This is a genomic window from Nitrospira sp. (assembly GCA_029194665.1).
Taxonomy (GTDB): domain Bacteria; phylum Nitrospirota; class Nitrospiria; order Nitrospirales; family Nitrospiraceae; genus Nitrospira_D.
In genome coordinates, this window is record JARFXO010000009.1 from 1 (window position 1) to 57,671 (window position 57,671).

Sequence of the window (57,671 nt, forward strand, 5' to 3'; positions counted from 1 at the left end):
AAAGGTGGCCGGAAGCGGCTTGACCCGAACGACGGGATTAACGAGTTTAACGCGACGCTCGACCCGCAAGTGCCTCGTCCGACCCTTGGCGATTCTGAAGCCGAAGCCCAGGGTGAATTTGTCGAGCGGCTCGACGATAATGGCTGGCACAACGGGCTCATTGCCATCGCCCCCCACGGCGGTAAAATCGAACCGCACACCGACCAGCAGGCCGAGCACCTCGCATCGCAGTTGTCGGCCAAGGGTGTCAGCTCGTGGCGGTGCAAGGGTTGGCACCCCAACGGCCCGTTTGAACACTGGCACATCACCTCGATCGATATTCACGAGGCGTGCTTTCCGCTTCTCAACTCGGTCATCTCTCGCGGCTTCAAATATGCCGTCGCCTTTCATGGAGTCGACGACGACGTATCAGACGACATCCTCATCGGCGGCCTCGCGCCCGATGCCTTGAAGGAGAAGATCAAGGAAGCCATCGAAGGCGCCGTCGGCTCGGAGTTCACTGTGCGCATCACGACGCCAGATGATCAGTTCGGCGGCGATGACAAGAGGAACATCGTGAACAGACTCACGGCGGGTGGTGCAAATGGCATACAGATCGAGCAGAAGGAGGCTCCGCGGGAAGAGAAAGGACTGGCCATCGCCGAGGCCGTCGCCAAGGTCTACGCCTCCAAGCTCTAACTGCGCATGATAACGAGAGAACCATCAGCCGGCCAGGGGGAGACAAAACGCGATGGCACTCTGATCACGCCATTCACGGAGAAGTTGTTCGTGCGCGTAGATGTGACCGAGGAGTTTCCGTTTTTGGTGACGAAGTTGTCACCGTACTACGACCGATGAACTTGAAATGATGAAGGAGGATACAAAATGGACATGCCAAGATTTACCGGAGAGGCCTCGCTCTACAAGACGAGCAGGCATTACCAAACCAGTAGACAGGTGTTCAATTTACCCGTGCCAATGGCTAGGGTGATCTCCTCGGCGATTAACGAGGGAGGCAGGACTGTCGACTGCGACACCTGCGTGGGCGGTGAGTGCGTGGGCTGCCTCGAGAAAATGCTGCATAAAGGCAAATTCGAGGGCTTGGACCCAGGTGGCGGTGGCGGGGGAGGTGGTCCGGTTGAACCGTGCCTCAGCCACGACGAGTGCACCCCGTGCGTCTCACAGGGGCCGTCTATTTTTTCGCCGGGTCGCAGGTTTTGTCAGCACTCTGTTTGCCAGCCGACGGCTTTCGGGGGATGTAGTTGCACGGTATTCAAGGGATTCGAGAAATGCACTCCGACTCGCAATACCGGGGTCTTGCAGCGGTAGGCGACCGTAACCTAAAGAAAGGAGATGTGAAATGAATACCAATAGTGTTCTGCCTGGGTTTACAGCAGAAGCGTCGCTCGACAAGACCGCTCTGCATTATGCAGGAATGGTAATTAGCGCCGCTGCCCTCAACCAAATAGCGCCGCAGATCTTATTAGCCCCTGGGTCATTAACACCGTCCCTCCCACCAGGGACCTGTGTCGACATTCTCTACGCCCCAGATTGCCGTCAGGTGAATCCTTTCACAGAGTGCTGCAAGAGAAGCCATGAGCTTAAGTGTCCGGTACTTGACTCTCCGAACTGCACGACAAGCCGAGTGGATAGTTGTACAGAATGTCGCTCCACCGTTTCGGGCTTTCCTACCAATGGGGTATTTAAGGTTTAGCCCGCGTAGAAGGATGCGGTGAACGAAGGGAACCGCATCGCTCGCAACAGCTCGCGTAGGCTGGGTGAGGAACGAAACCCAGCAATAACCTTGCCGCCTCGCAAGGTGCTGGGTTTATCAATCCAGCCTACGGTTTCTAGCCGCAACACCAAGTAACCGAAAGGAGATTTATATGAACGCCAAGAATATGCCAGGATTTACCGCAGACCAGTCGCTGCGCGCAGCGCGCGGGCACTACCGCAGTAGTCGGCGGCATGCATCGCACTTGGACGCTGTCATCCCCTCGATTCCGGCCTGCGCGAACTGCGATTGAATCCTTGACAATTGCGAGAGGAACGGCTGGAGGCCACGTGCCGCCTGCAATGCCTGGGCATGGGGCAATTGTGACTCGAGCGAAGAGAATCCCGGCGGGCATTGTTGGTATGATCCCATTCTCAATAGAAGGATTTGCGATTTGTGAGACGTGTGACTGAGGCAACCGGCATCGCTAGCCCAAGCTCTAGCCCTGCCCGATTAATCTGGCAGCCGTCTGTCTCTTGCCGGATGTTGGGCGAAGGAGCTTTCGAGCGCCACCACACATTGCGACAGGCAATTCACTAACAAAGGAGAAATGAAGATGAACATGCCAGGATTTAGTGCAGAGTCATCGCTTGGCCCAACGAAGGGGCAGTACCGGGTAAAAGCCGTTCTCGAAACATTTTCCTCAGCTGGCAGCGGACCCATTGCGCCACAATTTCGTTTCTCGGCGACATCGGACCCAGATTTGGGTGCATATTTGAGATGTATAGCAAATGGCGGGAACGAGCTTGTTTGCCGCTTCTTTGGCGGACTTCCTCCCTTTACGATAGGTGGCCGTCTGATCAATCGCTGAGGAAGGATAAGGAGCAACCGAGCGCTGGTGTAACGAGGGCGGAGGTGGGTGCCGTCAGGGGATATCTTTTTACAGCAGCCGCCAGGTGCGGCCGTTGTGCAAGACAATCAAACGGTCGCTTATTCCAAGCCGCTAGGTGCTCAAATCGGCATGCACAGAACAAGATGTGGCCCCGAACAACGAAATCTGACTTCCTGAGGATGATGCCCGCAGAATAATGTACTGGCGGGAGTGCCTCGCTGAAATCAGCACGTCATGGAGCTGCTCTTATACTGGATATGCCGCCGTCAGTGGCTTGCTTGAAAATGGTGGCTGTCGATCGCGGCCACGCGATCGGTCTGAAGCGCCAAGTTAGGCGGAAATGGTCTGCACAATCAGCGGCAGCTTGCTGAGTGTGAGTTGCTTCAGCTCGACCTTTTGGCTGGCATTGTCGATGTCGATCCCCACAAGCTGTCCCGCAGCGTCGTAATCCAGAACAATACCTTCAGTGACCTCCCGGCTTTTGACGCTCGGCTGTTCGGAAAGATCGATATAGAGTGAGTCGGTATCCGGATAATAGTTAAGCTTCATGGTTTGAACCCTCGGTCTGGAAAAGCATTGTGTATTGTAAGCTTATCTTCGAGAGTGATCACCCTCAATATCCGTCCCTCAAGCTCCTCAGTACGACCCCAGAACCGGAAACGGTTTCCCTCTTGAGGCTCGCTTCGTAGCGCGTTCTCTAGAACCCGGATGCACCACTCTTTCTTCAGATACGGACGTTTCCGGAGCACTTCCCTTTCAAAATATTCGGTGAATTTATACTGAACCATCTATCACACAATAGCGCATTCCCTCACGGTTGGCCAGTCTTCCAACGAACATCAAGGATCCTTACCCATCGATAGATTAATGACGTGCCCGCCCAGAAAATTTGTAAGGATCTTGAGATTCCCAAGCCAATGAAAAGTTAGATTTCACTGTTTGTTGTCGAAGGCAGGTTCTTGCAGTAATCGTCAGGTGCGACCGTTGGTCACGCGGACAATCAAACGTTCGCTAATCCAAAGCCAATAAGAAGTAAGATCAGCGTACACAGAACAAGATGTGACCCCAAGTCAGTGACTCCAAACCAACGCGAAGAGACTCCCTACCGAGTGCGCCTCCCCGGATTTCTTTCGGATGATGAAGAGATCGGCTTAGGCGATGTGGTCAAGCGAGCCACATCGTACATCGGGATCAAGCCCTGCGGCGGCTGCGAGCAACGAGCGGCCGCGCTCAACCGCTGGATGGTCTTCACGAAAGGACGGTCACGATAGAGGGATGGAGGGATATTCGATGTCCCCGGTCAATCACGTTCACACTCATGAGGAAGGAGACAGCCGATGAACGAACCAACGAACCAGACGGCTCAGGTGAGAGAACAACCGGATCCACCGATCAATGGAAATGACCTGCGCCCTGCCGCACCAGCCTCTGAAGCCCGTCATAGTCACAGCACTATCTCACCGCAAGCGGGCTGCGCCACCTGTGGCGGAGCAACTGGCGTGCCCGTGAAGCCGTCATTTGTCTATGCCATAGGCCGGGTCGAAGCCCGCTTCCCGAACCTGGCAGCGGAAAAAGAATTTGCCCAGGCGACGGGACGCTCCGACACCGCAGGAAAGACCGACCAGCAGAGCTTCCATGCCGTGTTGTCCAAGCGTGAGAACCGGTACCTGGTGCGTCAGCTCTGCTGGGTTCTGACTGTTCAGGGGTTGGAAACCTATCTGTTGGTGCCTCGCGATCCGGCGGATATGGATCTGCTCGTGGAAGCCATTCGGCCGGCACCGAGCCTCAACGACATCGATGTCGTCATCGGCATGCGTGGTCCCATCGCGCCGCCGGAAATGTGCAACGGGCTGCTGGTGCCCATCGTGGCCTTTGACCAGATCTATTCCTTCAATCGTGACGCACTCATCAAGGCCATTCCCAAGCCGGAAAAGACGAAGGCCGAAGAGTTCGCCCCGGCCGCTGAGGAACTATTCAACCGCGTGATCCAACTGACCGACAACGCCGGTGCGACCGATGATCACCGTGCCTTGAACTACTTGGCCATGCGTTACCATGGGATTTATGCGAAGGCGGCGGAGGAATTCGGCAAAGATTGCTCATTGACCGGGGTAGAAGTACGCCCTTCGCCCCTGAGCGGCACGCGCAACATCGTCGATGTGATCTTCGCCTATACCAACCGCAATACCGATTATACGGAGAAGTGTTGTGTTCGCTGCGACGTGACGGAGGAATTTCCGTTCCTGGTGACAAAGATGGGGCCGTACTATGACCGGTAACCCTAACCGACTGAGGGAGGTGTGAAATGAACGCCATGAAAATGCCTGGATTTGCCGGCGAAGTTTCGCTTTACAAGACAATGAATCACTACCACATGATTGGGGCAATCCATCGAGCCGATGGGACTGTGCATGCCGCACAAATCGGCCTTGGCAATCCCTCTTGCTTTGTACAATGCATGCGAGAGTGTATTCAGGAGGGTTTCCCGCCTTTTCAGTGTGGTCCCGCTTGCCACAGACAGTGTAATCCGCCAGTTACTTGTGGACCCTGCGTAGGTGTTCGGCAGTGTTCTGATGGAACCGAGATACCCTGTTCAGTGTGATCTATCGTGCAGACGAAGCGAGCGTAGCTCGGACGTGAAGGAGTGACATTAAAAAATGTCCCCGGTTTACGCCATAACCGTTAAGCCTAAACATAAAGAGGTCTCAAATGAATATTCCTGGATTTGATGCAGAATTGTCGCTTAGCCAAACCAGAGGGATATACCGAGACATGGCTGGGTTCGGCGGATCAGGAATGGGTGAAGTGTCTATGCAGCAATTAGGCAGCTTGTTCCTTACTACATTTGAGTGCTGTAAGTATGATCCATCGGTAAATCGAGTTGTATGCTTGAAGATGCTTGTGAGCCCGTTCGACGACTGCAGCTGCCTCTGGGCACCCGGCGGGGGCCCTCGCATTGACTGCCGCCCGGGGGATATTCCTGTCGTCGACATAACACAGTCTCTGTAGACCTGGTGAACGAAAGCAAAAGGAGTTGGGGTGGGGTCTTAAACCGTGCATGGCGCAGGAGAGCAGGTTCGATCTGGGGGAAACTTTCATGGCATCCTACGAATAATGGCGGTTGAGTTACACCAACTTAAGGGAGATGTGAAGTGAATGCCCTAAATATGCCGGGGTTTACCGCGGATCGATCAGTTTATAGGACGAATGGTTATTACCGGCTTTCAGCCGGAAAGGCTAACGGTATCGCCTCGCCACCGGGTTTTGTACAGCCCATGCAACTAGAGACGCCGATCCCGGGTGGAGCGTTTCCGCCCAGGTGCTTTGACTGCTTCCCCAATCCAAGTTCCGCGACCGGGTGCTCCCAGTTATGTATCAGTCGTTTTCCTTTCAGGATATTGTTGCGGAACTGTGTGGGGTGCGAGGCACAAGTCTGCGGAGGCATCGCGGGAATCCCTTGTCCTGATGCAAGCCAATATTGCGATTCTGGAATCGGGAACTGCCGGGTGGCGGATGCGCAAGGCACGTGCAGGACGAGACCGGAGATATGTCCACTTATATTCAACCCAGTTTGCGGTTGTGATGGCAAGACTTATGGAAATGCATGTGCGGTGGCTGCTGGTGGTGTCTCAATCGATCACCAGGGCAGATGCGGTGGCGGTGATGGCGTGGTTCAGTGAACAGAGCACGTCTAACGCAAAGAGGTTGTCTCATGGCCACCTATGAAGCATCAATCAAGAGAGCTTTGGATCCCGAGCAGGATGATCTCATTAAACGCAAGGAGCATTGCTCGGCCGATCGGGAAAAGTTGGAGACAGTTGGGCGGCTGCTTGGGCATCAGGTTCGGATCAAGCGTAACAACGATGAGTACGGACTCTACACGGTTTCCGAGGTCCGCCAGGAGAGCCCGGATAACATCGTTCGCATGGGCGAAGGTGGCCTGGCGCGACTCGATATGAACGATGGGTCTGACGCGACACTCGACCCGCAAGTGCCACGTCCGACCCTGGACGACTCCGAAGCCGAAGACAAGGGTGAATTTGTCGAGCGGCTCGACGATAATGGCTGGCACAACGGGCTCATTGCCATCGCCCCCCACGGCGGGGATATCGAGCCGCTCACCGATGGACAGGCCGAGCACCTCGCATCGCAGCTCGCGGCCAAGGGTGTCAGCTCGTGGCGGTGCAGGGGCTGGCACCGCAAAGGGGCGTTTAAACACTGGCACATTAATATCCACGAGGCCTGCTTTCCTCTTCTCAACTCGGTCATCTCTCGCGGCTTCAAATATGCCGTCGCTTTTCATGGGATCGAAGACGACGTATCAGACGACATCCTCATCGGCGGCCTCGCGCCCGATGCCCTGAAAGAGAAGATTAAGGAAGCCATCGAAGGCGTCGTCGGTTCAGTTTTCAGAGTGCACATCACGACGCCAGATGATCAGTTCGGCGGCGACGACAAGAGGAACATCGTGAACAGACTCACGGCGGGTGGTGCAAATGGCGTACAGATCGAGCAGAAGGAGGCTCCGCGGGAAGAGAAAGGACTGGCCATCGCCGAGGCCGTTGCCAAGGTCTACGCCTCCAAGCTCTAACTGCGCATGATAACGAGAGAACCATCAGCCAGCCAGGGGGATTACATATGACGGATAACGTGAGATCAACGGATGGCCATCGGAATCTGAACTGCCTGGTGGTGCGCTATCCCGATGTGAATGGCAGGACCGCAGCGCGGTTTGTAAAAGATTGTTCTCTGGCGGCGGGCCAAGTCCTGCCTTCGCCTTTGAGCGACACAGGCAAGATCGTCGTGGCGATCTTTTCCTATGCCAACCCAACACCGACTACACGGAGAAGCTCTTCGTCCGTGTGGACGTAACCGAGGAGTTTCCGTTTTTGAGCAGCAAGATGTCGCTGTACTACGATCGGTAGGTTGAAAATAGGAGGCGGATCATGAGCATGCCGGGATTTACCGCCAGAGTTTCACTCTATCAGACGAGCAGGCGCTATCGTGCTGTAGCTGCGGGAGCGTACGGCGGCGGGGAGCAAAGAGTCGTTTCCCAGCTTTCCGTTAATCGGTTTGATGGAATGCGCAGTGCAGGGAGTTTTGGTGATATCGGCGGATGGCTTTGTAGATTGTGGTGCAACAGTGCTGACTCAGTGTGTCTGGACGGTTGCGAAGGTACCTTGGACAATCCGAAACCATCCTTGAATTGTGTGATTTGCGATGAGCAACATGGGGTATGTCTGGGTGCATGCGGTTGAGGAGTAGCCGGTACGTATTAGCCCTTTGCACGCGTCGATGTGATCGTGACGAAGCTGCTGCCCTACTATGACCGGTAAAGTTCACTAACCAAGCGGAGGTACAAAATGAAGACCATGAATATTCCCGGATTTACTGCAGAACAATCGCTGCACCAAACGCGTGGATGTTATCATAGTGGCCGGTCAGTCGCAGCACGGCCGGACGCCGTCATCCCTTCGATCCCGGCCTGCGCGAACTGCGATTTCATTCTCGAGAATTGCGAGGCAAACGGCTGGAAGCCGCGTGCCGTCTGTAATGCCTGCAATAGAGGCAGGTGCTACTCTGGTGAAGAGAATCCAGGCGGTCACTGCCGATACGACCATGCTTCGGGTGGCATCATCTGCGACTTGTGAGGGCGCGGTGCGATGACACGAAGTAACCGTATCGATTGGGGTTATGAATCGTTGAATCTAGAAAGAGGAGGTGTGAAATGACCATGCCAGGATTTAGTGCAGAATTATCACTTGGCCCAACTAAGGGGCACTACCGGGTGAGAGCCGCTCTCGAAACATGTTCCTCAGCTGGCAGCGGACCAATTGCGCCACAATTTCGTTTTCCGGCGACATCGGATCCAGATTTGGGCGCATATTTAAGATGTATAGCAAATGGCGGGAGCGAGCTTGTTTGCCGCTTCTTTGGCGGACTTCCTCCCTTCACTATAGGGGGCCGTCTGATCAATCGCTGAGGAATGATAGAGAGCAAAAGCGCGCTGGTCTAACGAGGGCGGACGTGGGTGCCGTCACGGGAGATCTTTTTACAGCAGTCGCCAGGTGCGGCCGTCGTTTTGGATCAGCCGGTCTGCTTCCACCGGTCCCCAGGTGCCGGCTTGATACTCGGGGAGCCAGCGCTGTCCCGACTTGTCCCAAGCTTCGAGGATCTGGGTGATCCAAGCCCAGGAGGCTTCGACGGCATCGCGCCGCATGAAGCGGGAAGCATCTCCGGCCATCACGTCGAGCAGGAGCCGTTCGTAGGCTTCCGGAGATGGTCTGCCGAAGACCTCGCAGTACTTGAAGCTCATCTCGACCGGATGAGTTTGCTCGCGGGTGCCAGGCACGCGGGAGACGATGCGGAGCGTGAGCCCTTCCTCAGGCTGAATTTTTAACGCCAGCACGTTTGGAGCTTGAGGCGTTTGTCCGCCGGGATTGAAGAGAATCTGAGGGATCTCTTTGAATTGGACGGCGACTTCGCTGGCCCGCAGGGGCAAGGCTTTCCCAGTCCGCAAGTAGAACGGCACGCCGGACCAACGCCAGTTTTCTACGAAACATTTCACGGCCACGTAGGTTTCAGTGGTGGAGTCCGGCTTCACGCCCTTTTCACGGCGATAGCCTGGCACCGGCGTGCCATGGGCCGTCCCCTCCGTGTATTGGGCCCGCACGGTAAACTTGCCCACATCCTTGGCCGTGATGGGCCGCAAGCAACGAAGGACTTCCATCTTGGCGTTTCGGACGACGTCCGGATCTAGCGAATAGGGCGGTTCCATCGCGACGAGACAGAGCAATTGAAGCATATGATTCTGGATCATGTCCCGCAGCGCGCCAGCTTCTTCATAGTACGTGGCCCTGGTCCCCACGCCTTCGGCTTCGCTGACAGTGATCTGGACGTGGTCGACGTATTTGTAGTTCCAGATCGGTTCGAAAATGCTGTTGGCGAAACGTACGACCATGAGATTCTGAACCGTCTCTTTGCCCAGATAATGATCGATGCGGAAAATCTGCGATTCGTCGAACACGCGTCCGGTCACCTCGTTGATGGCCTGAGCAGAGGCCAAGTCACGCCCGACTGGTTTTTCCACGATGATGCGCGTATAGGGCGGACGAGTCGCCGGGGTCCCTGCAAGACCGGAACGGGATAAGCCTTCGCAGACTGCGGTAAACGAACTGGGGGGAATGCTCAGATAGAAAATACGATTCCCCGGTAGTTGAAATCTCCGCTCGAGATCCTCGGCACGTTCCTTTAGTCGGGTATAGGTTTGTGCGTCGTCATTTCCTCCCGCCAAATAAAATAGGTGCTGAGAAAAGGCGTTCCACTTCTCTTCGATTAAAGCCTGCCGGGAATGTTTGACCACGCCGTCTCGGACGCTGGCTCGGAACTCGTCATCGCTCATGGGGGTGCGGCCTAAGCCGAGCACGACGTAGTTCGACGGCAGCAATCCGTCGAGAAGCAGATTGTAGACCGCGGGGATAAGGCGTCTGCGGGCTAGATCTCCCGAGCCGCCGAAAATCACCAACGTACAAGGTTCGAAGGACGGCAGCGGTTCTTGGGCAGGACTGATGTCGATCCGTTGACTAGTCGTGTGGGCCATCGACGCCTCCATAGAATTGCGATCAGAGAGTTATTGCCATAATCCGTTCGCCCTGAGTCTGTCGAAGGGCGTGTAATTTCAGGCAGGTTCGTGCTTGGTTCGACAAGCTCACCACGAACGTATCTCTAGGACACAACGCTTCGAAGGACTTGAAAAGTCCGCCAGCCGCGAAGTGTTGACACCTGTTCATGGGGCCGGGCTGTTATCGCCGGACGGCGTGGCCACCGAAGGCATTCCGCAGGGCTGCCAGCATTTTTTCGGCAAACGATTCCTCCTGTCTCGATCGAAACCGCGTGAAGAGCGCCGCCGTGAGGGTGGGAACCGGCACATCCTTCTCGATGGCATCGGCGATCATCCAACGGCCTTCTCCGGAGTCTTGAACATACCCTTTGAGTTTATCCAGCTTTTGGTCGTCCTTGAGCGCGCTCGCGGCCAACTCCAAGAGCCAGGATCGAACGACGCTCCCGTGCATCCACAAGTCGGCCACGCGCGCGAGGTCCAACTTGTACTCGCTCTTCGACATCAACTCAAATCCTTCGGCATAGCCTTGCATCATGCTGTACTCGATGCCGTTGTGGACCATCTTCACATAGTGGCCGGCCCCGACCGCGCCGACGTGGGCCCAACCGTTTTCAGGCGCCAAGGTCTTCAATACCGGCTCAAGCCGTTTGACGGCTGCGTCTTCTCCGCCGACCATGAGACAATAGCCGACTTTCAATCCCCAGATCCCTCCGCTGGTTCCCGCGTCGACATAGTGGATGCCCTTTTTCTTCAGCTCGGCAGCCCGCCGCACATCGTCGTGAAATCTTGTATTTCCACCGTCCACGATGCTGTCGCCGGATTGCAACAGCGCAACCACGGCCTGGATGGTTTCTTCAGTAGGGGCTCCGGACGGAACCATCACCCAGACGGCGCGCGGAGCGCTCAACTTTCCGACAAGATCGGAGAGGGACGAAGATCCGACGCAGCCCTGGCTCTCAGCCTGTTTGATCAACTCGTTGGATCGGTCATACACCACCACGCGGTGTTGATCGCGCCGAAGGCGGGTCACCATATTCATCCCCATCTTGCCGAGTCCGATAAATCCCAGTTCCATTAGAGAGCTCCTTGGTTTGTGGCTTATCACGGTCGATGCGATGGTCGTTGATCGATCTACAGGCAGGTGTGGTTCCTCTCACCGTATGTGCGAAACACTTTCCCTACGCGGAGACGGCCGGTTGAATGTTCCGGTCAGTCGATACGAGCAGGATTCGGGACATCCTTAAAAAGGAGATCGGCAAACTGCCGGCCGAAATTGAGCCGCTCGGGGAGGGTGGCGGCCGTCAGAAATTGTCCGGCCAGGTCGGCGAGCGCCGGCTCCCGCGAAAACATGAACCGGTGAACATCCACCGGGGCGACCAACCAAAACCCTCTCAACCGAAAAAACGCCGAGATGCAATCCTCGTAAAACAGCATCAATAGATAGTGGGCCGTTCCAGGCTTGTCCATGAAGTCCTGCGTCTTGCCCAACAGGTGATAGCACTCGGCTTTGAGGCGAATTTGTTCATTGATCGAAGCCGGTGGAGGACCCTGGCGAAAGCGCTGGTGGACCGTTTCGATCAAATTCGCACAGATCCCGTCGTGATCGAAAAGGATTCTGCCTTTTCGAAGCAGCGAGGGGAGCCGAAGCGAGTACGCGAGATCCTCCTCGACGGAGTGGTGGCCGTGGTAGCGAATATCCGCCATGCGATCGCCGACGCGGATGATTTCATGGCTGTCGGCTTCCCCCTTGACAAGGGCGATCAGATCGATATCGCTATGAGAAGTCACGGCCCTCCGAGCCCCCGATCCGACGAGTATGATGCCGACCAGGTCACCCCCCCTTCGGCCTTTGATATGCCGCAGCGCGATGTCTAAACTGTCCTCAAAACCCGGGGGAGGCGGTGATTCCGGCTGCTCCGGCGGTTCCGGGACTTCGAGCAGCTCGGCATTCAGCTCTTCACGAGTGGGAGTGCTTGTCGTGGTGGAGTCCATACCTGTCTCTGATCATGTGAATAGTATTCGGAAACCAGATCACTCGAACAGATTCTATGGATCGAGGACTATCGTGTCAACGCCGAACGATCAACCGGCGAGGACCTTGGCAAAGACGGCCGCGGCTTCGTCGATCTGCTTGTCCGTGATCTGCAGATGAGTCACCGCCCGATAGCTCTGTCCTCCGACGGCGTTGATGAGTACGCCCCGCTCTTTGAGCGCGGCCACCAGTTGGGCCGGAGAGCGATGCTCGTCAAGAATATCGAAAATCACGATATTGGTCTCCACGTGCTGCGGTGCAATCTGGATTGCCGGAATTTGCTGCAGCAGTCGAGCAAGTTTTTTCGCATGGTCATGGTCGGTCTTGAGTCGAGCGACATGCCGCTCCAAGGCATAGATGCCGGCTGCGGCCAGAATGCCCGCTTGGCGCATCGCGCCTCCATACATGCGGCGGAAGCGCCGTGCGCGATCGATGAGTCGCTGGTCGTTGGAGATCAGCAATGATCCAACGGGGGCTCCCAGCCCCTTCGAGAGACAGAGTGAGACGGTTTCGAAGTGCTGGGCATAGGCCGTCGGAGGCAAGGTAGTGGCGGCCACGGCGTTGAAGAGCCTGGCCCCGTCGAGGTGCATGGGAATGCCGTGTCTCACGGCGAGGGCTCGGATTTTTTCGATCGTGGAGAGCGGATAAATCGTGCCGCCTCCGGCATTGTGCGTGTTCTCTATGCAGATCAAGGCCGTCGTGATGCTGTGCGGATCGTTCGGCCTGATGGCGGCTTCCACCTGCTCGCCAGTCATGACCCCTCGCTCCCCGATCACCCAATGAAGTTGCACGCCGGCCAGCGCCCCGGCTGCTCCCTGTTCATAGCGAACGACATGACTCTTACTCTCGACGATGATCTCCTGCCCCGGCTGGGTCTGCGACCGGATCGCCAGCTGATTGGCCATGGTGCCGGAGGGGACGAAGAGGGCAAACCGCTTGCCGAGCATGGTCGCCGCCATGTCTTGGAGGCGATTGACGCTCGGGTCTTCGCCATAGACGTCATCGCCGACTTCCGCATGCGCCATGGCTTTCCGCATCTCGTCCGTCGGCTTGGTGACGGTATCGCTACGAAGGTCGATCATAGCTGCTGCTCCTAGGCCACATTATTCATGACAGTTCGTTGCGAAATTGCGGAGTCGCCAGGCGAGACGGGCGCGCGGAGCCGTGAGGAAGGGAGGCAGACTTGAAACAGTCTGTTGACCGACCGAGCGGCGAGTCCGCCCGCCAACATGGGCCGAAGCCGCATGTTGGCTTGTCGCAGCGGCGAATCCACAATTGCAGCAGAAGTGTTCATGAATAATGTGGCCTAAAAATTCCGTACGGTCTCGGCATTCTAACAGATCTGCCGCTTGCGGGTGAAAGCATACCTGCTACACTGCGCAGGGATGGGCGTATCCAGTCAACCGATAGTTGATCGATGGGTGAACTCCTTAGGCGCGAAGCGGGACGAGCTTGTTCCGCTAGCCTGGGCATTCACGTATTTTTTCTGTCTCCTGTGCGGCTACTCCATTCTCCGCCCGGTGCGCGATGAAATGGCCATCGAAGGAGGGTTGAAACATCTCCCCTGGATGATGACCACAACATTCCTCACCATGCTCGCCGCCACCCCGCTGTTCGGGTGGCTCTCGGCGCGATGCTCGCGCTACCGGCTGCTGCTGACCGTCTATGCCTTCTTCATCACGAACCTGTTGGCGTTCTATGCGTTGATGACGAGTCATCTGCATCCGGAGTGGGTGGCTCGGGGATTTTTTGTCTGGCTGTCGGTGTTCAACCTGTTCATCGTGTCGGTTTTCTGGAGTTTCATGGACGATCTGTTCACACCGGAGCAGGGATCACGGCTGTTCGGCGTGATCGCGGCCGGGGGGAGCAGTGGAGCGTTGCTCGGCCCGCTCTTCACCACGGGCCTCACGATTGTCTTCCCGATTCCGGTGCTGATGGTGGCATCGAGCCTGTTCTTAGGCGCCTGTATCGGATGCGTGTATCGATTGGAGCGATGGGGGCGGGCACAGACGAACCATCATCGGTCCCAGCAGGGAGAGCCGCTCCACGGCAGCTTTCTCGCGGGAGTTCGTCTGACCTTTTCGTCTCCCTATCTGCTTGGGATCTGCGGCTATCTGACGATCCTGACCATGACCGCCACGTTTCTGTATCTTGAGCAGACCCGCTTGGTTTCGGAATATCTGGACCAGCCGGAAGCCCGCACGCGGCTCTTTTCCACCTTGGACTTCACGACAAGCCTCCTGACCTGGACCACGCAGGTATTCATGACCAGAAGGCTCATCAGCCGGTTTGGTCTCGTGGCGGCGTTACTGTCCTTGCCGGCGATCAGTCTGGTGGGATTTCTGGGGATCGCCTTATGGCCGAGCCTGGCGATCTATGTTGTCTTTTCCGTGTTGCGGCGAGTGGGGGAGTATGCGTTATCGAAGCCGGCGCGCGAAGTCTTGTTTACGGTCGTCAGTCGCGAGGAAAAATATAAGGCCAAGAACTTCATCGATACGGCCATCTCACGCGGCGGCGACGCCTCGACCGCCTGGCTCGTGACTGCGGTGAAGGCCCTCGGGGCGACCGCCACACACATCGCCTGGGCGATGGTCCCCTTGATGGGACTTTGGGCCTGGCTCGCCACGCTACTGGTCCGTCAGAAGGAGCACATGTAGTCGCGCCCTCCGAATGAGAGCAATTGAGATGCTCACTGTGGTTGCCCCTCCTCCTGAAGAGGATTAGAATATGATTTGTTGGGAGGATCAATCATGCCGGCCACAAGAGTGATACGTCGCCGCACAAGAGAACCAAAGATCATAGTAACCGAGCCTCGGCTGACAATTCTGCTCGCGAAGGATAATGGCCACTTTTGTGCGAAGTGCCCGGAATTGGATCTAGTGACGGAGCTTCCGACCGCGGATGCTGCGCTTAAGGATTTGATCGAAGCCATTCAGGACTATGCGAAGGAATATCTTCTAGAACGCGATCAGTATAGCACGAGCCCCAACCGTGCCCACCATCTGCCCTATGTGGAAGCCATCTCTGCCTGCAAGACGGAGTGGGAATTGCGTACGTTGATCGAGATCAAGCATGGCCTCGTTCACGTATAGCGATTTCCGTCTGGTACTCAAACACGCCGGCTTTGAAAAACTTCGATCGGAAAAACACGAAACGTGGAGGAAACTCTTGCCAAATGGGTCGATCTTGCGAGTCCGGATCAGCCATCAGCACAAGCGCGACATACCGAAGTGGCTGTTTCACGAGATGCTTCGACAAGCAGGGCTGACGCTTGACGAGTTTCGAGCGCTGCTCAATTTGTGACGATACGTGCTCGGCCAAGTCAATGCTGGTTGAGTTGCAGGCGATGCGCCCCCACTGTGCTGCCCCCAGCATGAGTGAATAGCTTTCCCTCCGGACTTCAGCTACGCCATCACCATCCCGCCCAAACAAGCCTGGTTTTCTAACCCCTCCTACTTATGGTATCTGTACCGATACAAATCGTATCCCAATCGATACCAGCTATGGCGACCGTCATTCATCGCCGCCGCTCCCATTTCATTCAGCAGGGCCATATTCACTTTAGGTCTGGGGACTTATGTCAGTCGAGGGAAAAGGGCGGCAGTAGTTCTCGGCGGGCACTGGTATTGCTCAACTTAGAAAGGTGGGCTGTCGGTCTTGAATGACACTCAGTACGTTCGCCAGTTCGCGTAGTGACCAGAAGACCGTTCGTGGTGAGCTTGTCGAACCATGAACGGACCTGGCTAGAGTCACACGCCCTTCGAGGGCCTCAGGGCGAACGGAGTCTGAAAATAACGTTCGGGACGCTCCACGAGGCGATGTCCAAAATATTCATCAGTCATTCCAGTTCTGATAACGCAAAAGCCCTTGCTGTGGCGCAGTGGCTTGAGCAGAACGGTTGGGCCGACTATTTCCTCGACATCACGCCGTCGCGCGGCCTTTCACCGGGAGAGCGCTGGCAAGAAGCCTTGAAAGTAGCGGCCGACCGATGTGAAGCAGTCGTGTTCCTGATCTCACCGGCCTGGCGTGACTCAAAATGGTGCCTGGCGGAATTTCTCCTGGCCAAGCAGCTCGGCAAGACCATTTTCGGGGTGGTTGTCGAGCCTACGCCCATCGAGACGCTCCCCAGGGAGATGACGGCTGAATGGCAGCTGTGTGACCTGGCATCCGGCTCAGAGCGGCAGACGTTCCAGGTGTTTCGGGATCAGATCGTGCCTCAGACCCAGGTGTCGTTGGCCGGAGCGGGGTTGGTCAAGTTGAAGCAGGGGCTGCAGAAAGCCGGTCTCGATCCATCGTTCTTCCCTTGGCCGCCACCCAACGATTTGGAACGTCTGCCCTATCGCGGACTCAAGGCATTGGAAGCGGAAGATGCAGCGGTGTTCTTTGGACGGGAAGCGCCGCTCATTCTGGCGTTGGATACGCTACGGCGCATGGTCGAGAGCGGCGAACAGCTCCTGGTTATCCTGGGCGCGTCGGGGGCGGGCAAGTCGTCTTTCTTGCGGGCCGGGCTCTGGCCACGCCTCAAGCGCGACGATCGACATTTCCTTCCCTTGCCGGTCGTCCGTCCGGAGCGGGCGGCCATCAGCGGCCAGACGGGGTTGCTGGAAAGTCTAGAGAAAACCTTCCGTGAATATAAGACCCCGAAGACACGGGCGGACCTACGCGAGACCCTGGCCAAACCCGATGGCCTCGTCGAGCTTCTCGTCGAGGTGCAGACCCTCGCACAGAAGAGACTGGGGCCGGGGGCTGCTCCCCCTACCATCGTCATCGGCATCGATCAAGCGGAAGAACTCTTTGTGAAAGAGGGTGGCGACGAAGCGGGGCAATTGTTGGAGTCCATCGGTGGGCTGATTGGTAAGGCCAACCGCGAACCACCGAGTGCGGTGGGGCCATCCCCGCGCGTGATGGTCCTCTCGGCTATCCGGTCTGATTCGTATGAGCGATTGCAGGCGGCGCCAGTTTTGGCTGGGATCCGGCAGACACCCTTCAACCTCCCTCCGCTCGCTCCAGCTGAATACAAAATGGTCATCGAAGGGCCGGCTGTTCGTGCCACCTCTGCTGGGCGCAAGCTCACCATCGAGCCTGCCTTAACCGCGCAGCTTTTGCAGGATGCGGAAGGTGCCGATGCGCTCCCATTGCTCGCATTCATCCTCGAACGGTTGCTGATCGACTATGGCGCCGATGGCGACCTGCTCCTGAAAGAATACGAGGCACTCGGTGGCCTGCAAGGATCTATCGAGGCAGCGGTGAAAGAAATATGGAAAAATCCAGGGCGAGAGCCCGTCATTCCCCTCGATGAGGCGACCAGACGCGCGCTCCTGCACCAGGCATTTCCCGCCTTGGTCATGCTCGATCACGAGGCTGACAAGCCCAAACGACGCGTAGCCACCTGGGATGGCTTGCCTCAGAAGACGCACCCACTCTTGGAGCGGTTGGTCGAGGCGAGGTTGCTACTGAAAGACCGGCGCAAGCTGGCGGATGGACAAGAGGCTGTGGTCGTGGAAGTGACGCATGAAGCCCTGATCCGGCACTGGTCTCAACTGAAAAACTGGGTCGATGCCAACCGCGAGTTTCTGGCCTGGCAGCAGCGGTTGAACGCGACGAGGAAGAGATGGGAAGAGAGCCGACAGCATCCAGGTCTTCTTCTCCATGGACTGCTCTTACGCGAAGCAGAGAACTGGCTCAAGAAACGACCCGATTCTTTCTCCTCTGACGAGCGAACATTCATAACAGCTGGCCAGAATCGGAAGACCAAGGAGCGCCTCGCCGCTGCCATTCTCGCTGGCCTTATGGTTCTGCTGATAGGTGGAACAAATTGGCTTTGGCAAAAGGGTTATAACCTCGACCAAGCCGTGCTCAAAATCAAATCGGTCTTTGTAAATATCTCTATCGAGCCGGAAATGCGAATTGTGCCTTCGGGCACTTTTCTGACACGCAATAAGCATTTACTGGAAGTCAGCAATACTCCCGTAGACATCAAACAATTCGGGATAGCAAGGTACGAGGTAACGTTTGAGGAGTACGACCGCTATGTAATAGCCGAGGGGAAGTCCTTACCTGGCGATCAGGGGTGGGGACGAGGCAGGCGGCCGGTAATCAATGTGTCATACGTCGACGCAGAAACGTATGCTCGGTGGCTGTCTATTACAACACACAAGAAATACCGGTTACCCACATCGCTAGAGTGGGAATATGCGGCAAGCAACGGAAAATCTGATGAGATTTTGATTGGCCTCGCCGTCTTTGCAGACAACTCGCATAATCGAACATCAGCAGTTGGTCAAAAAATCCCCAACGACTTTGGGTTGTATGACATGTTGGGGAATGTCTGGGAGTGGTCGCAAGAATGTAGTAATAGCACCACCCATAGGTCTATAGTAGACCCGCTTGAGCTGACCAAAGAAGGGGGAAGTTGCACTTTTCGAATGCTCCATGGAGGATCCTGGGGTGAATCATCGCACGATGTGAAACCGTATGCATATACCTGGGATAACCCAGCAAATCGGAGCAGCGGCGTCGGCTTCCGACTCGTCCAGGACCTTGAGCCCTAACCCTTTGCGCTTTGTTCTTTGACCCTTTGCCTCCGATTCCGCCGGGCGAGGGGAGTCTTCAAGAGGTTGTGGAATTAACTGACTCCGAAACCCGTTCATGGTTCGACAAGCTCACCACGAACGGAGAACCTCAGTATATTCAATGACCGCTCCGTTCGTCCTGAGGTTCTCGAAGGATGAACGGATGGTCTTCCCGCAGCCTCCTAATCCCGAACGACCATCGAGCCGATGACATAGGAACTGGCTCGTCCCGACTTGGCTCCTCGGATCCGTACCTCCGACACATCCCGCACATGCCCGCGGATATTCCAGGTGCTGCCGGCCTTCAGCTCCGGCCAGAACCACCAGGTTCCATCGCGCTTTCGGAACCAGGTTATCTTGCACTGAGTGGTTAGTCGAGAGAGACGGCAGGTCCCCTGTCGTTCCTTCAGGCCGCCTTGCCTGAAGTGGGCTTGGTTCGCACAAGAAGCTCGATCTCACAGTCCAAGATGTGCAAGAGAGACAAGAGTTGATCGACCGATTTGCGGTAGTTCGTCTGGTCCAGCAGACGGTAGAGCTGCGTCGGGGATGTATGCAGCCGGCGAATGATCTCCCGTTTCGAGAGGGGACTCGCGCGTACCCTTTTCTGCGCCTCGACCGTCAGCTTATACAACAGCGCATCGCGCAAGTAGCGCGAGTCTTGGTTGTATTCCAACACCTGCTCACTGTGGACCGTACCCCCATTGCCTGATTCCAACACATAACTGAACCCTTCCCCTCCCAGTTCCTTATCGACAGAGACGCTGACGATCGGATTGGTGCCGGTCGGTTGAGGATCGACCTTGCAGTAGGGAAGCCAAAACGACTGTTTCGAGGACTTTACGAGGAAAGCCTTTCTGCGATTGTTAGAGGTGACCGATCGAATTTTCATAGCGCCCCCTCGGAGTCCAGTTCTTCGATCAGCATGCGCACTCGCCGCGTGGCCTTGCCGAGCATCGGCTGGTTGTTATCCAGATCCCACTTCACGATGAGCACTCCATCGCGATACACATGCACGTGCCGAGGAGAATGGTCGCTCTTCCACGTTAGGAAGAGGTAGCCGCCCCGGCGAACCTTGCCCATACCGTAGTGCTACCTCAGGAGGTAACAGTTGTCAAGTGCGACTCGGGCTTGTACGCTTCTTGGGGTCGAAGGCCTTTGCGGAGCCAGACGTGGCGGCTCTGGCTGCCCGCGATCGGGCCTACGCCCAGGAAATTACTGTCTTTTGGGGGGGGGACGAAGTCATCGCCGCCACGATGGGACCCTAGTCCCGAACGACCAGCGAGCCAATCACATAGGAACTGGGTCTGCTCGACTTGGTTCCTCGTAGCCGAACCTCCGACACATCGCGCACATGCTCACGAATGGTCCAGGTGTTGCCGGCTTTCAGCTCAGGCCAGTACCACCAGGTGCCGTCGCGTTTCCGGAACCAGAGTTGAATCGATGTATCGGACAGGACTGAAATTGATTCCATGTCGAAATACATGGGTGCATGATTGTCGAGATTGCCGACCCAGATTTTGATCCACTGATTCTGATTGTGGGAGGACAGGACGCGGGGAGTCTTCGTCCAATCGACATCGGTGCATTTAAAGTCCACCAGTTTGCCGAACCCTTTACCAAGCCCGTCTCCCGGATCCGGAAGGGTGTAGCATTCGACCCCTCCTTCCATGCTCAAATGGAAATGAGTGTGGCCGATGGTGTCGAGGTTGACATCGCTTCGTGAACAACGTTGGCGGTAGGCCCAGCAGTCGCTATGTTTCGACGAATCACACATCTGCAAGGGCCCGAATCCGATTCGGGTCGTCCTGTATGCCAGCGTTGATCTGGCCTGACCATAAATATGTTCCAGCGCGGCCTCATTGTCGAAATTGACCAGGCATTGTTGTGGATTGCTGCCGTTGGGACGGGCTTGGACGACCTTGGGAGGTTGACTCTCCCGCTCTCGTTCAGCCGATTGCTCGGGTGAGGCTTGCGTCGGGGGAACCAGAGGATTCACCGGCTTCAGTTGACCACAGGCTCCTAGGAATGCCGCCAAAGCCACACAGCCAGCCAGCCTGAGACTATGTCCATTGACCTGAACTGATGAGCGCATCGTTTCTCCTTTCCCTTAGCGCCAACGCGAGCCGGCACACCGCTTCTCATTCATCAACCTAACGTTTAGTTGCAGCAGGTTGAGCTGCGAGGCTTTCCGCTTATTTACTCATGAAAAAAACGCGTGGTATAGTCCGTCGCCCTGAGCCTGAATCGGCAGCATTGTCTCAGGGAGATGGATTGATTGCAATGGATTGAGGGAACCAGTATGGCGATTGAAGTTCCGGTCAAGTTATACCTTGATAAGCTCTTGAAGGACTGCAGGAATGTCGCGGTCGGTCTGGCTCTGCTTCAAGGTCCCGTGAAGGCGAGGGCGCTGCATGCCGTGGCCGACCGGGTTGCTGCTGACGAAGATGGTATTCTCGCGGAAAACGCCAAAGATGTCGAGGCGGTCGGAAAGTCCTTTGAGAAGGCCGACACGAAAGATCGGGTGAAGGCTGCCGTCTCTCGCGTACGCATGACGGCGGACCACATCAAGGAGATCGTGGATCGACTTCACGTTATCGCCGATCTGCCGGACCCTGTCGGCGCCGTGACGTCGCGACGGGAACGTCCGGATGGGTTGCAGGTCTCCCGGGTGAGGGTGCCGATCGGAGTGATCGGCGTGATCTCCGAACGGAGTCCGCTCGTCACAGTGGAATCGATCGCGCTCTGTCTGAAATCCGGCAACCTCTGTGTGTTTCGCGGTGCTCCGGAATGGAAGTTGACGCATCAGGCGATCGATGCACGATTTCGGGAAGCGGCAACGGAGAACGGGATACCCGCTGGAGCCTGGGTACTCATCGATCGCCAAGAGAAGGAAGTCGCGCTCGATCTGATGCGCTCGGGGAAATCCCTCGATGCGATCATCGTGCGAGGCGGAGCCGGTTTACGAAAGACAGTTGCAGAGCAAGCCAGGGTGCCGGTGCTCTGCAATGACGGGGGCCTCACGCATTTGTACGTCGATGCAGACCTCGACATGTCCGTCGCGCAAAACCTGGTGATCAACTCGAAGGTGCAGCAGGCGGGAGCCTCCAACGCGCTGGATACCTTGCTGGTGCAGCAGGTCGTGGCACGGCAATTCTTGCCTCCATTAATCAACCGCCTATTGGACCAGTTCAAGGTAGAAGTGCATGCCTGCCCGAAGACGGTCGCGCTCATGGGGCAAATGGCGATGACGGGACATACCGCGATCATTCCAGCGACGGATGCCGATTGGCAGACCCAGTTCGCCGGTCCGACCCTGGCCGTCAGAATGGTCGAAGACCTCGATGAGGCGCTGGCCCATATCAACAGGCACGGTCCCTGTCTCACCGCTGGAATCGCCACCACGCGCTACGACTCCGCCATGCGATTCACCAGGGAAGTCGATGCCGGCGCGGTGCTGGTGAACGCATCAACCAGGCTGCATGCGGGCGATAGTTTCGGGATGGGGAGCGACCTGGGGCTGAGCCTGGGGAGATTGCATGCGAAAGGTCCGATCGGTCTGGAGCAGCTGACCTGCGAGAAGTATGTGGCGTTCGGAGCGGGCCAACTTCGGTTGCCGCATCCTGTTCCGGAAACCTACTTTGATGCCATCATGCTCAAGAGACCGTGAAACGTATCTCGTAACCCCTCACCCCTTGCTCCTCGCGCCTTACGACTCGATGCCATAAGCCATCAGCTATATGCTCTGTTCTTCGGACGAGATACGGGCGGCGCTCCGCGAGCATCTCGCATGGTGGGGGCTCAGGCACTTCACATCCGACCGCGAGTATTTTGCATGGCAGCGGCAGCAGTTCTCCTCGGAAGATCTTCAGCAGCTCGCGCGCCACGTCGAACGAAAACGCAGAGGCGATCGTCGCGACGAGATCGCTTTTTACGATCTCGCGGCGCAACCGAAGCTCTATCCCGTCCTCTATAGTCAACGCTACGAATATTACGAGGAGATTGGTCTGCGGACGACAGCCCACCTCGGCCAGGCGAAAGAGGTACTCGATTTTGGCTGTGGTATCGGAGTGTTGACGATCTTCTATGCCCGTCTCTTCCCGGAGAAGAATTTTGTCGGTGTCGACCGGTCATCCGCTTCCATCGCCGTTGCACAGGAAAAGGCGGACAAGCTTGGGTTGCGCAACGTACGATTTGAGTGCGTGGATGTGGAAGATGAGCCGCTCTCAGGTGCGTACGATCTCGTGGCGGCGACGCATGCGCTGGTGCAGGCTGAACAAGACCGCGGTCTTCCGAGCCGCAGTTGGCGGACCTTCGAACGAGGACAGGATCCCTCGCAGCAGCTGTCATTTGAACGGCGGACAGGGCTCGCGATTCGACTAGACCGGTTGTGCCGGGTCCTGAACCAATCCGGCCGCATGATTGGGAGTGAGAAAACGCGGCAGTTGGCCAGAAGAGTGCCGTTTCAGCGCGCGTTGGCGAACAGAGGGCTTCAGCTCGTCGAGTGCCCGGCCATGATCCGGTATCGAACCGTCGAAGAATTGGTGGACGACGGCCCCTATTATGTGCTTGATCGGAAAGGCGAAGCGGCTCTGAACTGGGATGAGCAGCCGGAACGGGATCAAGGACAGCGCTTCGAACCGGACGCCGTTTCGATGTCAGCCGGGGATGTCAACGTCCCGCTCTACGAGAATCATTGGCCTTCGGCTCAAACGGCTTGGGAACAATTGAAAGATCGGAAGGTCGGCAGCGAGACCACCCGCCAAGCAGCCGATGGACGACAAGTGCATGCCGAGCGTGGCCGCTCTCGCGGGTGGCAGTATCTTTACTGTGCTAACACCTTCGATCAACGGCAACTGGTCATCGTCGAAGAGGCTCGTTCTGCGATGCTCGATGAGTACTACCAGGAAATCCTACGTGGGCTCCCCTAGGAAAGCTACTGGCTGGTACTGGCCTGCCTGGTGGCCCAGGTTCCACAATCCATACATGGCCGATATTCCCCTTGCAATCGTTTTCTACCCTCGCTAACCTTGGGCTTCTCCCCAACAGATCCTAGGCAGTCGGTCGGTCGCTTTCTCGTTTGTGTTCGTTCCCGGTGTGAATTGGAAGGAGGAATCACCATGAAAGCGGCACGCACCATGGTTATTGTCGCCCTGAGTCTGGTCAGTATCGGTTGCGCGACTCCGCCCGAAGTCAAACAGGCTTTGATCGACAAGGATCAGGCCTATGCCGAGAACGAACGGCTGATGCAGCAGTACCGTGAGTTGGTGAGCAACGTCACCAAACGGCATCAGCAGTGGTATCGCTATGTTCAAGCTCGACTGAAGCTGAACCTGGCGCTGCAATGGGCCACCACGAACCCCACACTGACCGACGTGGCCGACGAGGACTTGACGAAAGACGATGCCGATCTGTTAGGTCCCGAGGTGATCTCGCTGATCAACGAGATTCGCCTGAAAAATTTGCCGGAGCGAAAAGGGCCTACCGGAGAGATCGTCTTCCAGGCTGGTGCTGGGGATATGAATAATCTCTTGCAGAAATTTCCCGAACTGATCGGACGAGTCGAGCAGCGCGTTGAAAAAGATTCGCAGGCGGCGTCGACGGTCGATCTGACGGCGTTCGATCAATATCGCACCAATGTGGAAGCGCTTCGCCGAATCAATGCCATCATTAAACATTACTTGGATATCGACGTGACCTTGTCGCGCGACGACGTTCAGTCGGTGGCGGAGGCCGTGCGCGCGTTGCGCCGGTGATGCGCCGGGATGTGTGAGCGGAAGGAGATCAGCATGATCGGACGAGCCGTAGCCGTAGCCGTGACGGTCGGGCTCATTCTCATGAGCCTTGTGGGATGCCACTCGATTCACAGCGATGCGGTCCGCGATCTCCTCCAGAAGGAAGGCGCCAAAATTGATGCGGCCCAGACCAATATCGATCTGTTCCAGAAAGAAACCGAGGCGCGCATCACGTTCTTGGAGCAGGCGCGCAGCGCACTCCATGAGAGTTTCAAGGCGTTGCAAGCGCAGGAAGCCAAGCATCAATTCGTCCTTTCCTCGTACCGGAATATCGCGAGCAAGAAAGACGAGGCGGCGTACGCAGCGGCCTATCTGGTCGGTCAAATGTACCTGGTTGAATATCAGGGACTGGAAAAAGCGGTGTGGGATCAATTTGAAGAAGATTTCTGCGGCTTGCGCGATACGGCCAACGCCTTGAACGATTCGTGGAAACGGACCGCGACGATTCATGCTCAATTGAAGCGGTATGCCGACGAATCGGCTCTGGCGTCCGTCGACCCCGAGTTTGTATCGGCGTTGATCGAGCAGGCTCCGGGACAATCCGAGCGCATCAGGGAGGTGCTGAATCGTTCACGGACCGTCAACGATGCCCTGGAAGAAGTGACGGGCTCGCGCATCATCCGTCTGAGGGCTCTGGAACGGGCGCATACCTTTACCGCCGACTTGGTCGACCTTCTGGACAAACTGAAGAAGGACGACGGGCAATAGCAGGATGCTCAAAAAGGCTGTCCAGCAAGGCCGCAGCGAGCGAAGGGACGAGGCGTACGCTTCGGTACGTTGAGTCTCTGAGCGATGCGAGAACGCCGCTGGTAGACTTTTTCAGCATCCTGATAGCGGAGGCACCATGGAGCTCAGTATCGGGGGGGTCGTCGGATTCTTACGAGACAATGATAGCCTGATCAAGCAGTTGATGGAAACAGGCGAGAGCGCGAATCAGGAAATCAGCGATCTCTCGGTCCAAGTCGACCATGCCCGTGATGAGGCCAAGGTCCTGGTCGATCAGGTAGGTGCCGTCGAATTCGCAGTAGGAAAACAGGATGAAACGAAGGTCCGTCAGCAGGCGCTGTTGGAAGCCGTTGCCGCACTGCGGAAGAAATTCGAAACCTATAAGAACGACCCGCTTCGACGCGGCATCTATGCGGCGGAAATCTCCAATCTCTACCTCCAGCTGGCCAACACGTTTAATAACGAAACCGTGGCCCAAATCGTTCCGTTCAGCAACGACGAGATCGAAGCCTACAAGGAGTTGATGAAGAAAGCTGTGCTCGATGCGGCCTCTCGGAAAAAGCGGGCCGCCGTCATCAAGGCTGCTGCGCAGATCTCCAGGCTCGCTTTGGGAATTGCCGCAAAGTTGGCGGTGTAAGACTGTGATAGATCGAACGGAGTGGCAGGCTCTCTTTCTAGTGACGGTCATCGGCACCGGCTACGGTTGCAGCCTCGATGCATCCTCTCGGGGTCCGTTCGGTCCGGAAGATCCGGAGACACCTGTGCGGAAGGCCAGCCTGCCCGATAAGCCCCCATCGCCGCACGTACTCCAATTTACCGGTGATGACACTACTGGTCACTACAAGCCTACCATGGTTGGTGCCGTCACGGATCCCGTGGTGAAGCGGTCCGCGAATGCTTCGGCTGTTTTGACCGCGAACGAGGTTGCAGCATTGCGGAAAGCCGCCGAAAGCGACCGTCGAGTCACAGCGCTTCTGGGAAGCCGATGGGCGTTCATCGACGCTGATCGCACACCACCCGAGGGCAAGGTTTCGTTTGGTTGTTGTCGTCACACAACAGGCCAGACCAGGCTGGTGTATTACAGTTACAGTCAAGATGTTGCAGTTGACGTCCGCATGAAGGAAATGAACCTGCTCACGGTCTCGCGTCTTGAAGGCTATCAACCCCCTGAGGGAGAGCAGGATGTACAGCGTGGGATCGAGTTGGCCAAAACGGATCCTCGTCTGGTCGGCAAGGTTGAGCAACTCCAAGGCCATGGATTGCTCATGCAACCGGACCGTGGGTTTTTCAGGAACGATCCCGGCTACGCCCACCGCACGATTTGGATCACCTTTTCTGAAGGGCAGGATGGAGATCCGAAATATTGGGCGGTCGTCGATTTGACCGAGGATAAGGTCTTGGAGGCTGGACAGGAACCGCCTCGGTCATGAACAGGAATGAAATGAAACGGATCTGGTGGAGCGCGGTGATCATGTTCTGCGCGTTCTCCCCGGCTCAGCCCCTGTTTGCCGAGACGCAATCGGAGCATGTGAACTGGGGACGTTGGAGTTTCGACTGGGAGGTTCGAGACAACACTGGACTGGCGTTGCGAAATGTGAAGTATGCGGATGAGCTGATTCTCAATAAGGCCAGCATGCCGGTCATCCGTGTCAAATATGTCAAGGAGCGTGTCTGGTGGAACCCCTTTACCTGGTTCGGTTCACGGGCCGACAGTGGACGGTGCGGGCCGTTTCAAGATCGCCTGCGGTGGCAGGACCTCGTGCCGATCGTGAACTGTGGCAATCAGAAAGTCTGCATGGCCAACGCCACTCAGAATAATGTGAACTGGCTTGAAGTGGGAACGTACGCTCGGATCGGTGAATATCACATTTATCAATCGTGGCATCTGTCGGAAGACGGCGAGCTCCGTCCCGTGCTCCACAGCCGAGGGCTGTCTTGCAACACCAACCATGATCATCATCCCTACTGGCGGTTTGATTTCGACATCAACGGCAACGGCATGGATCAGGTGTTCGTCCATGAAGGGGGAGGGCCGGATCGAGGTTGGGGACCGGGCTGGCGGAAATATCTGAATGAACGGAACGATATCAAAATTCCAGCGCTCAACAAAACATGGCTGGTCCGCGACCAACTGAACGGTCATGGTGTCTGGATCTTGCCTGGTACTGGGTATGCTCCATTAAAGGACGATGGAGAACGAGACAAGTTTGCCGATTTCGATGTGGCGATCAGGCGGGCCAACGCGAGCGAGGATGTGCCGTGGAGTTTCGGAGCGCGTGGCCAGCTGGGATATGACGAGGATAACCAGGGAGTGCAAGAGCAAGACATCGTGTTCTGGTACGTCGCCCACCTGCCTCATATGTCCGCCTTGGGGCCGACCAAATGGCTAGCCTTAGGTCCCATCCTCCGCGTGCAGCGCTAGGAATTGGTTTTCAAACTATTGGACAATAAGGGTTATACCGCCCAGTCCGGTTCTTATGATGGACGTAGCATTGCTTATGCCTGTGCCAGCTCGGTTCGACCTTGATTCTCGCTATTGACAATGACCCTCCAACAGGAGTATGGAGAAAATAGTCCAGTGACTTGTCGTCAGTGAAATGCTTCGAGTCATTCCTTAGCAGGAGGAGGTGGAGATGGAAGACCTGAGTCCACCGGATCACGTCGGCCCGCCGAACCATGGGCGGGTGCCTCGCCAGTCATGCTAGCCTTTCTCCATCGGCCGTCGTCTTCCCCGCGTAGGGGGGTTAATCCTTAGATGTGCTGTGAGGAGGTTCAGGTTTGGCGTAAAAGCATGATCGCTGGTAATTCGATTCATTATTCATAAAGAAGCACCCTCATCCCGTCCTTCGCGCGGGTCCTCAAGAGAAGAGATTCATCCGGCGTCCTAAGCGCCATGCGCGGGCGACCTCGTATTCAGAGAGGTCGCCCGTAGCGTTACTCGTAGTTTTTGCATGGCTTGAAGACGGAGAAAGTCACCCGAGGCTCATACACTGTCCCGGTTTATGCTACCAAACGTAAGGAAGAAAGGAGTCGGTCATGGACAGTAGCTTCTTAATATTCGTATTCGTCATGCTCGGGATTCTCCTGGGCGGGTTCGTCGTCTACAAGAAGAGCCAGTAACTCGCGGTCACGAACGGTTGTCTAATTGAAGCGGCTTGCAGCCAACAGCACCGGTTGCGAGTGCCGAACCGTCAGTAATGAGCGGCGTCATTGAACGGATGCAGGTGTGAGGAAATCGTCACTAATGCGCCGGTGCATGGCGGTTAAGTTTTTGATGTGACGAGGCGCAAGAACCTTCCCCCACTCATTGTCTATTCTGAAACCTCCTGTGAGCCAATCTTTCTCGGGAATCTTGCCGGCCGCTTCTGCGTAGCCGGTCGTGTGACAATCATTGCATCCGGCGATCTTGATGACATACCTCGCCCAATTCTCGGTTTGCTCATCCAATGGCGAAGCTTGACTGCTTGTGAGTGTTTTCTCACCAGCGAATGTTGCAGTGACCATGACTCCAACGAATAACAGGCAGAGCGTTGACGTTCGGACGATCTGACACTTGAGGATGGTTCTTTTTCCCTCGTCGATGTGGAGGCCGGTCAAGAGGAACGGATTTCAGTATTCGTCTATTTCGTCGGTCTCATCGAGCATCTCCGCCGTGATCTCATCGGCCTCGGAGTCCCATTGAGCCAGTGGAATGCCTTTGGCTTTTAAAATGGCTTCCTGCTCTGTTCCTGCGGCTGTCGTCAGTTCATACGTGACAGTTTGCCTGACTTGAAACATTCTCATAAGTATTCCCCTTTGAACGTCTAAAATCTGATCACAGGTTTTGCCTCGGGTAACCCGTGCATTGTAATCGATCCGGTCATGGATACTATAGAGAGTGTTCAACTACGATGTCATGTTCCAAGACCTGCGGCTGTTGTCTTGACTCCATTTCCGTTGCTTTGCTAGAGTGACCAATCCAGGTCTAAGCGATTGAAAGTCCACTGTTTCCGAATTGTTCCACCAGCAATCTGAGGGCAACACCGTGAAGAAAGCTTGGCTTTTCGATGACACCTGTACATGCAATCCGTTCCTTCTCTGTATCGAAGGGCTTCAGGGAGAATGGGGTGGCGGAGATGTGGTGGCGGAAGAAGAATTGCCGTTGCCCCCGAAGAACGTTCAAGCAACACCAGGCAATGGGCGCATCACCGTTACCTGGGATCCGGTTCCGGATGCCATGTACTACAATCTCTACTTTCAGACGACCAAGGGTGTCCAGATCAAGTTCTCGGAGCTGACTCGTCCCATCGCCGGTCCCGAGGATTTCAAAAGCGTGATCGGAGTGAAAAAAGACAAGGCGACCTGCCTGGAAGGGGCCTCTAGTCCCTACGTCCATGACGACCTTGCCAACGGCAGCTGTTACCACTATGTCGTCACAGTCGTCACTCCGAAAGGGGAAAGTCCTGAATCGCAAGAAGTGATGGCTATCCCATCGCCCTATCTCCTTGCCATGGTCGTCGGCTGTGAAGGAGCGGGCGACGGAGAGTTGAGCTCGCCCACGGGGATCGCGCTTGACAAGGACGGCAACATCTACGTGGCTGATACCGACAACCATTCGGTCCAAAAATTCGATAAGTCTGGAAAGTTCTTGGCCCGATGGGGCGGTGAGCCCGGTTCACAGGAAGGCCAGTTTTACTACCCTCGCGGATTGGCTGTCGGGTCGGACGATGCCGTGTACGTGGCCGATAGCGGCAACAATCGGGTGCAGAAGTTCGATCTCGAGGGCAATGTGCAGAAGGCGTGGGGCAAGTTCGGGTTCGCCTGGCGTGGGGCCGACATGGGGCGCTTCGACGTACCCTGGGGCATTACGACGGACCAAGAGGGCAATGTGTACGTGTCCGACACGAGCAACGCGCGCATTCAAAAATTCCAGGCCGACGGCCAACCGCTGTTGAAGTGGGGCCGTGACGGCAGCTTCGACGGCGCCTTCTTTTTTCCGCGCGGCGTGGCGGTGGATTTCGTCGGTAACATCTATGTCGCCGACGAGAGCAACAGCCGAATCCAAAAATTCGATGCCCGCGGAAGTTTCTTAGCCAAGTGGGGACGAGAGGGTCAGGGACCCGGACAGTTCAAGTCTCCGTGGGGCATCGCCTGTGACGCGTTGGGCAACGTCTATGTCGTCGACAGCGGCAACCACCGGATTCAGAAGTTCGACGGCAACGGCACCTTCCTCTGCTCGTTCGGGAATCGCGGGAAAACAGAGGGGCAGGTTAATTTCCCCTACGGCATCGCGGTGGATAAGGAAGGCGCGGTGTACGTCGTCGATAGCGGCAACAACCGTGTCCTCAAGTATGTGCCGACCGAAGAAGAGATGAATCGTGGGAAGGACCAGCCGACGCAAGCAGTGGAAGCCGGGGCGGTGCAGCCACCCCGCAGCCTTGCCGTCAAGGCCGGTGACACGGAAGTCTTCCTGAGCTGGATGGAAGTGTCCGGCATTCAGTCCTACAATCTCTATTTCAGCACCTCGCCCCATGTCACGCTTGAGGGCGCGACGAAGATCGAAGGCGTGACGAACCCCTACACGCATGAAGGTCTCACCAACGATACCCCCTATTTTTATGCGGTGACCGCGTTGTTCGAGGACGGGACGGAGAGCGGACTGTCGGAAGAAGTGACGGCGACGCCCGTGCTCATCGATATCACGGCGCCACAGAATCCCTACGCGGTGATCAATCATGGGGCCTTCATGACGAATTCTCACGATGTCGTGGTGACGATTTCGGCGACTGATTTGGATTCGGGCGTCGGGGCCTATTTTATTTCAGAAAGTCCGCTCACACCGATGGCTGGGACTCCCGGGTGGGTAGATGCAACGCCGGCGATCAAGTTTGGAGCCACGATTCCGTTCATTCTCTCGCCAGGGGACGGACCCAAAACCATTTATGTGTGGTTCAAAGACATCGGCAACAATGTCTCCACGCCGGCCGGTACCACAATTTTGGTCAATACATCGGGCTATCTCTGCGTCTCGAAATGGGGGAAGCCGGGACGGGGCGCATCGCTGTTGCACGGCGGAGAGTTTATGGCGCCGATGTACGGACTGTGCGTCGATCAGCAGGGATCGATGTTTGTCGTCGACAACGGCAACAATCGCGTACAAAAGTTCGACAATGCCGGGAACTTCATCATTCTGTGGGGGAGTTTCGGCTCGGCCAATTCGAATTTTCACAATCCCACCGGCATCGCCTGCGACGGCAAGGGCGATGTCTGGGTGGTGGATACCAACAACCACCGGGTTCAAAAGTTCGACGGCAAGCTCGGCGGCTATCTCATGAAGTTCGGTTCGCGCGGAAACGGTGAAGGACAATTTAATGCACCCTGGGGGATTGCCGTCGACCGCGTGCGCGGCTATCTCTACGTCGTCGACAGCGCCAATTTCCGTGTGCAGAAATTCGACATGTCCGGTGAGTTCATCATGGCCTGGGGTGGCTTCGGCAATGGGGACGGGCAGTTCTATTTCCCACGCGGGGTGGCGGTCGATCCGGAGGATGGGGCGGTCTATGTGGTCGACATGGGAAACCACCGCATCCAGAAATTCGACACCAGCACCAATGTCTTGCCGCAACTGTTGACGAAGTGGGGAGGCAGTCCGGTGGCCGGGCACGCCAGCAGTTCTTTGGCACAGGAGGCCGGTCAATTGCGCTCTCCCTGGGGTGTCACCGTCGACGGAGCCGGGGATGTTTACGTGACGGATACCGGAAATCATCGGATCGAGAAGTTCGACCGCGAGGGCAATTTCATCACCCAGTGGGGCGGGTTCGGCAACGGGGACGGGCAATTCAATTTTCCATATGGGATCGCCGTCGACGCGAAGGGGAGCGTCTTTGTCGTGGACAGCGGCAACACGCGGGTGCAGCAGTTCATGCCGTCCGAAGAGGGCAGCGAACGATTGCAGGACGAGGCCGAGGAGCTGGCCGAGCTGGAAAGTGCGCAACGAACGCGGAAAGAGTGAAGGGGGAGCGATGCTTGACAAAGAACCGCGACTGGGATTGACGTACGACGACGTGGTCCTCGTGCCGGCGAAATCGCAGATTGTGCCCAGTGAAGTCGATACCGCGACCTTCGTGTCACGCAATCTGCGAATCAATATCCCGCTCGTCAGCGCGGCTATGGATACGGTAACGGAGTCTCGGCTGGCGATCGCGATGGCGCGCGAAGGAGGGATCGGGATTATCCATCGCGTGCTGTCTCCGGTGGATCAGGCGATAGAGGTGGATAAAGTTAAGAAGTCCGAAAGCGGAATGATCCTCGATCCCGTGACGATTTCTCCTGATGAAACGATTCGCGATGCGCACCAGCTCATGGCGAAATATCGGATCTCAGGCATTCCGGTCACCAAAGGGCGCAAGCTGGTCGGGATTCTCACCAACCGAGACCTGAGGTTCGAAAGCAGGATGGACCTTAAGGTATCGCAGGTGATGAAGCGAGACAGGCTCATCACTGCACCGGAAGGCACCAGTTTGGAGAAGGCACGAGAAATTCTTCATGAACATCGGATCGAAAAGCTGCCGGTGGTCAATAAGCAGTTTGAACTCAAGGGTCTCATTACCATCAAGGATATCGAGAAACGGATCAAGTATCCGAGTGCCTGTAAAGATAGCCATGGGCGCTTGCGGGTCGGAGCGGCGGTCGGGGTCGGAGCGGATACCGAGGAGCGGGTCGGGCTGCTCAAGAAATCCGGCGTGGATCTGGTGGTGATCGACACAGCTCACGGTCATTCCCAAGCCGTCTTGGATACAGCGAAAATGATCAAAAAACAGTATCAGGATCTTGAGCTGGTGGTAGGAAACATTGGCACCGCCGAGGCGGCCAAAGATCTCCTCGAAGTCGGAGTCGATGCGGTAAAGGTAGGGGTGGGGCCTGGATCGATCTGCACCACGCGCATTGTATCGGGGGCTGGGATGCCACAGTTGACCGCTATCGCCGACTGCGCAAAAGCTTTGCAGGGGAGCGGTGTGCCGATCATTGCCGATGGAGGCATCAAGTTTTCCGGTGATATCACGAAAGCCTTGGCTGCCGGGGCGTCTTCCGTGATGCTCGGCGGTCTCTTTGCCGGAACGGAAGAGTCTCCCGGTGAGACGGTGCTGTATCAAGCCAGAACCTACAAGGTCTATCGCGGCATGGGTTCCATCGGGGCGATGGAGCGAGGAGGAGGAGATCGATATGGTCAGGGAGGACGCCCGGCTCAGAAGCTGGTTCCTGAAGGAATCGAAGGCCGTGTCCCCTATAAAGGGTCGTTGGCCGCTGTGGTGTATCAGTTAGTCGGCGGCGTGAGGTCGGGAATGGGATACTGCGGCTGTAAAACGATTGCCGACTTGCAACGGAATGCCACCTTCATCAGACAGTCCGTGGCCGGCCTCCGTGAAAGCCATGTGCATGACGTGATCATTACCAAAGAGGCCCCGAACTACCGGATGGATTGGGAGTAGGACGTTCAACGTTAATCGTGAACCGTGAATCGATAAGACACTTAGAGTCCGGTCCCCCTTCCTCATAATGACTCCGGCGATTAACGTGTAACGATTCACGATTAACGAACATGGAGCTCTGGCACGATAGAATTCTGGTCCTCGACTTCGGGTCGCAGTACACGCAACTGATCGCCCGCCGCATTCGCGAAGCGCAGGTCTATTCGCAAATTCTTCCCTGTACGGTCCCATTGGCCACGGTCCTCGCGTATCGGCCGCAAGGCATTGTCCTTTCCGGCGGTCCCTCCAGTGTCTATGAGGAAAACGCGCCGATGGTCGCTCAGGAGCTCTTCGATCAGGGTCTTCCGATCCTCGGCATTTGCTATGGCATGCAATTAGTGACTCATCTCTCCGGAGGTGAAGTCGCCAAATCGACACATCGAGAGTATGGCCGAGCCGATCTTACGATCGACGATGCCGGGGATCTCTTTAAAGGAGTCGGAATCGATCGATCGACCGCCGTGTGGATGTCTCACGGTGATCGCATCGAGCGGATGCCGCCGGGGTTTCGGTCGATCGCGCATACGAACAACTCGCCTGTCGCAGCGATGAAGCGGGACGATGACCAGCGCCGGATCTATGGTCTGCAGTTCCATCCCGAAGTCGTGCACACGCCGGAAGGGGCGAGGATTCTCCGCAACTTCGTCTACGAGATATGCGGTTGCAAACCCACCTGGACCATGCAGTCCTATGTGAAGACCGCGGTCGAGCAGATTCGTGAGCAGGTCGGCAAGGAGCGAGTCATTTGCGCCTTGAGCGGAGGGGTGGATTCATCGGTGGCAGCGGCGTTGACCCACCGAGCGATCGGCGATCAGCTGAACTGCATCTTCGTCGATAACGGCGTCTTGCGGGCCGGTGAACGAGACCAGGTGGAGAAGACCTTCGCTTCGCAGCTCCACCTGAATCTACGGATACTGGATGGAACGAAACAATTTCTTGCCGGCTTGAAGAACGTAACGGATCCAGAGCGCAAACGAAAGATCATCGGCCGTCAGTTCATCAAGCACTTCGAGGCGGAATCGAAAAAACTGAAAGGCGCCAAGTATCTCGTGCAAGGTACTCTGTATCCCGATGTGATTGAGAGCGTCAGCTTCAAAGGCCCATCGGCTACGATCAAGACGCATCACAATGTCGGCGGCTTGCCGGCCCGGATGAAGCTCAAACTTATCGAGCCGCTCCGAGAATTGTTCAAAGACGAAGTGCGTATATTGGGAACAGAATTGGGATTGCCGGATGACATCATCTGGCGACAACCGTTTCCGGGTCCTGGATTGGCGATTCGTGTGTTGGGTTCCGTGACACCGGAGCGATTGACGGTTCTGAGGGCAGCGGAAGCGATCGTGGATCAGGAAATCCGAAGCGCCGGTCTCTATCGTGAGATTTGGCAGGCCTTTGCCGTCTTGTTGCCGATTCGAACCGTCGGGGTAATGGGTGATCAACGGACCTATGAGAATGTCATCGCGATTCGCGCCGTCACCAGCGTGGACGGCATGACGGCCGATTGGGCGAAGATTCCAAACGATGTGCTCGGTCGCATGTCGAATCGGATCATCAATGAAGTCAAAGGTGTGAATCGGGTGGTGTACGACATCAGCTCGAAACCACCGTCGACGATTGAGTGGGAGTGAGGATCGAGTATGGCCAGGCGGCTTCCGTGGCCGCGTACCGCGCACACAAGATTAATCGAATTGTGATCAAAGCGGGCGGTGCTCGCTGGATGCGCGCAGTGAGAGTCAGTAGGACTACTTCCAGCCTTGGGAGGAAACGATAGAATAGATGACAGTCAGGCTCCAAAAGCTCATCGCCAGTACGGGGCTGTCCTCCCGCCGAAAGGCGGAGCTGTTGATCGCCTCGGGACGAGTCTCGGTGAACGGCAAGGTTGTCACTGAACTCGGGACGAAGGTCGATCCTGATCGCGATCATGTCAAGGTCGATGGGAAGCACCTGACCTCGGCACAGCCCTTCGTGTATCTGATGCTCAACAAACCCAAGAACGTGATGTCCACGCTGGACGATCCTGGTGGACGGACAACGGTGAAGGATTTCTTGCGAGGCGTGTCCGTTCGCGTGTTCCCGGTCGGACGGCTCGATTTCGACAGTGAGGGATTGATGTTGCTGACGAACAACGGCGAGCTTGCGCAGGCCCTGCTACATCCGCGTTATCATGTGCCGAAGACCTATCTGATCAAGGTCAAGGGTGCGTTAAATAATGAGGAGATCGTTCGTCTGGAGCGAGGGATCAGACTCGAAGATGGGATGACGAGTCCCGCCCACGTGAAGAAGGTGCGAAAAGTCGAGGCGAACTCCTGGTTGGAGATCACCATCCGCGAGGGACGCAAGCATCAAGTCAAGCGCATGTTGGAGGCGGTCGGGCATCCGGTCATCAAATTGCTTCGGGTCAGGATGGGGCCTCTCTCGCTCGGAAATCTGGAACCAGGAGAGTTTCGGTTCTTGACGGATCGGGAGGCCAATGCATTACGCGAGTTGGTCCATGAGCGGATGGCATCGGCTGAAAGGGGAGAGGAGCCGGCACCGAGGCCGAAGCGGCCGGTCAAGGGAGAGGGTTGGGCCAAACCCGATAGAAGTAAAAAGTCTTCTGGCAAGAAAGCGAAGGTTGCATGAAGATCAGAACTCACCGCTGTGGAGAGTTGAATGCGAAGCAAGTCGGTCAGATCGTCGTCTTGAACGGTTGGGTTCAGCGTCGGCGCGATCATGGCATGGTCATCTTCATCGATCTTCGTGACCGGACTGGCATTGCACAGGTCGTATTCAATGCCGAGCGAAACCTCAGGGTACATCAGGCTGCCCATTCGCTCCGCAGCGAATGTGTCGTGTCGGTTACCGGCCAAGTCATGGCGCGGCCGGTTGAATCGAAGAATCCTCATCTCTCGACCGGAGAGATCGAGGTTTTTGTCGATGAGGTTGAAATTCTCAATGAGGCGAAGACCCCTCCCTTCCTGATAGAAGACGAAGCGGAGGTGACGGAGGCCATTCGCCTGAAGTACCGCTTCCTGGATCTTCGTCGCCCCATCATGCAACGGCTCTTGAGCTTGCGCCACGGCATCATGCAGAGGACCAGAGACTTTCTGAACGCGGAAGGGTTCCTCGAAGTTGAGACGCCGATTTTGACGAAAAGTACGCCGGAAGGAGCCAGGGATTACTTGGTGCCAAGTCGGGTGAACCCCGGACAGTTCTATGCCTTGCCGCAATCACCGCAACTGTTCAAGCAAGTGCTGATGATCAGCGGAGTCGATCGTTACTATCAGATCGCCCGCTGCTTCCGCGACGAGGACCTGCGAAACGATCGTCAGCCGGAATTCACGCAGATCGACCTGGAGATGTCATTCGTGGATCGTGAGCAAGTCATGAGCCTGATGGAACGAATGATTGTGACTGTATTCCAGGAAGCCGGGGGCGTGCATCTTCCGACGCCGTTCCCGCGGATGACCTATGCCGAGGCCATGGGCCGATATGGGTCGGATAAGCCTGATCTCAGATTTGACATGCCGCTCTACGATGTGACGGCATTCGGCGCGACGAGCGAGTTTAAAGTCTTTAAGGATGCGGCAACCAAGGGCCGTATCGTCAAGGCCTTGATCGTGAAGGGTGGAGCTGCGCTTTCGCGGACACGCATCGACGCGTTGGGCGAAACGGCCAAGAGCTTCGGCGCCAAGGGCCTGGCTTGGCTCAAGATTACGACGGACGGGCAGCTTGAATCAGTCATCGCAAAATTCCTGGATGTCAACGCGTTTGCCGCAGCACTGCCTGAAGCGAAGCCTGGTGATCTGGTCTTATTCGGTGCCGACAAACCAACGGTCGTTCACGATGTGATGGGGCGGATTAGGCTTTTATTGGGAGAGGAGTTGAGGTTGATCGACTCCTCAGTATGGCGGCCATTGTGGGTGATCGATTTCCCCCTGTTGGATTACGATCAAGAGCAGAAACGGTATGTGGCCATGCACCATCCATTCACCGCCCCGCTCGATGATGATCTACTGTTGTTCGAGTCCGATCCGCTGAAGATGCGAGCGAAAGCCTACGACATGGTGTTGAACGGGAGTGAGATCGGCGGCGGCAGTATTCGTATGCATCGGCGAGAGATGCAAAGCAAAGTCTTTGACCTTCTCGGGATCGGCAAGGAGGAAGCATCAGCTAAGTTTGGATTTCTGCTCGATGCGCTCGAGTACGGTGCACCGCCGCATGGCGGGGTTGCGTTCGGATTGGATCGATTGGTGATGTTGCTCGGTAATGCCGATTCGATCCGCGACGTGATCGCTTTTCCCAAGACCCAGAAGGCACAATGTCCGCTGACCGATGCGCCGTCCTCCGTCAGTCCTGAGCAACTCAAGGAATTGCGCATCAAGTTGGATTTAGTCGAGTAATGGCCGGTAATACCTTCGGCAGAATCTTTACCGTCACGTCATTCGGTGAAAGTCATGGGCCGGCGATCGGTTGTGTGATTGATGGCTGCCCCCCGGGTTTTTCGCTTTCGACTGAAGACATCCAACATGATCTTGATCGGAGGAAGCCCGGTACCTCTCGTCATGTAACCCAGCGTCAGGAGTCTGATACCGTTGAAATTCTCTCCGGAGTATTCGAGGGAAAGACCACCGGCACACCAATCGCGCTGTTGATCCGCAATGAAGATCAGCGTAGCCGCGACTACGGTAATCTGATCGATACCTTTCGCCCCGGCCATGCGGACTATACCTACTGGCAAAAGTACGGGATTCGCGATCATCGAGGCGGCGGCCGTGCATCGGCCCGTGAGACTGCGGTTCGAGTCGCCGCTGCCGCGATTGCCCGGAAGTGGCTCAGAGAGAAGCATGGTGTCATCATTCGGGGATATCTGAGCCAGTTGGGTCCTTATGAATTGGCCTTCAAAAATTGGGACACAGTGGGTCAGAATCCGTTTTTCTCTGCGGATCCAGACATCGTCCCCAAGTTGGAATCCTTCATGGATGAGCTTCGGAAGGACGGCGATTCTGTCGGCGCGAGGATCACGACCGTGGCCGAGTATGTGCCGGTAGGGTGGGGCGCACCGGTCTACGAAAAATTGGATGCCGACTTGGCTGCGGCGATGATGAGCATCAATGCGGTGAAAGCGGTCGAGATCGGATCAGGCTTCGGGTCGGTTGCGCAGCGCGGCTCAGAGCACGGCGATGAACTCACGCCAGAGGGCTTTGTCACGAACCATGCCGGCGGCATTTTAGGTGGGATCTCCACCGGGCAGGATATTGTCGTCACGATCGGGATCAAACCGACATCAAGTATCCGTATCCCGCGTCGATCAATCGATAAACAAGGCAATCCGGTCATGGTGGGAACCACCGGTCGCCACGATCCCTGTGTCGGCATCAGGGCCACTCCGATTGCTGAGGCCATGATGGCGTTGGTGCTCATGGATCATGCGCTGCTGCATCGTGCTCAGAACGCTGATGTGACGACCAAGACACCGAAAATTGCTGGTTCCATCAAACGGACTGCCTCACAAGAAAAGAGCAACGCTGCCTTGAAGACCAATCCTGACCCTGCTGAAGCGTAATCGTGTGATTGAGGACACTGCGAACCATCCTCACCCCTCTCATAAAGTTCCTTTTGATGATCTTCTCTTATGGGCTAGCTGACCGACCTGAGCTGATCATTCTCTATCAGGGTGCTACGCAGGGCATTGACGAGCTGTCTATACCGGTCCTCGGCCCAAGCATTGAACGACTCTGCGTCCTGGAACACGAGGTCCCATGCCTTGGCTGCGTCCAGCATCAAGAGCTGCTGCGGCTTGGAAGGCCCGGAGAACAAGACGACGAGGACGGTGGAGCGACCGGTGAGGCTGATGTCGGTGAAGATGTGCAGCATGGAGGACGAGGGGAGCATGATTTCCCGCGAGGCGGCTTCAACGAGCGGTTGATAGAGGTGATGCAGAAATTGCACCGTGACCTCGTGCGGGTTGACGGGAGTCAGGAGGCGAGGATTTGGTTTTTCTCCAAAGAGGTTCTCTGTTAGATAGGTGGCCGCCTCCCATGTCGGCATGGCGCCTGAAGCAACCAGGGATTCGCAGAGATAGGCGATCCAATTTCGGTTTCGGGGGCGTTCGCGGACCGCAGTCAGCTTTGTCGCCATACGTGCCAATCCCTTCGTCTATGGCGGCGGTTGTTAGGATCGAATCACGTTGTTCCGGCAAGCGAAAAAAGTATAGCCGTGGCACCACAGTCGGTCAACGAATTGCCGACAATCGAGTCATCGGTTCAGCTGAGGAGATGCTACGTTTCGCGGAAAGTACTGGCATTCACGCGGTCTGCGTATTGATCGTGGATGCGCGCCAATTCCTCTGCAGATGCGACGAAGGTATCCAGCAGCTCGGGATCGAAATGTTCGCCACGGTGCTTGAGCATGAGTTCAATCGCATGACTGAGCTCGAAGGCCGGCTTGTAGACTCGTTGAGTGGTGAGTGCATCAAATGCGTCGGCAATCGCTGCGATGCGGCCTTCGACGGGAATGGCGTCGCCTTGTAACCTGCGAGGATACCCGGTACCGTCGAAGCGCTCATGGTGGGTGTAAGCGATCACGGCTGCGACTTTCAGCAGCTCTGCATCCGACCCGCTGAGGATCTTATAGCCGATTTCGGCGTGCTGCGCGATCACCCCGAATTCTTCCTGTGTGAACTTGCCGGGTTTCAGCAAGACATGATCCGGGGTGCCGATCTTGCCGATGTCGTGCATGGGGCTGGCCGTGCGGATCAAGTCGCAGCGTTCCGGGGATAGGCCGGCCTTGCGCGCAAGCAACTCACAGTAGTGACTCATGCGTTGAATGTGTCGGGCGGTCGCATGATCGCGGAATTCCGCGGCGATGGCGAGTCGCTGAATGGTTTCCTCACGCGAGAGGCGGAGTTCTTTTTCAGAGCGTTCCAGCCAGTCCAGCGCTTGCTGTAGCGCGAGCGTTCTTGTTCGGACAATGTCCTCAAGATTCTCACGATGGAGCCGATTCTCCATCTCGAGTCGTCGGCGGCGGAGGGCATTCGCGACGTCGATGAGAACCTCATTGGCTTCGAACGGCTTGATGATGTATCCGAACGCGCCGACCTCCAAGGCGGCATTGGCGAGGACCGAGCTATCGAGGCCCGTGACCATGATCGCCGCCGTGTGAGGGTGCTCCGTGAGAATGTGTCGCACGAGATCCATACCCGATTCTCCGGGCATGTTGACGTCGCAGAGCATCAACGCAAAGGGTTGGTCCTGCAATTTTTGCCGAGCCTCTCGGGCATCTGCGGCGCATTCGGCCGAATACCCATGAGATTGAAGCAGGTAGGCCAGGAGGCGCCTGATCGGTTCCTCATCGTCGACAACCAGAATATTGCGATTATCGAGGAGGGCTTGATGAGTAGTCTGGTTCAGCAGTATCGCCATCAGTCGGAATGTAATCGGCTCGTCGAGGCCTCGGACTGTCTCAGTTGTTCTTTATCGGCTCATTGAGGTTGGATCTGAATCGCCATAGGAACGGCGCAGAGATGTGCACTTTTTGTGCCAATTGGTATTGCCTCTACCCTGTCATTTGAATACCGTCCATTTTGATGATCTTAAGAGATCCAGGATGGAATCTCTGCGTCTGGAGAGATTTTGGGAGGTACCTGGTCATGAGCTCTTACTTAGTCCCTATTCCGGTGTGGGGTGAGACGTCAAAAGATTGTACAGAATTCGTCAAACTTGAGTAGCTGCTTTTGTACAGAGGAAGATACCGGTGGTGGGCCGACGCATCGATTCACCCGCCTACACACACTTCGGCGAGGTGTCGCTCAGAAACTAACAGGGATCACGGCTGTCATGCCGTGAGGCTCCACCGACGATGATCGGCTGGACAGTTGGTTTGCGCTTTCTTAAGGCCTTCACTATAATTCGAATCCCACTATTGAGGAAGGGACATGAGAATGAGCGGAATTTCCGGCTTAGTCCGTTTTGATGGGCGTCGCAGAGATCAGGTCCGCCACGTGAAAGTGACACGCAACTATATCAAACATGCCGAAGGGGCGGTTTTGATTGAAATGGGAGACACGAAGGTCATTTGTACTGCGTCCGTTGAGGAAAAGGTGCCTCCCTTTCTCAAGGGCAAGGGGACGGGATGGGTCACGGCGGAATATGCGATGTTGCCGCGGGCAACCCATGAGCGATCCCCACGAGAGGCGGTCAAGGGGAAGCAAGGCGGCCGGACCCTGGAGATTCAACGGCTCGTCGGACGTGCTCTGCGCTCCGTGACCGACATGTCGCAGCTGGGAGAGCGGTCCATTTGGATCGACTGTGATGTGATCCAAGCGGACGGGGGCACCAGAACCGCGTCCATCACCGGCGCCTTTATCGCGTTGGCTGATGCTTGTGCCGTGCTGAAAAAACGGGATCTGTTGAAGAAGATGCCTTTGACCGACTACCTGGCGGCCATCAGCGTCGGAAAGGTCGGGGGAGAGGTGATGGTGGATCTTGCCTATACCGAGGATTCGATGGCCGAAGTCGACATGAATGTGGTGATGACCGGCAGCGGCCGGTATGTCGAGGTACAGGGTACAGCCGAACGCACGCCGTTCGCGAAGCAAGATATGGACGAGTTTCTGAATCTGGGGTGGCAGGCTATCCAACGGTTGACCGCCATTCAGAAAGAGCTGATCGGTGCACTCGATTGAGGGACCGATAGAAGAAATCCTCCTCGCGACCAGAAATCCGGACAAAGTCAGGGAACTTGCGGCTCTTCTCGGGGATCTTGGAATCAGCATCCGTACCCTGGTGGACTTCCCTACCGCACCGGAAGTGGAAGAAGACGGTACAACCTGTGAAGCCAACGCACTCAAGAAGGCCAGGGAAATGGCCTCTGTGACAGGCCTTCCGTCGGTCGCGGATGATACGGGACTCGAAGTTGATGCGTTGGGTGGAAGGCCAGGCGTGTTTACTGCTCGATATGCAGGGGGAAACGCAACCTACGAAGACAACTGCCGGAAGCTGCTCAAGGAACTGGGTGGTGTGCCACCGGCCAGACGAACCGCTCGATTCGTAACGGTCGCTGCCTTGGCGATGCCGGGTGGTCACTGTCGAGTGGCCACGGGAACCCTCGGCGGCGTCATTGCTGAAGGGTTTGTTGGTACGCAAGGATTCGGCTACGACCCCGTCTTTTTCGTCCCGGAGCTCGGTCGTACGTTGGGTGAGTTGACGGCTGAGGAAAAGAACCGTATCAGTCACCGAGCCAAGGCATTTCGATCCATGGCGGACATTCTTCGACCCTTGACTGGCCGGAAACTCTGAGCCGGGTGATGTCGACGCATGTGCAAGGGAGACATTGCCTGGACACCAATCGGAACATTCTTGTATAAGTGAAGGACGAGCCGTCGGGGCGTAGCGCAGCCCGGTAGCGCGCCTGCTTTGGGAGCAGGATGTCGGAGGTTCAAATCCTCTCGCCCCGACCAAACCGCACTTCGTGTGTGCCGCCGGCTATTCATCGCGTTATCGTACTTGGTGCCGGCGGATAGAACCCACCAGTCGGCCTCGTTTTTCTCAACCAAACCTCGCTTGCGGGTACCCTGCGCTCTTCATCGTATTACCGTAGCTGTTTCGCAGGGACAAATACCACAAGTCCTTCTGATTTCCCAAACCCTCTTGCCCCGACCATACAGAGCTTGCTCGACCAGGAGCCTAACAATTGAGACGACGGGAGAGACCTACTGGTGATCTGATATTGCCGCACTTCGTGCGAGCCGCCCGCTCGTTATTGTTGTACAGTAACTGCGCACATAGAAACCACCAATGAAATCCACAGCCGCACGTCTCACGGCGATTACTCGCGGTCCTGGGCAAGCATCATAAACATGACAAGTACCGCACCGATGACCAGTGCTCCATTGATCAACAACATCAGTATCATCACCTCTCACCTCCATTCATGTAGAATTTGTCGCAATGCTCACTCCATGTCTCACCGTTCGCGCATGAACATCGTCAACATCACCATCACTGCGAAAAGTATCCCGCCCGAGATCGTCAACATGGCCATCTCATCACTCATCATATCTGTACCCATCCTTTCCATATCTCCATCGTGGTTCATCCACGTGGAGGTCGAGTGTCCCTCGAAATCCGATGATGGAATTCGAGTTCTACACCGAGCACTTCTGCACCGAGCATCCGCCAGCGTTTCTCATGACAAGCCCTAAGCATTTCTTGGGCCACGCCGGGTCTTATGCTAACTCGTGATATTTCCAGGGCCTACGCAAATGGAGGTGTGGTCTGGCGGCCTGCAGCTGTATCTGAATGGATTCCAGGCTGGATCAAAATGGATTCTAGAGTGGATCGAATGTGATGCGGATAATGTGGGATATACTTATCCGGTTAATTCCCTAAACTCCAACCGGGTGGAGGGCGATGAGTCATGAACTCCGATGGACAGTCGGGGCTGGTCGCAACTGTTTTAAGAGATCTGCCTACGAGGTCGGAACCGCTTCAGAGAGCCGCACAGTCCTTCAGTCTGAAGAAGTAGGCGGTTTGCCTGAGATCTGCTTCTGTCGGAGCAGTTTGGTCAGGTAGGTCCGTTGCAGGCCGAGTTCGGCCGCCGTCTTTGTCTGATTCCAGCCATTCCGACGCAACGCGGCCTCAATCAGCTTCTGGCCATATACGTCCATGCTCCTATGATACGAGAAAAACAGTATGTCGGTGTCGGCCTCCTGACTCACCATGGGAGCCTCGGGCGTCGAAGCAGCTGACGCAGTCAATGAGAGGTGTTCCGGTTCGATCGTGTCGCCGGGACATAAAATCAATGCACGAGTGAGCACGTTTTCCAATTCCCGCACGTTACCCGGCCAGGGGTACTGTTGCAGCGCTTGGAATGCCTCGTCGCTGAGGGTCACGCGTTTAGACAGGCCCACGATGCTGGGCCGGTTGAGGAAATGTTCCACGAGGGTGGAAAGATCCTCCATCCGCTCATGCAGTGGGGGCAGCGCGATGGTAATCACGGCGAGGCGAAAGTACAGGTCTTCGCGGAATGTCCCTTGACGAATCGCCTGTCTCAGATCCTTGTTCGTGGCCGCGATAAAACGTGCGTCGGTCCGTACCTCTTGAGTTCCGCCGACGCGGTAGAATGTCCGGTCTTGAAGTATACGCAGGAGATGGCTTTGCATGGTGAGCGGCATGTCGCCGATCTCGTCAAGAAACAGCGTGCCTCCCTCGGCGACCTCGATTTTGCCAGGCTCCCGCTTAGTGGCTCCGGTGAACGCGCCTTTTTCGTGCCCGAAGAGCTCGTTTTCCAGTAGGTTCTCAGGGAAGGCGGCGCAATTGACGGCAATAAATGGTTTGGTAGCGCGAGGGCTCCAACGATGAATGGCGCGGGCGACCACTTCCTTCCCCGTACCCGTTTCCCCGAGTAATAACACAGTTACGGAAGAGGCCGCTGCCTGTTTGGCCATCGTCAACTGTCCGGCCATCTGCTTGCTGGCCGTCTCGATGGGTTCGAACTGGGCATCGACCTCTTGGCGGAGCGTCTCGACCTGGCGGTGAAGGGTGACGGTGTCCAAAGCCTTCTTAATCACGACGGTCAAATGGTCTGCAGTGAACGGCTTCGGCACAAAGTCGAAGGCACCAAGTTGCATGGCCTGCACCGCGCGTTCGATCGTTCCATAGGCCGTGAGCATCACGATCAGCGGATTCGTATAGGTTGCTGAAGCCCGGAGCGTCCCTTCATCTTCCTGATCGTGGCGAACTGACCTCCCGCTGACTTGTTTTAAGACATCAAGTCCTGACAGTAATGGAAGTTCGAGATCCAGCAGGACAAGATCAGGCCCTTCTTCCTGAATTATGCGCAGAGCATCCTTCCCATTCGCGGCAGTCACCGGTTCATGTCCCATCCAGGTGATCCGATTTTCCAGACTCAGAAGGATATCGCGGTCGTCGTCAACAATCAGGATTTTCGCGCGCATCGGAGGCTTCTCCTTTCTGGATAGGCAATTCTTCACCCCGTAACATCGGGAAAGGCTAGATTCGCCATGTCGTCCGACCTGAATCAAACTGTGGCGCAGCGATCGGCAGCGTAAAATAAAAACGAGACCCGATCCCTGGTTGGCTCTCAACCCAAATCGAACCATGGTGCATGGTGACCAGGGTCTTGGTGATGCAGAGGCCAAGTTGAGCGCCTTGCGCGGTCGGCATGGGCGACGGCACTCTGGAAAACTCATCAAAAATGTTTGGGAGATGGGATGAATCAATCCCGCAGCCGGTATCAGCAACGCACGTTTGTACGAGTCCTGGTGGAGATTCGCAAAACTCCACGGTTATTCGACCACCGGGAGCGGTGAACTTGATCGCATTCCCAAGGAGATTCACCAGAATCTGTTCCACCTTGTCGCGGTCGCCTTGCACGGGTGGAAGCGACTCGAGGGGGGGAATGTCGAGGGAAACATTCTTCTCTGCCGCAAGCATCTGGAGGCTGTCCACTGCGATCATCGCCATCCGGCGGACGCAGACTTCTTCCAGGCGAAGCTCGATTCGCTTGGTATCGAGGCGCGACCAATCGAGCAGTTGACTGATGATTCTTCCAAGCCGGGCGACGTTGCGTTGGATGCGGGTGAGATAGGTGCGTTGCAGGTCGGTGAGTGGACCCGTGACGCCGTCGAGCATGTTTTCTGCAAAGCTCCGAATCGCCGTCATAGGCGTCCCCAGCTCGTGTGAGACTACTGAGAGAAAGGTCGTTCGACGCCGGTCATGTTCCTGCAGCTGAGCATTGGCGCAGGACAGTTCTTCGGTCCGCTGCTGGATGCGATCTTCAAGATGCTGGGTCAGCTCGGTCAGATCGGAGTAGGCCTTGGCATTGTCGATGGCCGCCGCGACGTGGCTTGCAATAGTGAGCAAGATACTGAGATCTCCCTCACTGCATGGACGTGACCCTCGGTCAGCCAATAAAAATCCGAGAATCTTTGTACGGCTCTGGAGCGGCACGGCGACGAATGACCGTGCTCCGGACCGGCGCAGCAACTCAAGCAGCGGCGGAAATATACGCTGGGGGATGGCCTCGATGTCATGGATCAGCAACGGCTTGCTGTGAATGAGCAGATCCGCCGCGATGCCGCCATCGACGATGGGTAATTCAAGCCGGTAAGCGGCCTCCGTAAGTTCCTGTGAAACTCCGATGATCCGAGCGAAGGAGGCGCAGTTCTTTTCTGGGTAGTGAAGAATGACCGCCATTCGAGAAAATCCGAGATTCTCGACCAGCAACCGGAGCACTGTGTCAAGCAACTGACCCATGTCGAACATATTGGCGCGTGCGATTGCGGCACTGGCTTTATGCACCGTGGTTAAGTGCCTGACCTGCAGTCGGATGGTGTCGAGGTTTGCGGTGATCGCGTGATTCCTGTCCTGCAGACATTGTGTCATCACGCTGAATGCATGGGTCAATTGACCGACTTCATCATTGGTAGGTCGAGGGAGGGAAATGTGAACATCCTTTCCCTCTGCGAGTTTCCGCGCAGCACCGGCGAGACTTCGGAGTGGTGTCGTAATGCGAGATGTAAGAAAGTGCGCGCCGACGACGCCTGCGACAATGATGAGCAGCGTGAGAATCGAAACGTTACGAACGATGATCAACAGGGCTTGCTTGGCTTGGGCGTCGGTTATGCCGATACGCACCAGGCCGACCACCGGCGAGATTGTGGGTAGGAGAGTGGGGCCAATGATATCCTCCAATTCGACCGGAAGATGAGGCAGCGGTGGCTCGGATGGGGATTCTCGGAGGACCGGCATCGCAAAGTCGAACAGGGTTTCCGTCCGCACGAAAAACGGTAGGAGCCAATCAGAGGACTCATCCTGAGGGACCAACGTGTGTTCTGCAGATTGAAAAAATCTGGTAATGAGCGGAACGGTCAGCGGCGCCCGCAGCAGCGATTGTGATATCCGGTCGTCAGGGTAGAGCGGTTGTTCTACGGCCGGAGGTGACCCGTTCGACGACCTCCGAATGCGCTTGCTTTGTCGGTTCAGGATGCGGCCGTCGGAGCCGGTGATGACGACATACACGACGTGATCGATCGTCATCAGGCTCTGCATGAATTGACCAAGTGTGACCCGATCCTCAAGCACAACGCCGGCAAGGCGAAAGTGTTCGTTCTGTACGGTGTTGGTCAATAAGATGCTTCCGAGTTCCTCCAGATTGTCCGTCATGGCCTTGCGCCGGGCTTCGATAAAATACCAGCTTAATGACGAACAGGTCATGATGAGAATGAGGCTGAAAAACGCCATGAACTTCAAGCGGAGACCGAAGAGTCGAGCCCCAGACCCTGGTCCGGGACGTTGTCCTCTTAGGAGTCCTGAGCTATCCATGGGCCGACTCATCTAATAAGTTTCGTCGATAAGGCTGTCGAGCTCTCTTGGAATCGAGATGCCGAGATACCGCGCGGTCTTGACATTCACCGTGATCCTGACCCGCTGGACAGGAACGGGTTTGAGGGGAAGCCGTTCTTCCCTGTCCAAGATACGCTTGGCAAGGAGCCCGGTTTCTCGGCCTACTTCGTTGTAGCTGATCGACAAGCTGAGCAATGCGCCCAGGCGGGTAAACTCGGATGAAAAGCCGATGACGGGAACCTGTTTGGCCAACGCCGATTCGAGAATAAAGCGGATCGATTCATCGGTCAGCACCGTCGAATCCGGAATCAGCCATAAGGCTTCCGATTCGGACAGGAGCAGCCGCAGTTGCTGAGGGACTTCCTTCTCATGCTCGACCATGAATCCCCGCAACTGAACGTTATGGACAGAAGCCTGCGCCTCCGCGTCCTTGAAGCGGGAAGCAGACTTGCCGGGATCGTACAACATGCCGATCCGGCGAAGGGTGGGCAACAACGCGCGCATGACCTTCAACTGACGGTCCGTTGGAATTTCCAACAGGACGCCGGTCATATTGGCAGCGGTCAGATGATGTTTCAAGGGGTCGAGAACCATCATGTAGAGAATCGGGGTATCGACGATCTCCAACTTGACCGCCAGTGCCGCTTTGAGGCCGACGGCGACTACGAGGGAAGCGTCTGAGGCACGAATCTTTCTGACCAGCTGCTTGCCTTGCTCCAGATCTCCCCGTAGGTCGTACTCAATATAAGTGGCTCCGGTCGGCGCTGTCGCCTTGAAGCCTTCGACGGCATCGCTGTACGCCTTCAGGTCGGGCGATTTGAGAATAGCGATCTCAGTGCCGGCCGCCTCGGCCTGTACAGAGAGGAAATAGGAGAGAAGGATGAGCGCAAGGGACAGTCGCCGGATATGAGCAGAGCGCACCCATCTGTTTTCCCGATCTCTCAACGTATGAGCGATCATAAACATGCGATAGGGTGATAGGGCAGTGATCAAGGACCCCGCGACCAATCGGTGCGTTTATTTCAAGCAAACCCTGTGCCCTCGGTATTGTCGAGTCACCACGACCAGACGAAGAAGTTCATTCTGGCAGCCCATGTTCATTGTCCAACTTAGCCGGTCCAGAAACAAAAAGCCGGGTGGCGTGGTGGATCAAAACTGATTCAGCCTGAATCGAATTGGATTCTCCGACCGAATCGAATGGACGGCATCAATCCTTGCTCAGAATGGAGCAGGCCGGGAGGGGTCGTTCGCGAAGCGCTATTTTGCGTTGCCCTGAATAGCTTTCAGATCCCAGTCCGCCACCCCGTTGAGTCCGACCTGTCTTAGGAGAGCCGCCCTCAGTCTACGAAGCGACGGATCCTTTGGCTCTTTCTCAATCAACGAGCAGACACAGCCCATCGCATCGTACCAGAACCCGATGAGGGCATTGGTGCGCACGGTTTCACGATCACAGGTCAGGTTTACCGACGTGACCGTCAGACATTCATTGAAGTCGCATCGCTCGATCATTCCACCTGCGACGATATCCCTGGAGGGGGACTCGGGATTGGGGCTGGCCGACACAAACCAGCGGTACTGGACGTTAGGTTCAAGGGTAAGTCCCAGGCTTTTGAGATCGATGGATTGCACCCCCGCCTCGGTTGGAACCGGGAGGGAACCTTCATAGAGCGGGACGACTTTTTGGGTATCGTTCAGTGTGAACCGCAAGGGATAGGTCGTCGGTTTCGAGAGATACCAATTGAGCGTCGGCGTTCGCTTCACCGTCAAACCCACGTGGTCGGGAACCAAGGCGACGAGCTCCGGTTCACTCCCCTCCGTTCCCCGTAACGTGCCTCCGACTCGCGCGCGAGGAGTCGGTTTCTTTGGCGGTGTATAGATGAGGTCATCTGGTTGATCAGCCGTTGCCGCCGGCGCCTTCTCTGCGGCGTCCAGGACATGCGCGCCTGAGACAGTCAGGAGAAGGCTTAACCCTAGGATCAACATGTATTTCACGGCAATTCTCCTTCTAGCAGGATGATGAAAAACTCGGGTAATGCCAGGAATATGGCTGTAATTTTCCAATCGGTGCTAACGCTAGAATCAATTCAGGATGCTCAAAAAGGCCGTCCAGCAAGGCCGCAACGAGCGAAGAGGTGAGGCGTACGCTTCGGTACGTTGAGCCTCTGAGCGATGCGAGAACGCCGCTGGCGGACTTTTTCAGCATCCTGTTAGAGCCAATTATTGAGCAACAGGAAGGGCGACCAGTAGGCCGGGTGTTCATAAATCCTGTCGCTCAACAGCTTCAACTGCGCGCGCTGGAGCGCCACGGCTTTCGAGAGAGCCGGATTGCGCAGTTGGCGATAAAATTCAGAGATCAATGTCGCCGACGCTTCATCGTTGATGAACCACAGAGTGGCCAATGCGCTGCGGGCGCCGGCTTTCAGCGCGACACCGGCCAGGCCGAGGGCAGCGCGGTCGTCGCCGATGCCGGTCTGGCAGGCACTCAAGGTCAAGAGTTCAAGCGGCTCCTGCCGAAACCGAAAGAGGCCGATCAATTGATCGAGACCCTGCATCGTCATTTTCCCATCGAAGGTCAGGAGGAATGAGTCGTTTATGTCGGTCGAGAATTTGCCGTGCGTCGCGATATGCAGGCCTCCATATCCACCATCACGCAATTCCTGTTCCAGTCTGGATGATTGAAAGGCATTGTTCATCAGTTGATCGCCCTTATAGAGCCGTTGAATGGATTCGACCTCGTCCGCTACGTAGGGAAGGGGTGGAAACCCTTGCACGGACTTGGTGAGGCCGGCCGTGAGGAATCGGAGCTTGTCGCGGTTGAGTGGACGAGGGTCGGTCAAGGTCAAGCCGGGCGTCATGGCGAGCGCGAACTTGTTGATCAAGAATGATGAGCCGTCGTGGAGCGCCGCCAGCGGAATCGTCCGCAGGGCGCCGTCCGGCACAAACACCAAGGTCGTGATCTGCGGCTGCGAGAGGTCCGTTTCCAGCGGGCGAAGGAGCCAGTCGTATAACCGTTGGGCATGGGGCAGATATTCGCGGGTCGTGCGCTTTTCAACCAACCGACGGAATGTCCGAATTTCCTGAGTCAGCCGCTCCGCCGTCATGGGCACGGAGGTGCGCTTGAGGCCGGATGGCAGACTCACGAGCAGTTCGAGTCGGGAACTGAACATGATGGGATAGATGACGGCGGTGTCCGGCGATAAGCGATCGAACGTGGTCAGCCTCGACCGGACTGAATCGACGCAATCGTCCTTGAAATAGTCCCGTAGCTCAGCCGTCTTGTAGGCTTCAATCGCATCGCGAGCGCCGAACAAATCGCCCTCGGCTGCCTTGCCGTCGCCAGAACGCGATGCACGCTGCAGCAACAGGTCGGCCAGCTCAAAAAACAACGGCCTCACGGACTCATGACCGGTGTTCGCGTCCTCGGACGAGGCTTGCTCCACCTCGGCGCGGATCGGTTGGAGCGTCGATGCCGCTTGCCGGTATGAGGAGATGGCGTTGTCCAACTGCCCGATTGCAGCCAGCTGTCGGCCCAGCTGCCATTGCCAGCGATAGAGCGACTCGGATGCGTCCACCGATTGGGCCGCAAACAACGCCTTCCTGGTGAGTTGCAGCGCTTCGTCCATGCGAAATTCCGTCTCGTAGAGATGCCCGAGATAGCCGAGAGCATAGGACAGGGTTCTCTTGTCTCCCTGCCCCTCCGCGACCGTACCTGCTTCGTGAAGGACGCCCGCGGCTCGCAAGAGGAGAGGGTCACGATCATGTGGGAGTTGAGGGATGAGCCGCTGGTACATCAGCGCGATGCCGATCATACCTAGCGATTGGTTGCGCGATGGCCGAAGATCCTTGAGTTGCTGGAGTGCCGCGTCAAGAGCCATACGGCTGTTGGTTGGTTGCCCGAGGCGCAGCAGAGTCCGCGCGGCATTGGTGCGGGCTGTCACAGCAAGCAGCGGGAGCTTGGCCCTCTGAGCGTGGCTGACGCTTTCCTGAAAGGCTTCCAATGCCTCCTTGTCTTGCTGCTTCAAGGCGAACACCACTCCGAGGTCATTCAGGATGGTCGCCGTGAGCTGCGAGGAGCCTTGCTCCCGTGCTGATGCCGCCCCGCGCTCGAGATATTCCAATGCCTCGGTGAATCGCCGGAGCGTCAGGTAAGTCCTTCCTAGATGCCCGAGTACGGAAGCTTCCACGAGCGGATCGCCGTACTTGTCGGCGAGCGCAAGCGCCAGCTCCAGCGATTGGAGCGCTTGCTTCGATTGCCCTAAGCTCAATGAGGCTTGAGATGAGAGCACGAGCGCCTCAACCTGCGCAGAAGTATTCCCCTCGGCCTTGTAGCGATCGGCTGCTTGTTTCCAATGGACCAAGGCTTCGCCAAAGGCTCCCCGTTCAAACTCTCCCGCCCCTTGTTGCATCAGCGCGTCAGTGGAGGATGAGGTTTCATGCGATTCAGATCGCGTGACGAAACAACATAGAAGCGTTACGAATAAAAATAGAGTTCCGCGGAGCAGGAAACGAACCAATGGTCGATTGGAGGCCGACAGGGTGTGTAATGTGGACATGTCCTCTGTAACCGCTCGTATCAAAAAAGATTGACGACCATTCCAAGATGAACGCCATGATCTTGCAGGGTAGTTCCAGTGTCCCGCACGGGGCGGAGTCTCTGACCCCAATAGACTTCAAAAACGGCTCGCCCTTGCGCGAGGATATTCCAGCGGAGTCCCACTCCCACGCTGGCGAGCGTGTTGGGAAAGTCTGTGAACGGCGCGATGGGAGCGGGCCGGTTCTCCCCGAGACTCCATCCATGCGCCACATCGACGAATGGAGCCAGTTGCACTATCGGCTCGCCGCTCCGCCGGCGGATCAACGGAAATCGCGATTCAAGGGATGCAATGAACGCATTGTCACGTAGGATCGTCACTTCACGGTAGCCGCGCACGGTATAACGGCCGCCAAGCGCGACCTGCTCGAGAGGAAAGAGAGGAGAAGTCGTGAGTTGAAGATCCATGTGTCCCAGGAGTTGCATGCCGAATAACCGGTCGCCGTATTGTTTAATGGTCTGGACCTGTCCTAACCAAGAAAAAAACTGTCCGTCGGGCGTGGCGGGATTACTGTTGATCGTCGCACCGAGGACATTGAGGCCCACACTGAATCGCGAACGCACAGCTAGGACAGTGTCGAGCGTTCGATGGGTCCAATCCTGGGCGAACCGGAGCGCGGAGACGGTCGCTGTCCCGTTCTGGAAACCGGGGAAAGAATCAATGGGTTTGTCTCCAAAGATGAAGCTTTGCGTGAAGAGATGCTCGCCGATGATCGAGAGCGCCACCTCGTCCATCACCGTCCGATAGATCGGGTGGCGGAGGCTTATGCCGATGATTTCGGTGTCGGTATTGAGGTTGAATGGCTCGAGTGGTTCTTCGATCAGCTTGAAGTCGTAGCGCCGATAGTACGGCATGAAGCTCGTACCGTATCGGTTGAAGGGGAGGGCATATGAAGCATCAATAATCGGATGGGCTCCGGCTGAACCGCCGTAACTGACGCTGAGTGGATCTCCTCGACCGGTGAGGTTGTCATGGATGACTGTGCCGATTCCGCGGACCGGTCCGACCAGAGGGGTCTGGTAGTTGTTCACATCGAACGATGCATGAAACGGATTTCTGTCCGCCACTCGCACATTCAGCACACTCTCGCCACGTTCATCTCCGGGCCGGAGTTCCGCATTGATGCGTTCGATCCGACGATCCTGCTGTAAGAGTTGCAGCTGTTCTTGAAAGGGGGCGAGTAACAGGGGTGTGCGGCTGCCGAGCGACAGGCGATCGCGCAGGTACGATGAGCTGAACCAACGGTTGCCTTCGACATCGATGCGCGCCAGTTTCCCTTCTATGACTTGCACCTCTACGACTCCATCGACGACATCCTGATCAGGAATGATCGCCCCAGAGGTCAGGTAGCCCTTATTGACGTAGAGCAGCGTGAGCGCCAGCCTGAGCCGCTCGAGATCTTCAGTCATCAAGATCCGGTTCTTAAACAGGGCCGTCGTTTCCGCAATCTCGGCTGCCGAGAAGACGGTGTTGCCCGTCACGCGGACATCGCGCACAAACACCTTCACTGTTCCAGGTTGTTTAGGCACTTCTTCTTCGGATGGAGCGGGCGGGAGGATCGGCAGAACCTGACGCGGGGGTGGTAGAGGGCGTTGAAACTCTTCTTTCAACGGCCCAGGCGGCTGACCGGATCGACCTGTCGGGTCAATCGTAGCTGTCGGGTCAATCGTAGATTGAGCGAAGACTGATGTATCTACCAACGTGCTCATCATGGTGAGACCCATGGTCAACGAGATAAAGGTCTGACGGGCGAACAGAAAATTGACAGGCGCCGCTCCGCGAGTACCTGCTGTCACGATTCTTGACATGTGGGTCATGCATTGAAAATCACTTAAATGATGAGTCCGCGAAACACCACGCGCTCAACGGTAACACCGACAGCGGAAGCTATTGCCACGAGGTGGCGATGGCGGAGCATACGCTCAGTCATGATCGACATCCTCCAAGCCTGTTCATCGCAAAGGTTTCGGTCAAGAACCTCGGAGGCGCAATCTGCCGTAAAGATAAGGAGGGGAACTCTTCCGTCGGCTCATGACTTGCCCGTGGACCCTTGCTAGTCATCGTATCACCAGGGGGCGTAGCACCATGAGGTGCAGAGATCGATAGTGCTAATGGGCTGGAGAGCCATCCCCCCGGTTCTGCTGAAAGACTGTTCCGCCCTGCCACCGTGAAACTGCTGAACTGACCGTCGACCACCGCTGCGCAGCGCTGATGGAGGAGGGATGTGGCTTGCAGAGGTCGGTTGCCCAGGGGCTGGATCTTGCCGCCGGCTGGGGCATATGGAGCCTGAATCCTCACGGTGCCGTCTAATCCGAAGGGCGTAGAGGCATCAATGCGGCTGACTGAATCGGGCATGAGCATCTGTGTCGTAATCGTGATATCCCCGCCTTTTCCGCGTACCGCCTGTGCGAGGATTTGGCTGTTCTGAAGGACCACAATCTTTGGATCGATCGTGATATTGCCGCCGCTGCCGTGGCCACCGCGAACCGATGTGCTGATCTCGCCGTTCGCCAGGTGGATACGATCGATGGCTACGAGCTTGATGTCGCCACCCTTTTTTGCCTGAAGAGCTTCTGTGGTGATCTTGCTGTTTTGCACAAGGAGCTGCTGACCGGCATCAATGTCGATCTTGCCGGCATGTCCTGGACCAGTGCTGCTGGCAGAGACTGTCGCGCCGTCTTGGATCGTGACAGATTGGCCAGCTGTGAGAAAGATATTGCCACCAGCGCCTGAATTTGACGCTTGTCCAATCGTGCGACTGAAGATGCCGGAAGGTGTTCCGTCGATCGAGGTTCCGGAAAGGTTAATGGTGTTGGTTGATCGTATGTCGATGATGCCACCATGGCCTGAACTACTGGTACCGCTGTTAATCTGGGCCCCATGGGACATAAACAAAGAGCTAGTTCTAGTTGATGTAGAAACATCACCGGCGCTTCCACACGTTCCAGCGCAGGACTGTGAGGTGCCGATAGTCGAGGTGAAAATTCCGCTGGCGAGTTGATTACCAAGCCCAAAAATGCCTTCGGAGGGAGGATCAACTAATTGCCCGGCCATGGAAATGGTGCTGGCATTGATAATTACATTTCCTCCCTGCCCGCTCGTTCTGGTAGCGGTATTTATGCGAGCGCCTCCTGTGATCTCCAATCTGGAAGTATCGATAAAGACGTTGCCTCCGTTGCCACGGTTTCCGTTCAACCCAACCGAATTACTGAAAATGCCGGTTGTACCCGCGGTCGACGTTCCTACAAGGTTTAGTTGTTCCGTAGCTCTGACATGAATCGATCCGGCATTGCCGTTCCCTAGTGTCGTGGTTGTAATTGTGCTCCCTTCAGTAAGTTCTATGAATCGACCTGTAAGTAACACTCCTCCTCTCTCAACTTCAGGAGAACCGCGGAGGAAACTTTCCACGTGAGAGTCCAACATGGATACTTTGTCTCCACGAATCTCGATTGCCCCGCTACGTTCGAATCCGGTCGCCGAAACACTGGAAAACTCCAAACCGATTTGTCCTTGAGATGCCAATAGGATATCCCCGGCATTTCCCAATGCGCTATCCGACGTCAAATTGGAAAAATTTAGATTGATGCTATCCGTCCCTATAATTCTAATGTTCCCGGCAGATCCCAAGACAGATGCTTTGCTCAAGTTGGGATCTCCTGTATTGATATATGCGCTCTCGAACGTGACATTCGACGCCGTGATTGAAACGTTTCCACCCGGTTTATCTCCGGTGGTACCGCTGTCGATGAAGAACGTAGTACCTTCCGAATCTCCTGTGGCAGTAACTTCAGTTGCTATGACATTTACGTTGCCAGCTTTTCCGGCCCCCAACGTATGTGTATCGATTACCCTTAACGGCTCTGGGTTGGTAGCGGAAACGGTCAGCTTTCCGGACACGATTTCCACCGTGCCCGCATCACCTGCTCCAGTGCTTCTTGCGGTGATAGCTGAGCCGGTGGTAGCTGTTATAGAGAATTCATCGGCTGCCACAATATCGACGGCAATAGGAGCACCATGTCTGATTCCTGTGTCCGCAGAAATGGTGGCATTATCTAGTACAAGTTGTCCTGCACGGATGCGAACTGTACCGGCGGCGCCAGCATCATGGGAGACGCTTATGACGGACCCATCTACAAGAGAAACAGGGCCTAATTGTCCATTTATTGATGGTTGAAACATAGCAGCCGAAATCTCTCCAGTGGTAATACTAGCTATGTCAAATCGACCACTTGGCGCAGATAGCATTGCCGAATGTCGTACCCCTTGATTAGTTTCGGCTGCAGCGATTCGGATTTCTCCAGCAATGAGTGCAAGGGTTTGTCCGTCTGGTACTGAGAGCTGGCTCCCCTCAACGACAATGCCGCCAGTTGGACCCAGGAATCCAAAGGCAACAATAGGATAACTCGTCAAGATACTCGGCCGCGCTTCATCAGCGTAAAAGCGTGAGGCACTCGCACCGTCACCCATTTTAAGATAATCGGCCGTTGTCGCATAAAATGATCCGGATCCCCTTGGACCCTGGCTGGCTGCTCCTATATCCAGAGAAGCGGTCGGTCCAAAGAGAATTCCATTAGGGTTCAGCAAGAAGAGGTTGGCATTGCCAAAATCCGTCGTTCGTAAGGTGCCGTATATCTGCGACGGTTCACCACCAGTTACTCGACTGAGGATGTTCTCAACTGATGGAAAAGCTCCGTTCACCCTCATATTTTGGAAATTGGCAATGTCACCTGAACCAACGTTGAACTGATCAAAGCTGTGAAAGAGGTTCGATCCCACAAGAGTTCCTCCCGTGATGGTATGGATGTTGTGTGTGGGATGAGAGACATGAGTTCCCAGTGTTCCTACGTCAGTTGTAGGGGCTACAGTGGTGGTTACCTGAGCCTGAGTCTCCAGGAA

The 57,671-nt window shown here is 56.2% G+C and carries 43 protein-coding genes and 1 tRNA gene (1 of these 44 running past the window's edge); 24 read left to right on the forward strand and 20 right to left on the reverse strand.

Annotated features, from left to right (window positions below):
• Positions 1-678, forward strand: a 678-nt coding sequence (locus P0119_21920) for a poly-gamma-glutamate hydrolase family protein (protein ID MDF0668718.1), incomplete at its 5' end; no start/stop codon positions are given.
• A gap of 2,237 nt (positions 679-2,915) precedes the next feature.
• On the opposite strand, the gene P0119_21925 is transcribed toward P0119_21920, so the two are convergent.
• Entirely contained in the window at positions 2,916-3,134 is a 219-nt protein-coding gene (locus tag P0119_21925; GenBank protein MDF0668719.1) for a DUF2283 domain-containing protein, read from the reverse strand.
• A 524-nt stretch (positions 3,135-3,658) separates the two neighbouring features.
• On the opposite strand from P0119_21925, the gene P0119_21930 reads away from it, so the two are divergent.
• The 3 genes from P0119_21930 (at position 3,659) to P0119_21940 (ending at position 7,176) form a co-directional block, all read left to right on the forward strand.
• A complete protein-coding gene (locus P0119_21930) occupies positions 3,659-3,856 on the forward strand; it encodes a hypothetical protein (GenBank protein MDF0668720.1) in 198 nt (65 codons plus the stop codon).
• Positions 3,857-3,922: 66 nt separating this feature from the next.
• Positions 3,923-4,864, forward strand: coding sequence for a hypothetical protein (locus P0119_21935; GenBank protein ID MDF0668721.1), 942 nt, complete (start codon positions 3,923-3,925; stop codon positions 4,862-4,864).
• Positions 4,865-6,297: 1,433 nt separating this feature from the next.
• On the forward strand, positions 6,298-7,176 hold the full coding sequence (locus tag P0119_21940; protein ID MDF0668722.1) for a poly-gamma-glutamate hydrolase family protein: 879 nt from the start codon (positions 6,298-6,300) through the stop codon (positions 7,174-7,176).
• Positions 7,177-8,637: 1,461 nt separating this feature from the next.
• Here the strand turns inward: P0119_21940 and zwf are convergent.
• The 4 genes from zwf to P0119_21960 all read right to left on the reverse strand — a co-directional run bounded on the left by zwf (position 8,638) and on the right by P0119_21960 (position 13,320).
• A complete protein-coding gene (zwf, locus tag P0119_21945) occupies positions 8,638-10,185 on the reverse strand; it encodes a glucose-6-phosphate dehydrogenase (protein ID MDF0668723.1) in 1,548 nt (515 codons plus the stop codon).
• Positions 10,186-10,387: 202 nt separating this feature from the next.
• Positions 10,388-11,281, reverse strand: coding sequence for a decarboxylating 6-phosphogluconate dehydrogenase (gene gnd / locus P0119_21950; GenBank protein ID MDF0668724.1), 894 nt, complete (start codon positions 11,279-11,281; stop codon positions 10,388-10,390).
• Between the two features lie 134 nt (positions 11,282-11,415).
• On the reverse strand, positions 11,416-12,198 hold the full coding sequence (locus P0119_21955; GenBank protein ID MDF0668725.1) for a hypothetical protein: 783 nt from the start codon (positions 12,196-12,198) through the stop codon (positions 11,416-11,418).
• Between the two features lie 90 nt (positions 12,199-12,288).
• On the reverse strand, positions 12,289-13,320 hold the full coding sequence (locus P0119_21960; protein MDF0668726.1) for a GntG family PLP-dependent aldolase: 1,032 nt from the start codon (positions 13,318-13,320) through the stop codon (positions 12,289-12,291).
• Between the two features lie 339 nt (positions 13,321-13,659).
• Between P0119_21960 and P0119_21965 the strand changes: the two genes are divergently transcribed.
• On the forward strand, positions 13,660-14,895 hold the full coding sequence (locus tag P0119_21965; GenBank protein MDF0668727.1) for an MFS transporter: 1,236 nt from the start codon (positions 13,660-13,662) through the stop codon (positions 14,893-14,895).
• 93 nt (positions 14,896-14,988) lie between these two features.
• On the forward strand, positions 14,989-15,330 hold the full coding sequence (locus P0119_21970) for a hypothetical protein (GenBank protein MDF0668728.1): 342 nt from the start codon (positions 14,989-14,991) through the stop codon (positions 15,328-15,330).
• On the opposite strand, the gene P0119_21975 is transcribed toward P0119_21970, so the two are convergent.
• The gene (locus P0119_21975; protein MDF0668729.1) at positions 15,305-15,613 is read right to left on the reverse strand and encodes a hypothetical protein; all 309 of its coding nucleotides are present in this window, start codon (positions 15,611-15,613) and stop codon (positions 15,305-15,307) included. The two genes, P0119_21970 and P0119_21975, sit on opposite strands and share 26 nt — an antisense overlap.
• Before the next feature lie 443 nt (positions 15,614-16,056).
• Here P0119_21975 and P0119_21980 point away from each other — a divergent pair, with 443 nt between their 5' ends.
• Positions 16,057-18,789, forward strand: a complete 2,733-nt coding sequence (locus P0119_21980; protein MDF0668730.1) for an SUMF1/EgtB/PvdO family nonheme iron enzyme — start codon at positions 16,057-16,059, stop codon at positions 18,787-18,789.
• Between the two features lie 427 nt (positions 18,790-19,216).
• Here the strand turns inward: P0119_21980 and P0119_21985 are convergent, their stop codons facing one another.
• Positions 19,217-19,699, reverse strand: coding sequence for a hypothetical protein (locus P0119_21985; protein MDF0668731.1), 483 nt, complete (start codon positions 19,697-19,699; stop codon positions 19,217-19,219).
• On the reverse strand, positions 19,696-19,890 hold the full coding sequence (locus P0119_21990; GenBank protein MDF0668732.1) for a hypothetical protein: 195 nt from the start codon (positions 19,888-19,890) through the stop codon (positions 19,696-19,698). The genes P0119_21985 and P0119_21990 overlap by 4 nt, the downstream gene beginning before the upstream one ends.
• A 35-nt stretch (positions 19,891-19,925) precedes the next feature.
• On the opposite strand from P0119_21990, the gene P0119_21995 reads away from it, so the two are divergent.
• Positions 19,926-20,075, forward strand: coding sequence for a hypothetical protein (locus P0119_21995; protein MDF0668733.1), 150 nt, complete (start codon positions 19,926-19,928; stop codon positions 20,073-20,075).
• On the opposite strand, the gene P0119_22000 is transcribed toward P0119_21995, so the two are convergent.
• A complete protein-coding gene (locus P0119_22000) occupies positions 20,072-20,902 on the reverse strand; it encodes a hypothetical protein (GenBank protein ID MDF0668734.1) in 831 nt (276 codons plus the stop codon). The genes P0119_21995 and P0119_22000 overlap by 4 nt on opposite strands.
• Before the next feature lie 207 nt (positions 20,903-21,109).
• Here P0119_22000 and P0119_22005 point away from each other — a divergent pair, with 207 nt between their 5' ends.
• From P0119_22005 to P0119_22035, 7 genes are all read left to right on the forward strand, one after another.
• The gene (locus P0119_22005; GenBank protein MDF0668735.1) at positions 21,110-22,477 is read left to right on the forward strand and encodes a glutamate-5-semialdehyde dehydrogenase; all 1,368 of its coding nucleotides are present in this window, start codon (positions 21,110-21,112) and stop codon (positions 22,475-22,477) included.
• Positions 22,478-22,547: 70 nt separating this feature from the next.
• On the forward strand, positions 22,548-23,738 hold the full coding sequence (locus tag P0119_22010; GenBank protein MDF0668736.1) for a methyltransferase domain-containing protein: 1,191 nt from the start codon (positions 22,548-22,550) through the stop codon (positions 23,736-23,738).
• Between the two features lie 189 nt (positions 23,739-23,927).
• Positions 23,928-24,563: a hypothetical protein gene (locus P0119_22015; GenBank protein ID MDF0668737.1), complete on the forward strand. Its 636-nt coding sequence runs from the start codon at positions 23,928-23,930 to the stop codon at positions 24,561-24,563.
• 33 nt (positions 24,564-24,596) lie between these two features.
• The gene (locus tag P0119_22020; GenBank protein MDF0668738.1) at positions 24,597-25,310 is read left to right on the forward strand and encodes a hypothetical protein; all 714 of its coding nucleotides are present in this window, start codon (positions 24,597-24,599) and stop codon (positions 25,308-25,310) included.
• Between the two features lie 136 nt (positions 25,311-25,446).
• Entirely contained in the window at positions 25,447-25,965 is a 519-nt protein-coding gene (locus tag P0119_22025; protein MDF0668739.1) for a hypothetical protein, read from the forward strand.
• A gap of 4 nt (positions 25,966-25,969) precedes the next feature.
• On the forward strand, positions 25,970-26,758 hold the full coding sequence (locus tag P0119_22030) for a hypothetical protein (protein ID MDF0668740.1): 789 nt from the start codon (positions 25,970-25,972) through the stop codon (positions 26,756-26,758).
• An 11-nt stretch (positions 26,759-26,769) separates the two neighbouring features.
• Positions 26,770-27,750, forward strand: a complete 981-nt coding sequence (locus P0119_22035; protein ID MDF0668741.1) for a hypothetical protein — start codon at positions 26,770-26,772, stop codon at positions 27,748-27,750.
• Positions 27,751-28,535: 785 nt separating this feature from the next.
• On the opposite strand, the gene P0119_22040 is transcribed toward P0119_22035, so the two are convergent.
• Together P0119_22040 and P0119_22045 are read right to left on the reverse strand one after the other, a co-directional pair.
• Complete coding sequence (locus P0119_22040) at positions 28,536-28,832, reverse strand: hypothetical protein (protein ID MDF0668742.1); 297 nt, start codon at positions 28,830-28,832, stop codon at positions 28,536-28,538.
• Between the two features lie 105 nt (positions 28,833-28,937).
• Positions 28,938-29,111 carry a hypothetical protein gene (locus P0119_22045; GenBank protein ID MDF0668743.1) on the reverse strand — a complete coding sequence of 58 codons (174 nt, stop codon included), beginning with the start codon at positions 29,109-29,111 and terminating at the stop codon, positions 28,938-28,940.
• A gap of 241 nt (positions 29,112-29,352) precedes the next feature.
• On the opposite strand from P0119_22045, the gene P0119_22050 reads away from it, so the two are divergent.
• The 6 genes from P0119_22050 to aroC all read left to right on the forward strand — a co-directional run bounded on the left by P0119_22050 (position 29,353) and on the right by aroC (position 39,380).
• Positions 29,353-32,319: a 6-bladed beta-propeller gene (locus P0119_22050; protein ID MDF0668744.1), complete on the forward strand. Its 2,967-nt coding sequence runs from the start codon at positions 29,353-29,355 to the stop codon at positions 32,317-32,319.
• A gap of 10 nt (positions 32,320-32,329) precedes the next feature.
• The gene (gene guaB, locus P0119_22055; protein MDF0668745.1) at positions 32,330-33,796 is read left to right on the forward strand and encodes an IMP dehydrogenase; all 1,467 of its coding nucleotides are present in this window, start codon (positions 32,330-32,332) and stop codon (positions 33,794-33,796) included.
• Positions 33,797-33,906: 110 nt separating this feature from the next.
• Positions 33,907-35,463 carry a glutamine-hydrolyzing GMP synthase gene (gene guaA, locus P0119_22060; protein MDF0668746.1) on the forward strand — a complete coding sequence of 519 codons (1,557 nt, stop codon included), beginning with the start codon at positions 33,907-33,909 and terminating at the stop codon, positions 35,461-35,463.
• Positions 35,464-35,611: 148 nt separating this feature from the next.
• Entirely contained in the window at positions 35,612-36,457 is an 846-nt protein-coding gene (locus P0119_22065; protein MDF0668747.1) for a pseudouridine synthase, read from the forward strand.
• Positions 36,454-38,217, forward strand: a complete 1,764-nt coding sequence (gene aspS, locus P0119_22070; GenBank protein ID MDF0668748.1) for an aspartate--tRNA ligase — start codon at positions 36,454-36,456, stop codon at positions 38,215-38,217. Before P0119_22065 ends, aspS begins: the two co-directional genes overlap by 4 nt.
• On the forward strand, positions 38,217-39,380 hold the full coding sequence (gene aroC, locus P0119_22075; protein ID MDF0668749.1) for a chorismate synthase: 1,164 nt from the start codon (positions 38,217-38,219) through the stop codon (positions 39,378-39,380). The genes aspS and aroC overlap by 1 nt, the downstream gene beginning before the upstream one ends.
• A 74-nt stretch (positions 39,381-39,454) precedes the next feature.
• Here the strand turns inward: aroC and P0119_22080 are convergent, their stop codons facing one another.
• Together P0119_22080 and P0119_22085 are read right to left on the reverse strand one after the other, a co-directional pair.
• Positions 39,455-39,955 (reverse strand): hypothetical protein, encoded by a 501-nt coding sequence (locus P0119_22080; GenBank protein ID MDF0668750.1) that lies wholly within the window; start codon positions 39,953-39,955, stop codon positions 39,455-39,457.
• A 140-nt stretch (positions 39,956-40,095) separates the two neighbouring features.
• Entirely contained in the window at positions 40,096-41,238 is a 1,143-nt protein-coding gene (locus P0119_22085; protein MDF0668751.1) for a response regulator, read from the reverse strand.
• 512 nt (positions 41,239-41,750) lie between these two features.
• On the opposite strand from P0119_22085, the gene rph reads away from it, so the two are divergent.
• The 3 genes from rph (at position 41,751) to P0119_22100 (ending at position 43,274) form a co-directional block, all read left to right on the forward strand.
• Entirely contained in the window at positions 41,751-42,500 is a 750-nt protein-coding gene (gene rph, locus P0119_22090) for a ribonuclease PH (GenBank protein ID MDF0668752.1), read from the forward strand.
• The gene (locus tag P0119_22095) at positions 42,487-43,113 is read left to right on the forward strand and encodes an XTP/dITP diphosphatase (protein ID MDF0668753.1); all 627 of its coding nucleotides are present in this window, start codon (positions 42,487-42,489) and stop codon (positions 43,111-43,113) included. The genes rph and P0119_22095 overlap by 14 nt, the downstream gene beginning before the upstream one ends.
• An 84-nt stretch (positions 43,114-43,197) precedes the next feature.
• A tRNA-Pro gene (locus P0119_22100) sits at positions 43,198-43,274 on the forward strand.
• 1,050 nt (positions 43,275-44,324) lie between these two features.
• Here P0119_22100 and P0119_22105 read toward each other — a convergent pair.
• From P0119_22105 to P0119_22135, 7 genes are all read right to left on the reverse strand, one after another.
• Positions 44,325-45,773 (reverse strand): sigma-54 dependent transcriptional regulator, encoded by a 1,449-nt coding sequence (locus P0119_22105; GenBank protein MDF0668754.1) that lies wholly within the window; start codon positions 45,771-45,773, stop codon positions 44,325-44,327.
• Positions 45,774-45,828: 55 nt separating this feature from the next.
• Complete coding sequence (locus tag P0119_22110; protein MDF0668755.1) at positions 45,829-48,162, reverse strand: ATP-binding protein; 2,334 nt, start codon at positions 48,160-48,162, stop codon at positions 45,829-45,831.
• 12 nt (positions 48,163-48,174) lie between these two features.
• On the reverse strand, positions 48,175-49,104 hold the full coding sequence (locus P0119_22115; GenBank protein ID MDF0668756.1) for an ABC transporter substrate-binding protein: 930 nt from the start codon (positions 49,102-49,104) through the stop codon (positions 48,175-48,177).
• Between the two features lie 336 nt (positions 49,105-49,440).
• Entirely contained in the window at positions 49,441-50,166 is a 726-nt protein-coding gene (locus P0119_22120; protein MDF0668757.1) for a DUF928 domain-containing protein, read from the reverse strand.
• Positions 50,167-50,390: 224 nt separating this feature from the next.
• Entirely contained in the window at positions 50,391-52,589 is a 2,199-nt protein-coding gene (locus tag P0119_22125; GenBank protein ID MDF0668758.1) for a CHAT domain-containing protein, read from the reverse strand.
• A 167-nt stretch (positions 52,590-52,756) separates the two neighbouring features.
• A complete protein-coding gene (locus tag P0119_22130; GenBank protein MDF0668759.1) occupies positions 52,757-54,583 on the reverse strand; it encodes a ShlB/FhaC/HecB family hemolysin secretion/activation protein in 1,827 nt (608 codons plus the stop codon).
• 118 nt (positions 54,584-54,701) lie between these two features.
• Positions 54,702-57,671 carry the 3' portion of a filamentous hemagglutinin N-terminal domain-containing protein gene (locus P0119_22135; GenBank protein MDF0668760.1) on the reverse strand. The gene runs 3 nt beyond the window's last position, so the window shows 2,970 of its 2,973 coding nt (coding positions 4-2,973); its start codon lies beyond the right edge, outside the window; its stop codon occupies positions 54,702-54,704.

Excerpts from the sequence above, each read along its gene's own strand:
- P0119_22010 (MDF0668736.1), top strand. The coding sequence starts at position 22,548 with ATGCTCTGTTCTTCGGACGAGATACGGGCGGCGCTCCGCGAGCATCTC.
- rph (MDF0668752.1), top strand. The coding sequence starts at position 41,751 with ATGAGAATGAGCGGAATTTCCGGCTTAGTCCGTTTTGATGGGCGTCGC.
- P0119_22045 (MDF0668743.1), bottom strand. The coding sequence starts at position 29,111 with ATGAGAATGTTTCAAGTCAGGCAAACTGTCACGTATGAACTGACGACA.
- P0119_21990 (MDF0668732.1), bottom strand. The coding sequence starts at position 19,890 with ATGGGCAAGGTTCGCCGGGGCGGCTACCTCTTCCTAACGTGGAAGAGC.
- P0119_22125 (MDF0668758.1), bottom strand. The coding sequence starts at position 52,589 with ATGCAACAAGGGGCGGGAGAGTTTGAACGGGGAGCCTTTGGCGAAGCC.
- P0119_22065 (MDF0668747.1), top strand. The coding sequence starts at position 35,612 with ATGACAGTCAGGCTCCAAAAGCTCATCGCCAGTACGGGGCTGTCCTCC.
- P0119_21960 (MDF0668726.1), bottom strand. The coding sequence starts at position 13,320 with ATGATCGACCTTCGTAGCGATACCGTCACCAAGCCGACGGACGAGATG.
- aroC (MDF0668749.1), top strand. The coding sequence starts at position 38,217 with ATGGCCGGTAATACCTTCGGCAGAATCTTTACCGTCACGTCATTCGGT.
- P0119_22000 (MDF0668734.1), bottom strand. The coding sequence starts at position 20,902 with ATGCGCTCATCAGTTCAGGTCAATGGACATAGTCTCAGGCTGGCTGGC.
- P0119_22080 (MDF0668750.1), bottom strand. The coding sequence starts at position 39,955 with ATGGCGACAAAGCTGACTGCGGTCCGCGAACGCCCCCGAAACCGAAAT.
- P0119_22040 (MDF0668742.1), bottom strand. The coding sequence starts at position 28,832 with ATGGTCACTGCAACATTCGCTGGTGAGAAAACACTCACAAGCAGTCAA.
- gnd (MDF0668724.1), bottom strand. The coding sequence starts at position 11,281 with ATGGAACTGGGATTTATCGGACTCGGCAAGATGGGGATGAATATGGTG.
- P0119_21955 (MDF0668725.1), bottom strand. The coding sequence starts at position 12,198 with ATGGACTCCACCACGACAAGCACTCCCACTCGTGAAGAGCTGAATGCC.
- P0119_22015 (MDF0668737.1), top strand. The coding sequence starts at position 23,928 with ATGAAAGCGGCACGCACCATGGTTATTGTCGCCCTGAGTCTGGTCAGT.
- P0119_22020 (MDF0668738.1), top strand. The coding sequence starts at position 24,597 with ATGATCGGACGAGCCGTAGCCGTAGCCGTGACGGTCGGGCTCATTCTC.
- P0119_22035 (MDF0668741.1), top strand. The coding sequence starts at position 26,770 with ATGAAACGGATCTGGTGGAGCGCGGTGATCATGTTCTGCGCGTTCTCC.
- P0119_21985 (MDF0668731.1), bottom strand. The coding sequence starts at position 19,699 with ATGAAAATTCGATCGGTCACCTCTAACAATCGCAGAAAGGCTTTCCTC.
- P0119_21935 (MDF0668721.1), top strand. The coding sequence starts at position 3,923 with ATGAACGAACCAACGAACCAGACGGCTCAGGTGAGAGAACAACCGGAT.
- P0119_22105 (MDF0668754.1), bottom strand. The coding sequence starts at position 45,773 with ATGCGCGCGAAAATCCTGATTGTTGACGACGACCGCGATATCCTTCTG.
- P0119_21975 (MDF0668729.1), bottom strand. The coding sequence starts at position 15,613 with ATGCTGGGGGCAGCACAGTGGGGGCGCATCGCCTGCAACTCAACCAGC.
- P0119_21980 (MDF0668730.1), top strand. The coding sequence starts at position 16,057 with ATGTCCAAAATATTCATCAGTCATTCCAGTTCTGATAACGCAAAAGCC.
- P0119_21925 (MDF0668719.1), bottom strand. The coding sequence starts at position 3,134 with ATGAAGCTTAACTATTATCCGGATACCGACTCACTCTATATCGATCTT.
- P0119_22085 (MDF0668751.1), bottom strand. The coding sequence starts at position 41,238 with ATGGCGATACTGCTGAACCAGACTACTCATCAAGCCCTCCTCGATAAT.
- P0119_22025 (MDF0668739.1), top strand. The coding sequence starts at position 25,447 with ATGGAGCTCAGTATCGGGGGGGTCGTCGGATTCTTACGAGACAATGAT.
- P0119_22130 (MDF0668759.1), bottom strand. The coding sequence starts at position 54,583 with ATGTCAAGAATCGTGACAGCAGGTACTCGCGGAGCGGCGCCTGTCAAT.
- guaB (MDF0668745.1), top strand. The coding sequence starts at position 32,330 with ATGCTTGACAAAGAACCGCGACTGGGATTGACGTACGACGACGTGGTC.
- zwf (MDF0668723.1), bottom strand. The coding sequence starts at position 10,185 with ATGGCCCACACGACTAGTCAACGGATCGACATCAGTCCTGCCCAAGAA.
- P0119_22005 (MDF0668735.1), top strand. The coding sequence starts at position 21,110 with ATGGCGATTGAAGTTCCGGTCAAGTTATACCTTGATAAGCTCTTGAAG.
- aspS (MDF0668748.1), top strand. The coding sequence starts at position 36,454 with ATGAAGATCAGAACTCACCGCTGTGGAGAGTTGAATGCGAAGCAAGTC.
- P0119_22120 (MDF0668757.1), bottom strand. The coding sequence starts at position 50,166 with ATGTTGATCCTAGGGTTAAGCCTTCTCCTGACTGTCTCAGGCGCGCAT.
- P0119_21940 (MDF0668722.1), top strand. The coding sequence starts at position 6,298 with ATGGCCACCTATGAAGCATCAATCAAGAGAGCTTTGGATCCCGAGCAG.
- P0119_22110 (MDF0668755.1), bottom strand. The coding sequence starts at position 48,162 with ATGGATAGCTCAGGACTCCTAAGAGGACAACGTCCCGGACCAGGGTCT.
- guaA (MDF0668746.1), top strand. The coding sequence starts at position 33,907 with ATGGAGCTCTGGCACGATAGAATTCTGGTCCTCGACTTCGGGTCGCAG.
- P0119_21970 (MDF0668728.1), top strand. The coding sequence starts at position 14,989 with ATGCCGGCCACAAGAGTGATACGTCGCCGCACAAGAGAACCAAAGATC.